This window comes from Rhizobium sp. FG113 (assembly GCF_057809895.1).
In genome coordinates this window covers 1440484-1493641 of record NZ_JBMDKV010000001.1, presented here as the reverse complement: position 1 = coordinate 1493641, position 53158 = coordinate 1440484, and the positions used below count along the sequence as shown (strand labels likewise).

Sequence of the window (53158 nt, the reverse complement as noted above, 5' to 3'; positions counted from 1 at the left end):
GATCTGCGACGCCTGGGAAAAGCTGGCAAGCTGTTTGTGGGTGGATTGGGTGGCGATGATGCCGGGAGAGTCCGGGCCGAGATCGGCAAGCCCCATGGCGAAACGACCAGCATAAAGCGGGTGGAACTTCATGAACCCGGCCCAGGCCTCGTCGAACAGGATGTAGTCGCAGAGATGGCCGATCGACTTGAGGATCATCTCTGCATTGTGGATCGTGCCGTCATAGGTGCATTGCTCGACGACGGCGACGCGGAATGGCCGCGGTTTCTGCCAGGCTTCAGGATCTTTGACGAGGGGATTGGTGCGAATGCGCTCGCGCATCGCCGTCTCGTCCAATGCCGCATAGTCGATTGGGCCAATGAGACCGTGCGCATTGCGCTTGGTCGGCAGGTAGATGGGAATGCCGCCCGATATCATCAGCGCGCCATGGTGAGCGGCTTTATGGTTGTTCCGATCGAACAGGACAAGGTCGCCATCCGTGACAAGGGCGGAAAGCGCGACCTTGTTTGACGTGGATGTTCCGTTCAGCACGAAATAGGTCTTCTCTGCGCCGAAGATTTTCGCCGCTTCCTTCTGCGCCGCCAGCGCCGGCCCCTCATGGGTCAGGAGGTCACCAAGGTCGAGCACGGAATTATCGAGGTCGTCGCGGAATACAGCTTCGCCGAGGTGCTCCATGAACACGCGGCCGATCGGGCTGCGGCTGTAGAACACGCCGCCATTATGGCCGGGGCAGGTCCAGAGATGGTTGCCTTCTTCGGCATAGTCGACGAGCGCACCGAAGAACGGGGTTTTCAGCGTTTCGGCGTATTGCTTCAGACGGCTGATAAGGTTCTTCGCGATGAAAGCAGGCGTTTCCTCTGACAAGAAAACATAGCCGTCGATGAAGTCGAGCACCTCGACTGGCACATCTTCGAAACGTTTGCCGCGGATGAGCAGGATGATCGGGAAATCCAGTCCGCGGCGACGCATCAGGTTTATGAGGTGAGAGGTTTTGCCCTCGAGACCCTTCTTGCCCCAGTCGACCATCATGCAGCCGATGGCGGCGTCGGTTTGAACAACGATCTCGGCGTCATCCAGATTGCGGGCACGTACCACTTCAAACCCGGACCGCTCTATCTCCTGGATGATCTGATTGTAACGAACGCCCTCCAGATCCTCGCTGTCGAAAGAGGGTGTTGCGAACAGGAAGTTAAAGCGTCTGAAATAATCCATGCCAGCATCCAAGATTAATCGAACGCAAGATGTCGCCTGATTTTATGACGGTGCTGTGACGATGGCGAGAAGTCCATCAAGGAGGGCGGGAAAGAATTGCTTCAGCACCACCTCTGCCGCCCCCTACGTTCCCGTAGCGATCGTCGGCGTCTTTGGAACTTTCATTTTATTAAGCAGTTTCAAATATAATCGCATGCACAAAACAAGCGTGCGTGTACCGTCATCCCCTTTGGACGGATAAAATTCGAGCCCTCGTTCTCCTGCGAGGGCTTTCTTTTACCTGCACCACCAAGCGTTCGGCTGAAGTTACTCCGCCGCGTGACGCAGCGAATAGCCATCCAGCGGTTCAACGAGCGCAATGAGCTCGAAATCACTGATCATGTGATGTTGGTCGGAGCCGATGACGGCCAAGGTCCAGAAGTCCGGATCCTCACCGAAAATCGTTGACACTTGCACGATTGTCGTCCGGCCATCGGTGTGTTTGTCGGACCGTGCCCAGTAAAATGCGTCTGGAACCAAACTCTTCATTACGTCTACTCCCCACACAATGAGGCTAAGATATCAGCAAATTGAAATATGACCATTCCTCGTCTTCGCCACCCACAACGAGGATGAACCGCAGGTTATTCCGCGGCGGCTTTGACAGCGGCGTTTGCCTGGTCTGCAAACTCACCGAGTGCGGCTTTCGGTCCCTGATAATCGATCCCCTGGACGACGCTGACAGTCGTGCTCTCAACCTCGATGCACTGTGCGATGAAAGCGCCGCGACCTTCATCACCGCCTCGAACGACGACGAGCTGCCCCGGGAAGGTCTGTACGTCGGATGCGAGACCCGATTGTTTCGCCGTTTTCTCGATCGTGGACCCGCAGGTCTCGATGCTCAACTTTGCCTTCGGTGTGCGCTCTACATGATAGGTCAGATTGAAATCGCTATCTTGCGCAAGAACAGGAACTGTAAAGCCAAACACGCTCGCTGCGGTGAGCAGCAGGGCAGAATACTTCATTGAAACGTCTCCGCTGAAAGGCTGGATGCCGGCAGGGAATTGGCGCTCGGTCGACGAAAGGGAAGAGCTGGGTGTGCGCTAACCACCCGCTCCAGCTCGAAGGGTTGTTCAGAATGGAGCATTTGCTCGCCTCCACTTTCAGTCCGCGGCGAGTAAGCGAGCCAACGTTTCCTTGAGCATTTCCGGAATAGCAGGCTTTCCAAGCCACAGACCCTTTTCGAATGCGTGCTTTGCATCGTCATCGACCTCGGCGCCGGAATACACGACGAAGGGTACGTTCGCGTCAGCTAGTGCTGCTACGACATCGACGCAGAGGCCGTCATTCAGTCTTGGATCTACAACTGCGACATGAGGCTTGTTGGACTCGAGCCATATCAACGCCTCTGATTGGGTGTCAAAAGAAGTGACGGAAGATGCGCCGTAGCCTCTAAGCATGTCTTCCATGTCGAGCGCAATGAACGGCTCGTTTTCGAGAACGAGTACGTTTCCAAGTTTCATTGCTGCGGCTCCCTCCAATCAATACGTCGACCGAGATCTCCGTTCGGACAACAGCACTTTATCGTGTCGAGGGCCGTTGCGCTGTTTCGTACGCTATCAGACGGTAACATCTCGTGGTCTCGCGCGTTCTCCGCCCGAACTGGAGAAAAAACCTATGACAGATACCACGGTGAAACGCCGGGCAACTTCGAATCTCGCTCAGAAGATCGAAGCGCGCGTCCGGACGGATGAAATTGCGCGCGAGACGATCACTGAAGAATGTAGGCGCAGGGATGCCAAGACCGCGCGGCTGCGGGCGGCGCGGATCCAGGCACAACAACAAGAGAGGCAACTGTAATCCTGCGCGCGACATTCACATGAAGCGTCAAACGCGGTCCCGCATGATCTCGTCAACGACTAAACTGGCGATTGGATAACGGCGCCAGGCTCTCAAGCTTTGCGAATGCAGCCATGGCGGGAACAATCAGTAAGATTGTCAGTTTTCTCACAAGTTGCCGGTTTCTTTGGAAAATGCCCATGACCTATGCCGTCTCTGCGCCCGCGCTGCGGGCATTCAAATCTTCCTTCCGCTCAATCCCCCTACATTTCGCCGCTGCTTGTTTCATCGGTGCGCTTCTCACCGATATCGCCTATTGGCGAACGATGCAGATGATGTGGACCAACTTCTCCGCGTGGCTCCTGCTTGCCGGGGCTGTGCTTGGTGCCGTCGGATTGCTGGCCGGGCTGATCGATGCGGCGCGGGGTCTTCTTGCGCTGAGGACTGCGGCGGGTTGGCTCTATGTTGTCGGGAATCTCATCGTGTTTGGCCTCGCTATCTTCAACTCCTTCGTTCATAGCCGTGACGCCTGGACATCGGTGATGCCGCTGGGATTGGCTCTCTCTGTGGTGACTGTCTTGCTGGTGCTGATCGTTGCAGTGCTGGGCGCGCGCGTTCGACGCCTCGCTGCGGGAGGATGGTAAAATGACGTTTCTGTCTCAGCGATATCGCATATTCACCGCCGGCCTGTTCGCAAGCGCCGGACTATTGGCGCTAGCCGGGTGCAGTGACAATGAGCCGGAGCCGACGGAGATCGGGCCTAGCCCGAAACTTCCGGCCCAGGCCGAATATTTCGTGCCGCCGATGAACGTCGCGAAGGTGGTCGGCTGGAAAGATGGCGAGACGCCGAAGGTGGCGGCAGGGCTAAAGGTCCAAGCTCTGGCCACCGGGCTTTCACATCCTCGTTCCGTCTATACGCTTCCAAACGGCGACATTCTCGCCATCGAATCCACGGCGCCGAAAGGCGAGCCCATTACGCGCCCCAAGGATCTTATCGTGGGATGGGTACAGTCCTTCGCGACGGGCAGCGGAGGTAGCGGAGGCGAGCCCAGCAACCGTATTATGTTACTTCGCGACGCCGATGGAGATGGTGTGGCTGAGACGCGGGAGGTATTTCTCGATCATCTGAATTCACCTTTCGGCGTGACGCTGGTCGGAGGCGATCTCTATGTCGCCAACACTGACGCAATTATCCGTTATCCCTACCACGAGGGCGATACCAAGATAAGCGACCCCGGCACGGTTCTGACCGAGCTGCCGGGCGGCCCGATCGACCATCACTGGACGAAGAGCCTCGTGGCGAGCGGCGACGGCAGCCTGCTTTATGTCGGCGTAGGCTCCAACAGCAACATCACGGAAAACGGCATCGAAGCGGAGAAGAACCGAGCCGCGATCTGGGAGGTCGACCGTCAATCGGGCCGCCACCGGATTTTTGCTGCCGGCCTGCGCAATCCTAACGGATTGAGCCTGGAGCCGCAGACGAAAGCGCTCTGGACCGTCGTGAATGAAAGAGACGAGCTCGGCCCGAACCTCGTGCCAGACTACATGACCTCGGTAAAGGATGGCGGCTTTTATGGCTGGCCATATAGCTATTACGGGCAGAATGTCGATCCGCGCGTGATGCCGCAGCGTCCGGATCTGGTCGCAAAGGCGATCGTCCCCGACTATGCGTTGAGCTCGCACGTCGCCCCGCTCGGCATGGCATTCTATACCGCCAACAATCTGCCCGAGGCCTATCGCGGCGGCGCTTTCATTGGCGAGCACGGCAGTTGGAACAGGCACGCCTTCAACGGCTACAAGGTCGTATTCGTGCCATTCAAGGATGGCAAGCCTGATGGCTCGCCGCAGGATGTGGTGACCGGCTTCCTTAGCGATCAAAACCAGGCGCGAGGCCGGCCCGTCGGCATTGGCGTCGACGGTAAGGGGGCGTTATTGGTCGCCGATGACGTCGGCAACACGATCTGGCGGGTGACCGCGCAGTGAACCGATACGATCGGCCGGTGAGAAGCCGGCGATTGCGCGGCGACGCATTGCGACAGAGGCCAGCAATTCGCTGACTGTTCTCGGCGTTTGCTTCTGGCTGAGGCCGAAAATCGAACGGTCGTTGTTCGAGATCAGAAGACGGCAAGTTTGCGGGCGATCGGTTGTGTTTTTGGCTGGCCGGGCCTAAACATCGTTGAGATGTCGAAACGATCAGGCAGCGCCGACTTGCCGCTTCACGGCGGACGCGTTCCCCCATGGCTGGGCGAGCGCATGACCAAGCTTGGCGTTCTTATCGCGGAAGCGATTATCCACCACTATGGCCGCGATGAGTTCTTGCGCCGACTATCCCACCCGTTCTGGTTCCAGTCGTTTGGATCCGTCATGGGCATGGACTGGCACTCTTCCGGTATCACCACCAGTGTGCTGGGGTCGCTAAAACGCGGTTTGAAACCGCGGGCCAGGGAGCTTGGGCTCCATGTCTGCGGTGGCCGCGGCTTCCATTCGCGCAAAACGCCGGACGAACTTGTTGATGTCGGGCATCGCGTGGGTCTCGATGGCACCGGGCTCGCCAATGTCAGCCGCCTCGTGGCGAAGGTCGATAGCGCTGCGGTTCAGGACGGATTTGATCTCTACCTGCATGGCTTCATCGTTGCCGACGACGGCAAGTGGGTTGTCGTGCAGCAGGGGATGAACGACGCGACCCGCCAGGCGAGACGGTATCATTGGCTGTCCGAGGGGCTGGAAAGCTTCATCGATTCTCCGCACAGCGCGATCGAGGGGCGAACGCAGGGAGATATCATCAATCTCGCCGACAAGCGCGCGGAGCGTTCTCGCGGCGGACAACTGGATATCCTTGCTTCGCTCGGACCGGATAGAATTGTTCGGGAAGCGTCCGCGCTCGCCCGCAAAGTCGAGGCAGTACCTGCGCCGGAACCGGCACAACTGTCGCTGCCACACCTGGTCATGCCCGCTCATCACGATGTCCGCGAGACGGATGTGAACATGAAGCGGCTGCATGGCAGCCTGGCGGCAGCGGCGGATCGCGGTCCCGTCGACTTCCAGGAGTTGCTGATGGTCCCAGGCGTGGGAGCGCGAACGGTCCGGGCGCTTGCGATGGTGGCGGAAGTGGTCAACGGCGCCCCCTGTCGGTTTTCCGATCCGGCGCGATTTTCGATCGCTCATGGCGGCAAGGACCGGCATCCGTTTCCGGTGCCGCTGAAGGTCTATGACGAAACCATCAACGTCATGAGATCAGCCGTTGCGAAGGGGCGACTGGGGCGCGAGGAAGAACTTGCCGCCTTGCAGCGCCTCGATATTCAGGCGCGGCAGCTTGAGCGCTATGTCACGGGCCCCGATCTCAAGGAGATCATCGCGGGCGAATTTCGAGATAGCGCGAGCTTCGGTGGCCGCAGCGTGTTCGGCTGGGAGGAATGACCGGTCACATCTTGGCTGGTCATTCTCAAAGTGCCCTTGATGCTAGATCATGATCTCGCCGCCGGTCACTGGAATGACCGCGCCGGTCATGTAGCTCCCTAGCTCAGATGCCAGGAGCACATAGGCGCCCGCCAATTCTGCCGGCTGACCTGCGCGGCCGATCAGCGTTTGCTCGCCGAACTTGGTGGTTTTCTCCGGTGGCATCGTGGATGGGATGAGCGGCGTCCATATCGGCCCTGGCGCCACGGCGTTGACCCGGATGCCTTTCTCGGCGACCATTTCCGCTAGCCCAGCGGTGAAATTTGAAACGGCGCCCTTGGTTGACGCGTAGGCAAGCAGATGTGCCGACGGTTGTCGAGACTGGATTGATGTCGTGTTTATAATCGAACTGCCTGAGCGCATGTAAGGAATGGCGGCCTTCGACAAGAAGAAGGCCGCGTAGATATTGGTGCGGAACGTCCGATCCCATTCTTCGGCGGTGATGTCTGCAATATCGGCATAGGTCCGCTGAAACGCGGCGTTGTTCACGAGGACGTCGATGGCGCCAAGTTCTCGCACAGTGTGCTGGACGAGATCCTTGCAGTGATCTTCCGACGTGATATCGCCTGGGACGACGACCGCCTGCCGACCTGCTTCGCGGACCCACTTTGCCGTATCCTCGGCGTCATCGGTCTCGTCGAGGAAGGAAATCACGATATCGGCACCCTCACGGGCAAACGCGATCGCCACTGCCTTGCCGATGCCCGAATCCGCCCCCGTGATTAGGGCGACCTTTCCATCGAGCCTTCCGTTACCGCGGTAGGAACGCTCACCGTGGTCGGGAATGGGCTGCATCTGTGCCGTGCTGCCGGGCGGCTGTTGGTGCTGTTCGGGGTAGGGCGGTGCTGGTCTGCGGTCATCGCTCATGATTGCCTCCTGTCGCTGTTGGGAACCAAACCTCCGCGAGCGACAACAGTTCCTCATCACGACCATTTTCACGCCGGCGACTTTGGTCGTGATGGAACCTGTCTCCGAACTCTAAGTTTGCATTTGGAGATCGCGCTTGTGTCAACCGGACGCGACAGGGATGGTGAACGCAGCGGTTTTTTCGGTTTCTCGCTGCGGGCAACGAAACGCCAGGCGAGCATCCCACCTGTCCAAGCTGCGATTTCGCCTACGAGGTACCGGGCCGAGGGACGTAAGGAACAAAGCTGCGGTGGCGAAGTTAGGGTTTGTAGCTAAGGAGAATGCTGATGGATCACACAAATCACGTGCGCCTTTCCGCTGCCGAGCTGACGGCGGATAATCTTCAAGGAGCGACCGTCTATGGCGCTGACGACCACAAGGTCGGTTCTGTGGATCACATCCACGGAACGAACTCGGTCGTTATCGATGTCGGCGGTTTTCTCGGGATCGGTGCGAAGCCGGTTGCCGTTCCGTTTTCGGACCTCGACTGGATGCGCGACGAAGATGGCGATGTTCACGCGGTGACCGGCTGGACGAAAGATCAGCTAAAGGCGATGCCCGAGCATCGCGATTGAGAAGGCTGGCCCGGTTCAATGCCGGGCCTTTTCATGGCCTATTTTTGATCCCCGCGTGGCCTGCCTTGGTGCGATCGCTACCGTCGTCTGTCACAAGCGAAGCTTAGCCTGCCAATGTCGGGCAAAGTTTGTACGGTAATGACCGAACCAGCGCGCGCTGGAACCTTCCGAGGGGAGCGATGTTTCTTTGCATCTGCAGGGAGGAAAACATGCCGATCACCAAGTGGGGAAATCCAGTTATCATCGTGAATGGGGTAAGCCAGGAGACTGTAGCAGGCCCTTTTGAAGCTATGATCCATCTGACGGATGGCTGGCCAGAGCGCACCAGCGCGTCATTTATCGAGGCTCGAAACGCGTGCCGTGCTGCAGTAGCAGGCCGCATCGACGGCGATGTCGCTCGAATAAAGTTTTTGGCTGCGGTGGAAGCGGCCAAGCTGCGTGTGCACTGACATTCATTTTCGTCGGGTACATTAGGAGCCGCTGCTTGGCGGCCTTCCAACTGAAAATGTTCATCTGTGCGCTACCGTACGAAATTCGGCGGACGACTGCGGCTCGTTATACTCGTGGAGCATACGGGCGGCCAGCCATTCTCTAAATCGTCGTCAGCTCAAACCTGACGCGAGGTGTGTGCGGCTATCCTTGCCTTCCGGCAATTCTTCCATATTTCCCAAAGACAAACGCCCCTTGGCGACGAACTTCCAGGAACACACCTTGCCAGCAACTCTTTTTTCCGGAAACAAAGGCCTTGATATCATCCTGAAGGGTGGACTGCCGTCGCGGCGCCTTTACCTCGTTGAAGGAGCGCCAGGTTCGGGGAAGACCACGCTGGCGCTGCAGTTCTTGCGAGAAGGCGTCCGTCAGGGTGAGCGAGCGCTCTATATCACGTTGTCGGAAACGGAGGAGGAGTTGTCCGCCGTCGCGAACTCACATGGGTGGGACATAAAGGAGTTCGACGTCTTTGAATTCAATTCGGCGTCGGACATTTTCGGCGAAGGACGCGAACAGTCCATTCTGCATCCATGGGAGATGGAACTCACCGAGACAATCAAGCTGATCCAGAACGAAGTCGAACGGGTCAAGCCGAAACGAGTGGTGTTCGACAGTCTTTCGGAAATGCGTCTGTTGGCACAAGACCCGCTGCGCTATCGCCGGCAGGTTCTCGCATTGAAGCAGTTCTTCTCGGGACGCGATACGACCGTGCTTCTGATCGACGACATGACCGGCAACTCCGAAGAGCGGGATGCTCACCTTCATAGTCTCTGCCACGGTGTCATTACCCTCGAACGCCTGACGCTGGATTTCGGTGCCGCCCGCCGACGCATGCAGGTGCAGAAGCTGCGTGGCGTCGATTTCACCGCCGGATACCACGACTTCACCATTAAGAAAGGTGGGCTCGAAATCTATCCGCGCCTGATCGCCGCCGCCCATCACGCGGATTTTTCCGGAGAAGTGACGGCGAGCGGCGTGGTAGAGCTGGACCGTCTCTTAGGGGGCGGTCCGCGACGGGGAACCAGCACGCTTCTGACGGGGCCGGCCGGCTGCGGCAAGACCACGATCGCCCTGCAATATCTCTTCGCAGCCTGTGAGCGCGGCGAGCCCTGTATTGTTTATGAATTCGACGAACGGATCGGAACGCTGCTTGCCCGTGCCAAGGCGTTCAGCCTCGACCTGCAACCCCATATCGATAGTGGTCTGCTTGTCGTCGAGCAGGTCGACCCGGCGGAAATTTCTCCCGGCGAGTTCGCGACCCGCGTTCGCAGCGAGGTGGAGGCGAGGGGCGCGCGGGTGGTGGTGATCGACAGTCTGAACGGCTACATGGCCGCCATGCCGCAGGAGCAGCATCTGATCTTGCAGATGCACGAACTGCTTTCCTATCTCAGCCAGAAGGGCGTCGTTACTTTTCTCATCAACCCGCAGAACGGTCTCGTTGGAAGCATGTCGACGAACCTGAACGTATCCTACATCGCGGATACCGTGGTGTTGCTTCGTTTCTTCGAGGCGGAAGGGCGTGTCAGAAAAGCAATATCCGTGTTGAAGAACCGTAGCGGCATGCATGAGGACACCATTCGCGAACTGCGCATTGACAGTGGCGGCATCAGGGTTGGCGAGCCGCTTTCGCAGTTCAGGGGAATTCTGACGGGGACACCCGAATATATGGGCGCGCGAGCCCCGCTGATGGAAGATCGCGAACGTGATGGCTGAGCGACTGCGAGAAGGTCGCCGAATTCTCGTCAGCGCTCCCTTCGGGCGCGATGCCGATAGCGTCGCGACGCTTTTACGCCAGGAAGACTACGACGTCGTCGTCTGTCTCGATGTCGCCGAGGTAGCCGAAGCGATCGACGAGAGTATTGGCGCGATCCTCCTCACGGAAGAGGCGCTCGTCAGGGATGTCGATAAGCTCAAGTCGGCGCTGGACGCTCAGCCTTCGTGGTCTGATGTTCCTTTCGTGCTTCTGGCAGCACCTCGCACCAGCCGAACGCCGAACGGGCGTCTGTCGCAGTTGGCGCTGTTTGATCTCGCAAGCAATAGCGTGGTTCTGGAGCGGCCGCTCGGTAGAGCCTCGCTTTTCAGCGCCGTCGCGTCCGCAATGCGATTGCGCTCCAAGCAGTTCCAGATGCGTGACCGCCTGGCGGAACTGGACGAGAGCGAAACCCGGCTACGCCTTGCCACCAGTGCCGCTGGTGTCGGCACATGGGATTTCGACCTCATGACCGGTGAGCTGAGATGGGACAAGCGCTGCCGGGCGATGTTTGGAATTCTCTCCGATCGGCAGGTTTCCTACGAAGCGGGGTTCTTGGCCGGACTACACCCTGATGACCGCGAGAGGTCAGACCAAGCAGTCAAGGATGCGCTGCGGCCCGGCGGTTCAGGAGAATATGAGATCGACTACCGGACGATCGGCATAGAAGACGGTGTCGAACGCTGGATCGCGGCGAAAGGCGGTACAATTTTCGTTGACGGCAAGGCCGTTCGGTTCGTCGGCACGGCCATCGACATCAGTGAACGCAAGCGGACACAGGAAGCACTGACTAGGTCGGAGGCTGCATTGCGTCTCGAGCGTGAGGCGCTCGATGATCTAAACCGAAATCTCGAGGCGCGTGTCGCGCAGCGCACCGCGGAACTCGAGGAGGAAATGGGGGCGCGCAGCAGGGCCGAGGAAGCGCTTCGGCAAGCGCAGAAGATGGAAGCGATCGGCCAGTTGACTGGCGGGATCGCTCACGACTTCAACAACATGCTCACCGGCATTATCGGCGGCATCAATCTCGCGAAGCGCCGTATCGCTTCCGGTCGCGTTGAGGAGGTTGGGCGCTTCATGGATGCCGCCACGGAGTCGGCACACAGGGCCGCCGCGCTCATTGCCAGACTTCTTGCCTTCTCGCGCCGGCAGACTCTCGACGCAACGTCGCTTGACGTGGCCGCTCAGCTCCTCGCTACGAAGGAACTCCTGGAACGAACCCTTCCTGAAACCATCGCAATAGAGCTGAAAGTCACGGCTGACGTGGGATATGCCATGGCGGACGCCAATCAGCTTGAAAGCGCTCTGCTGAACCTTGCGGTCAACGCGCGCGACGCCATGCCTGATGGCGGGCGTCTTACGATCACCGCGGAGCAATGCCGGGTCGCGGCATCGGAAGCCGGTGGGCTTGACGCGGGGAACTACGTGATGATCGCCGTAGAAGATACCGGCGTGGGGATGCCCCCGGAAATTCTGGAGAAGGTCTTCGATCCTTTTTTCACGACAAAGCCGATCGGGCAGGGCACCGGTTTGGGCTTGTCAATGATTTACGGCTTCGCGCAGCAGTCGGGCGGTCGGGTTCGCATTGACAGTTCCCCCGGACAAGGCACGTCGATCAAGCTTTATCTGCCGGCTGCATTGGGCGCTGAGACGCAAGAAGAGCAAGGCGATGCCGAAAGCCCTTCGGAGGGCAGCGGCCAGACCGTGCTCGTCGTCGAAGACGACGACGCTGTTCGTCTGTTGATCTGCGAGGTACTCACCGACCTCTCATATCGTGTTCTTGAGGCCGAGGACGCCGATGCCGCGCTTCGCGCACTGACTGCGACGGGGAAAATCGATCTTATGGTGTCGGATGTTGGCCTGCCAGGCATGAACGGCAGGCAGCTTGCCGACGTTGCGCGACAGCATAGGCCGGATCTGCCGGTTCTCTTCGTCACCGGATACGCGGAAAACGCCGCCACCAAGGCAAGCTTCCTGGGGACCAACATGGCCATGATCGGTAAGCCCTTTGCTGTTGAAGTGCTTGCATCGAAGATCAATGAGATGGTGAACCCTGCCCATGGGGTCGAGCAAGCGTAGCTGCTTGAGACGAATAATCAGAGACCACAGGGCCCGCTTCTGCAGGCCCTGGTAGCCGTATTACCAGCCGGGCGACCGAACGCCTCAACTACTTGCAGGTATTTGCCGGGTCGGTGCCGGTTGCATTGTTGTTGCTCGATGGATTGGTCGTTCCGCCAGCACTGCGTCTTGCGCAGTCATTGGCGTCGCCGCCGGATGCGCCGGAATTCTGGCCATTCATGTTGGTGTCGTTGTTCATTCCATTGCCAGTGTTCTGACCGCTGCCGCCGTTGCCGCTGTTCGAGCCGGCACCGTCCGTGCCGCTTGTTGCGCCGGTGCCTGTGCCGCTTGAGGCGCCAGAGCCTCCAGAGCCGGTACCCCCACTTCCCGATCCTCCGGATGACTGGGCCATGGCGGATGTCGCCAAGCCAATCGACAGAAATGAGACCGCGAGAATTTTCGTGAGCATCGGGATTTCCTCCATTTGATTGCTTACCCGAACCCAACTTGGAGAAGAGGTAGTAGTTCCCGCGTGAGGGACAAAGTCTGTCTAGGCGCGAGGTACGCACGCTATCCGGCGATGGGATCTAATGCAGAAATGTCTGCCAGCGTACCCAAGAACATGAAGAACGGCAGGATGTTATACAGCCGACATATTTCAGCGTGTGAGGAATGTTCGCATGCCTCATCCGGTATCATCGAAGTCTCATGTTCGCCTCTGACCAATCAACCATGCACAACCGGCTGCTGGCTCGTCTGCCTAATGCAGAATTTCAGGCTATCCTCGGCAGTCTGGAAATGATCGACCTTCGACAGGGTCACGTCATCGTCAACGCGAACGGGCCCATCGACTACGTCTATTTTTTGTGTAGCGGTATCGGTTCAGTTATCACCGTGTCTTCGGATGGAAATCAGGCGGAGGCGGGGATGTTCGGGCGAGAAGGATTTTCTCCGACATCGGCGGGCGTCGGCGGGACTGTGAGTGTCCACGAGGTGCTGATGCAGGTTGCCGGTTGGGGCTACAGGATGACGTTGGACGCAACGCTCGAGGCAATCTCGTTCTATCCCAACTTCGCAAACCTCCTTGCGAGGTTCATCCAGACGGTTGCATCGCAGATTTCCTACACGGTTCTGTCGAACGTCAACTATCAGATCGACATACGGCTCGCCCGATGGCTTCTCATGTCACATGACCGCGTCGATGGTGACGAGATAGCGCTCACCCATGATTTCATTTCCCTGATGCTCGGTGTCAGGCGCCCGAGTGTCACGACTGCTCTGCACGTCCTTGAGGGAGAGAAATTCATCCGGTCCGAACGAGGTCTCATCACCATTCGCGACAGGCGTGGGTTGGAGGAGTTTGCCGGCGATTCATATGGCCGGCCTGAGGAAGAGTATCGGCGCCTGATCGGAAAATTCTAGCGGCAGATCGGACGGGCATGCTGCAGAGGCTGCTTGACGCCCCGTGCTATGCCGTTCTGTACGCTGGCGGACGATCGATTGCCTTCCGTTTATCGCTCTATATTCTCAACCGCATGCAAAAAGCAGAGAGCCCACAGCTTCGCCGGCGCGAGTCCATCAGTGCTGAGGAGCGGCAGAGACGACGTGAAGCAACCTCGGAGAACGCGCTGGCTGCAATCAAGGCCGAGGCGGAAGCGCGGCGCCTTAAGACAGAGCGCCTTCGGGCTGCGCGCGAGGCCGCTCCGCCTCCAAACGACGACGATGCCGTTGATCAGGCATGATGAAGCGGTCAGTCACGTGAGGACTTAGTCAAATTTGATGACGTCTCGGAATGGAACTGTGCTGAGAACGTTTCCCTTTTCGTCGGTAATCTCAAATCGCATCCCGTCGATACGCTGATCATACAAAATAAGTTCGGCGACCATCTCGCGCGCGGATTTCGTTGCTTCCCACCTCGCTGCTTCGAGCGACGGAAGCTCAATCCCTTCGTCGTCGGCATCGAAACTTTCGTCTGAACGAACATTGAAATAGAAAAGCATTTTTGTCCTCCATAAGCGGACGAAACGAAGGCTGGCTGTCACCGGTTCCATAGAAAGTCAAAGGCGCCAGCCGCATAGAGAAGGCTCTATAGTTCGTCTGTCATACCGGCGCCGAGCAAACGCTCGAACTCGCGCTCGGGAAGCCCATAACAACCGGCCGCAAATCGCTCCAGACCCCTGCGGTTGATGACGATGATCGTTCCGCGGTTCGAACGAATAAGTTTATGGCCTTCGAGAATATGAAGCGCTGTCGTCACACTCGGTCGACGGATGCCGAGGAGAAAGGCGATGTATTCGTGCGTGATCTCAAGGACGTCTGCTTTCACCCGGTCGTGGCACATGAGTATCCAGCGGGCCAACCGCTTCTCGACACGAAATTTGGCGTTGGCGAGCGCGGTGTAAGAGACCTGCACGGCGAAAACGTGCATGAACTTGATGAACGGGATTTGAAGCGTGGCGCTTTGTTCAGTCGCCTCGCGCATCCTGTCCACGGCGATACGATATCCGCGGCCAGCAACCTGCATTTCTATGAGGTATGGCACCACCCTGTCGCCAATGACCGTTGATGTCGGCACAAACCCTTCGCTGCCAAACATACCGGCCTCCGCCTTCTTCCCGTCGGGGAGCACGCTCATTACGGCGCCGATACCGCTATCGGGAAAGTAGACGTACTCAAGCAAGGTGTCAGGGCGAGCGATTGGAAATCGGGAAGGCATTTCAACTTCTTCCAGATATGGTGCCAGAAGCGAGAAATCCTGGTCGCTCAAGGATCGCAGAATCCGGTTTGACATCTGTGCTTTTTGCATTCGTTCGATCAACTCCGCCTGTCGATGCGCGTCACGGCTCTGACGCACCGCACTATCAAATTGTCAGAACAATTCGGACGACAAGGTCGAAGGGAGGAAAATGCTCGCTGGTGTCACGCGTGAAGGTCGACGGTTACTCGCTTTCATTGAGCTACACTCGGGATAGAATAGTGGGTGTGTCCGGCCACCTGGGCCGGACACACCGTGTTTCCAAAAAACGCCAAAGTGCGGCGCCTATGATCGCCGGCAGGGACCCGCAGACACTGCATCAGTTTTCAACCACTTCCCGGCGAGACGCTGGCGTCGTCCTTTTCGGGCAACGAACCTGTCCCTGGGGTCTTTGTCTCATCGGTGAGATGATCTTGTGCATGCGGACCGGCGGCCGGGTGATCCGGAGGTTTTGCAGGCTTTCTGTCCGTTTCCTCGATCTCGCGTTGCGCTTTCTTGTCCTTGTCCATGACGCACTCCCTCATCAAACCCGAGGAATGGGCTGGTCCAACCGGAGCCCGCCCATTTCACGCTCTTCGGGAGACTTCTCACCCTCAGCGACGTCGCGTTGATGGCCCGTAGGCAAAACGTCGTCGCGAATGTCGTCGGGCAGCTCCTGATCCAGTTCGTAGGTGCGAACGCGGGGCGAGGTTTCATGGGTGCTGCGCGCGTAGGTGCCTAAGCCTGCTGCCTGCGCGGCTGCCTCTGCCTCATTGAGACCTGGCTCGCCGGTAAAGCTCGGGGCCGCCCTGACTTGGCTCGCTGTCCAGCCTTCTTCTCTCCATAGGTCAGCGCGCTCGTCCATGTCGATTGCACCGTGCTCGTCCAGAATGTCATGGGCTGTTTCGCATGTCGCATCGTCGACCGAGGCCGATACCAGGAAGCCACCCCGGCGAAGGCCTTCCGCATACATGGAGCGGTCCTCGTCAGGAAAGAACCAGTCCTTCAGCGCATCAAAGAAACCGCCGCGATCGTCTGCCGCGACATTGGCTTTCTCGGCATCAGCTTCGTAGCCGGCCATGAGGCGGGCATTTGCGACGCCCGCATCGTTGAGACGCTCGACAGCACTTTCTGCTTCGGATCGGGTGTCAAAGAATGCAGTGAGGGTGCTTTTTGCGATGCCGTGCGAGGCGTCGCTTGTGTTTTCGTTGTAAAGGTTGGCCATGGTTTCCTCCATCCATTGATATTCGAGCAACTCGCATGGGGTGCCAATGTTCCGTGTGTCGCTGGAAGTTGACTCAGTTTAGCTCTAGGGAGCTGTGTCTGGGTGGCTCACCCGCGCGGTATGTCCACCTGCCCATTCTGCTCGCCATCCCAATAATATACGGATGACGCCGACACCTTTATCAGGACGAGGCCGGGCGTTTGGGTGCCCTCAGGGAACCAGCGGTCGAGGCCCGAAACCCAGTGAGCTTCGAAGGATGCCTTATCCTTGACGATCGACGCCATCCCTTGGATCGCGATGAAGATGCCCGGTTTGCCCAGAAGGCTCGGAGGCTCCGTCAAGGTAAGAGAGACATCATCGATGCCGTTGATCTCGCTGATCTTGCGAGTGTCCTCATAAGAGAAGAACCAGGAATCGCCGTCGTACTCCACGTCGCCATTGTTGCTCATCGGGCGGCTGGAAATTTTACCCGACCCGCTCTGGGTCGATAGCATGCAGAAGTCGATCTTCCTGATCTTGGATGCGAGGTCTTCGAAAGTCATCGTGGACATGGCTGATCTCCCGTTTTCGTGTGCGGGATATCGTCCACGAGACGCGATTGTTCCGATACGCAGCAAACCTTTTGCGCAGACCGACGTTGTGTTTGTGAGCAACGAGGAGATCAGCAATGACCCAATTTGAAAACAGACAGAGCGAAAAGGTGATCGAAACCGCGACTGAAGCCAGACAGGGCAGCTACGGCCGGCCAGTCTTGATGGTGCTGGTCTGCAGTCTCATTCTGGCGCTACTTGCGTGGGGTGGCGTCGAAATGTGGGGTGAGCGTCAGGACACCGACACCAACCCGACGGCGTCAACCAAGCAGGATCCGATCAATTCTCAGCCATCGGGACCCGGCGCCTTCGACAACAACGCGGCCGATGGTAGTGGCCGCCCCCCGCAGGCGACTGATCGCAGCCCCAACCCCTAGGGTTATGGCGGCACACCAACGCAGGTAACGATGCCAAACGCTTTGCATAGCGCTGCTCGCGCCAGCACATCGCCACGGCGAAGAGCGTGCGGGCGGGCTTTACGGTCAACGTTTTGGGAGAGGATCCTCTTCATATCGCTCCGTCCCAGGAATAGCCGGCAACCAATTCTCTCGCCGTTTCGTCCACACTTCCATTTCAGGAGTTAGTCCGCTTGGGGCGTTGTCCAGCGATCCAAAACGAATCTCGACGTCATCATCGTTTAGGCAAAATAGGCGTCCTCCGCAGCGCGGGCAAAAGCTCCGACCTGCGAATGTCGATATCTCACCGGAATAGGTGAACGCATCGCGACGCCAATGGGCGAAGGAGGTGAATGAAGATCCGCTTTCTTTCCGGCAGTCCGCGCAATGACAAATTCCTATACGAAAGGGTTCGCCATCAGCCTGGTACCGTACCGCGCCACAGAGGCAGCCTCCCAAAAAAGTCATGCCTGTAACCTCCTTGACTTTGCCCGCCCCCAACTGGCTAGGCAACCAGCTCTCCGCACTCGTCAGCGATGCGTTGGCGTGCGCGGTTGACGCGGCTTTTGACGGTCCCCGCCGCGCAATGAAAGTGCTCGGCAGCCTGTTCATAGGTGCCTCCGTCGATGAAGACGAACTCGAAAGCGGATCTGAATGGCTCCTTGAGGCCACCGCAGGCGCGCTCCAATTCATGGCCGCGTATTCGCCACTCTTGATCGGCAGCGACGCTGCCGGCGTCCGAAACGCATTCTTCCACTCCGACCATCTCACGCTTGCCAACGCGAAAACGCGTGCAGAACAGATTGCGCATGATGGTGAAGAGCCAGGATTTGAGGTTGGAACCGGGCCGAAATTTGTCGATGCTGCCGAGCGCTCTTGTCAGCGTTTCCTGAACGAGATCGTCTACATCGCTCTGGCTGCGGTGAAATGTTCTGGCAAAGGAATTCAAGGCAGGGATGAGGTCGACGACGTCCTCTTGAAAGGAATTCGTCATTTGTCGAAAAGTCATAACGCGTCCTCCAATGAATGAGGAAGCGTCCCAATCCAGCTTTGTTCCGTTTCACCGCCGCTCTGTACGGTTTCGACATGGCATCGGGGTATTGGCGGGGAGGACGTCTCTTCCCTCGATCGACCAAGTGTGCGGAACCGTACGCTCAAGCCTGTCGCGATTGTAACGGCCGACGTGCGCTACATCTCATCCCAATGAACGCGCAAGAAAACAAGACCGCGTTAATCGTCGAGGACGAACTGTTGATCGTGCTTGAGCTTGAGGAGACGCTGCAGGAGCTTGGATATGACGAGGTCGTCACTTTTTCCGAGGTCGATCCTACAATGTCTTGGCTTCGGTGCGTGATACCCGACATCGCAATCATTGATTACCATCTGAAGGGTGAGATCGCGGATGACCTCATCCAGGCTCTTGCGGGTTTAGATATCCCGACAGTCATCTACTCCGGCCGCTCGCTTGATCTCGACGCGGACAGCGACATGCTCAAGGCGTGTGAATGGCTTACAAAGCCGGCCGACGAAAGAATGCTTGCGACTGCGATCGCGCGAGCATGTGGTCTCGCAGAGCCAGCGACCGCTCGCTAGCTTGGATTTGCTTTCGCCACCTCGCGAATACGCGGGAACTTTGGCGGCCGTCATCGGTTGAACTTAGTCGAAAAGTTTGCGGAGGAGACGGCATGTCGTTCATGACGATCGATCGCTTAAAGGTGACCAATCATCTTCTCAAGCGGCTTCCAGAAGCGGCTTACGGAACGCTACAGCCCCATATGGAGCGTATGAATCTGCCCGTGCGCCATTCCCTGATCGCGCCCAACCGCCGAACCGAATTCGTGTATTTCGTCGAATCCGGCATCGCATCTGTGGTGGCCAACAGCGAAAGCGGTCAGAGCGTCGAGGTCGGGCATCTCGGGCGTGAGGCGATGGCCGGCGGGCATGTGATACTCAAGGCTGACCGCACACCAACCAGCACCTACATGCAGGTCGGTGGCGAAGGAATCCGAATTCCCGTGTCTGCTTTCAACAAGGCTCTCGCGGCCAACGACGACGCACGCGATCTCTTCCTGCGGTTCATGCAGTATCTGTCGATCCAGGTTGCTCAATCGGCTCTTGCAAACGCCCGCTATGACGTGCCGGCGCGCTTAGCGCGCTGGCTGCTGATGTCTCATGATCGGGTCGATTCCGACGATCTACCGCTGACGCACGAATTCCTAGCTCTGATGCTCGGCGTCAGGCGCTCGGGCGTGACGGACCAGTTGCACATCGCCGAAGGCATTCACGCGATCAAGGCCACGCGCGGCAATATCCGCATCCTCGACCGACAAAAGCTTATGCAGATTGCCGGCGACTGTTACGGGTTGCCGGAGCGCGAATATGCGCGCCTCGTCGCCGTCGACGAGCCAGTCATGTAGCAGCCAGATCGGACGACGCTGATGCCTATTTACTATTTTCATGTCGTCGGCCAAGGAAGCCGGATCGAAGATCTGGAGGGTACGGACTGCGCCGATTTGTCGGCTGCGAATGAGGAAGCGGTTGCCTGTGCGCGAGAGCTGATGGCGCATGCCATCCGCCAGGGACGGGATATCTCGTCGCGATCAATCGAAGTACGCGATGGCAGCGGTGGCGTCGTACTGACGCTGCCTTTTCGCCAGGCGATCAGCGAGGCCGAATAGTTCCATTCAACGGCTTGCGAAACAGGTCCTCATAGATTGCTTCCGGCGTGCCGTAACTACCGGCGGCGATGGTCTCTAGCTTCCGTCGGTCGAGAATGCGGACATTCCCACGGGTCGCCCTTATCGCATGTATGCCCTCGAGGATGTGCAGTTCGTTGGTGATGCCGGACCGCCGCACGCCGAGCATAAGCGCCAAGAACTCATGGGTGAGCGGGAGATCGTCGCGCATGAGCCGATCTTGTACCATAAGCAGCCAGCGCGACAGCCTTTCGTTGATGCTGTAACGAGCGTTCGCCAAGGCGGAGTTGGCGAGTTGCAATGCGGCATAGTGGTTGTAGCGCAGCAGCAGTTCGAGCAGCAGCGCGTCAGCGTCGGTAGCCTGCCGCAGACAGTCGATCGACAGCGCATATCCATGCCCTGCCACCTGCATGAAGGTCCGGTTCGGCGTTGTGTCGGCGCCAAGTACGATATGGGCAGCGGACATGCCTTCGAAGCCGATATGTCCAACCTCGACGCTCTCACCGTCGGCGCTCATCGCGATCATCGAGGCGAGGCCGCTTTCGATGAAATAAGCATGGAAGGGCCGCTCGTTGGTCTGCACCAGGACTTTTCGCGACGGCAGTTCGACTGGTTCCAGATGGGGGATCAGGGCGGACAGACTGTTTTCAGGAAGGGCGCGTAAGATCCTGTTCCTGATGTCCGTCATTTCAAAGCCTGCCATTGCCATCCCCGAGTCGCCGATCTATCGGCCCCGGCGCTGACAATAGGCGGGAAAGGCTTGGCTATTCCATAGGGCGACCGCGTCTGTGCGGTTTCGACAATTGAGCGCCTGTGAGAGCTAAGCCTTTGCTTCTACGGAATTTGCGCTGTCATGTAATTGGCGAGATTTGCCTTTGATGCGGGCTGTCTGAATAGCTAGAGCGCATCGAGCGGGTAGGTTATCCCGGCATAGTGAACAGGATTTCCGGACCTGTCGCGGAAGCATCGGCCGAGCGCGACGACGTGTCGTGTTTCGCCAAAACCATCCTCCACCCGATACTCCTCAAAGTATGGCATGCCACCAATGACGGCGTCCGACATGGACTTGGCGACACGGCCTCGGTCGTCGGGATGAATACGGTCGACATAGCGGTCAACGGGCAGCCCGACCAGCGTTTCATCGGCATCGAGACCAAAGAGGTCGGCCAAGGCAGTATCTGCGTAAAGAACATTCCTTTCCAGGCACCACGTCCAGATGCCGGGTTCATCCGTCAATTCAGTAGAATTCATTGTGTTATGGGCCTTTCGAGTTCGTTACCCCGGTAAGCGGCCACTCAACCTAAGGGTCGTTCAGCGAATAACTGGTGCGAGTCGCTGCGGTTTGCCAGCGATGGTCATGAAACGTACATTCTCGATCGCAAATTTAGCGAGTTGCGAATGGCGCTATGGCAAGGCAATAGCGTCAGGCAAGCACTTTCGCTTCGATCGCCGCGGCGATGACTGCCTCTTTGGCTGCCTCGCAGGGCATGCCGGAGGCTCGAGCTTCGGTCAGTTGATAGTCGAGCGATTTTCAAACCCGATGACCGAAAATCGCGCTCTCAACCCATCGGCGATCGCGGTCGCATCGCGACCTGAACGGCCGGACGTCCAGCGGATTTCGAACATCAGAGCGTCGCCGTCATCAATCTCCTGCAGCGTGGTGAAGCAGGCGGTAGAATCGGGGGGCAATGCCGCTCGGATGTCCGGGATGGGAGCGCCCTTCGGGACCTTGATTGTCACCGAGCTCTTCTCTTCGCACGGCATCCACCGCTGAATGTGTCTCAGCGGCGCGAGAACAAGAAGGGTGAGGGCCGTGGCGGCTGCACCGATGACGATCTGTCCGCCGCCGAAACAGAGGCCGATCGCTGTTATCACCCAGAGCGTTGCCGCCGTCGTCACCCCGGTCGCGATATCGCCGCGACGCAGAATTGCGCCGCCGCCGATAAAGCCGACGCCCGTCAATATCCCGAGCGGAAACCGCAGGATATCCATCGAGCCGTTGGCGCCTTGGCTCGTGGCCAACAGCATGTTGGCCTGAATCATCGAGATGCAGGCCGCGAGCCCGACAAGGGTGGTTGTGCGCAGCCCGGCGGCGTGACCACCTTGTTCCCTGTTCGCGCCAATCAAGATTCCGGCCAACAGCGTCGCCCCGATACGAAGGGCGATCTCCGGCCAGCCGGGGGTGATCGGCATCAAGTCAAGCACGGCGCGATCCTATTTCTCAGCGCGGCTGAGAAGGATGCGCATCTCCTCGAAGCGGCGCTTGCGATCCCCGTCGTCGACGGTCGGTGAATAGCAGGTGCTCGATACGCAGAAGCGCGCCAGGTTGTGCGGCTTGTCCGCCTTGTCGAATTCGCATTCGAAAATATCGGTCATCTCGGCCGGAGCCGTACCCTGGCGCGTCGAGTAAGACATGCGGACACCAGGCGGTTTCAACTCGGGAAAGGACTGGACTGTACCGATGGCGAGCTGATCGGTCATGAAGAAGCTCTTGGCCACGGACTTGCAGGTATCCTCAAGCTCAACTGACTGCGCCATCGCTCCTGCGGGCATAGCGAACATGGCAAATGCAAATAGAATAATCGGCTTACGCACTGACACTTCCTCCACTGTCTCTGTCGATGGAGGTAGAGCAGCGAGGCCAAAAGCAAATGGCGGTCTGAGCGACGACGGCCGGGAGGGCCAGAAGGTCCATCGGGCATGCTGCGTGCAGGAGCCTGCAGTGCGTTAGTGACCGGGAGTGCACGGGCAGCAGCGAACGGGCGGTGGTGAGGCTACGATATCCTCCGTTGACATTGGACTAACAGAAAAATGGATTCTATTTTGCGTGGATATGAACGATATGTGAGCGTCATCTGCAAATGACCGCTCTCGGCCGAAAGCAGACAAGCGTGACCGGCGATTGCACGCCCTTGGTGCCACGAGGGCGATACCCTTGAACTCGAGTTCGGGTGGCGTCGGCGGCTGTCCGTAGATGGGAGCGCTCCACGTCCGCCATTCATCCTAAAAGACTTGCTTCATCAGGAAACCAGCAATCTGCTCGAAATCGGCAAGCTGTCCAAACGGAACGAAACTGATGCAGACACGTAACCTCTAACGGTTCATCACTATCGGGGTAGCTTTGCCAAGCCCTTTGCCAGGATCGGACCCGTCGGGCGCCCTGTCGGCGACCCGCCAGCCTGTTCAAGCGTCAGTTCGTATAGCTGATCGAGGTGAGGCTTCGGGAGTGCAGGACCGGAAAGGCGAGCCGAATGCACACCCTTCAGCAGCCCGAGGGATACAGGACCCATTTCCCGTGACGGCAAAGTCCAGACCTGGATGGTCTTGTCGTTTGGCACGTCGAAATCGGCAAGGAGGCGGACGGCGGCGTTCTCGTTGCCGAAATCCTCGACGATCGCCTGGACTTCGCCGGTCTCGCTTACAAGGACTGCGACAACAATCGGCTCCACGGTTCGCATCAAACTGAACGCCAGTCCAACGGCAAGCAGAATGGTTGCGGCGATCGCCCCTACTGCAGTGTTTCGCCATATGCCTACGCGGTTGTCGTTCGATGACCGTCTTTCCTGCGGCGTTGCTGTATGCTGATGATCGGGTAGGGCGGTTTCGATGCGCTGCCAGAGTGCTTGATCGATGGCGACGGGTTCGAGCGCTAGGTCGAGCGGTAGGAGACGATCACGGCTGGCTGCCACGGCTGCCCGAAGTTCTATGTCACTGTCCATCGCCTTCTCGATCTCTGCCATCTCCCTAGGGTCAAGCAGGCCCAGTACGTATTCGTCGGCGATCCATAGAATATCCGCGTGCTCGTATCTCATGCCATGCACTCCCGGAGTGCGGTCAGCCCGCGTCTGATCCATGACTTGACCGTGCCTAGCGGCATCCGCAGCCGTCCGGCGATTTCCCCGTGCGTGTAGCCGTTGACATAGGCCATCAGAATGCCGCGCCGCTTTGTTTCGTCGAGGGCGCCGAGGCACTCATATAGACGCGAACTGCGGTCTAGGGACTGCCAGGCGGCGATCAGTTCGTTGGCGTCTTCTCCATCGCGGAGCATGCCGACGTCGTCCACCGTAATCTCGCGTTTGCCGTCACGCAGGAGATTGAGGGCCCGGTTGCGGACGATCGCGTAAATCCAGCCGCGGGCCGAACCACAATCCTGCTTGTATTGGTGGGCATGGGTCCAGATGCGGATGAAGGCTTCCTGGACGACCTCCTCGGCAAGGTCGCGCCGGCGCACGATGCGTTCGGCAACGGCGACAAGTCGGCCCGCCTCCTGATCGTAGATGCTACGCAACGCGTTGCGATCGCCCTTGGCGCATGCGGCGAGCGCGCCCCCAAGATTATCCGGCTTGAAGCCCATCAACATACACAAGGTCCCCCATCTCGGTGGTGACCACGGTCGCCACTGAATGCCTATACCCACGACGAGCTGGAATGGATGCGTGCCGAGAAAGTTTTTTTGGCAGCCTGCATCCAAATAGGCCTGCTGCCGTGTCCTGATGATGGGAGCGTTTCGAACAAGCCTCGAGCCGCCCCATAAAGCAACCAAACGGGAGAAAGACATGTCAATCATTCGTGCCGCACTGATCACCTCCTCCGTATTCGCGATCACCGCGAGCGCAGCTTTCGCCGCGCCGGTGCTCGGTCTGACTGGTGACAAAACGCTTGCCATGTTCGACACGGCAAAGCCTGCTGTCTCCAAGACGATGGAGGTCACCGGCGTCGACAAGCTCATCGGAATCGATTTCCGTCCGGGCACCAAGACCGTCATCGGTGTCACGGCTGACCATCGCATCGTCTCGATCAATCTCGAAACCGGGGCTGCGAGCGAGGTCGCCAAGATGGACAAGATGCTCTCTCTCACCGAAGCGCCTGTCGTCGTCGACTTCAATCCGATGGCCGACCGTCTGCGCGTCATGACCGGAACGACCAACCATCGGGTCCATCCCGACACGGGTGCGGTGACGGTGGACGGCGTCCTGGCCTACGAGGATGGCGACATGCACAAGGGTGAAACGCCAAACATCATCGCCGCTGCCTACACCAATTCCTTCGGCAAGCCCGAGAAGACGGCGATGTACAATATCGATGCAACCATCGGCGCACTGATCCAGCAGACCAAGCCAAACGACGGCACGCTGAAGGCGATCGGAAAGCTCGGCATCAAGGACGGTCCTGCAACATATGCCTTCGATATCCAAGGAACGGAAGACGGCAAAAACACGGCCTACCTGGCTGCGAGCAAGATGCTTTACACCGTGAACCTGGAAACTGGCGTGGCGACTGAAGTCGGTGCCATTGAGGGGCTGGACGCGGAGCTGCGTGACATCGCCATCCTTCCAGCGAGCTGACGATCGGCTCGTTTCTTGGGGCGCGGAGGGCCGGTGATCCACCGTCCTTCGCGCTCCGACGGGACTGTCTGAAAGAGCATCGGAGACTGGTTGCTATGCAAGGGCGTTGATTGGACCCGGATCAACTAGACTAGACGCGCGGGACCGAGCGATTAGGGAGGTTGGCATGAAACTTGTTCTCGTAGCCTATGTTGTGACGCTGCCCATCTTTGTCGCGATCGACTTCGTCTGGTTGAGCGTTATGGCAAGCGCGCTCTATCGTCCGGTCATCGGTGATATGCTGATTGAAGACTTCAGGCTTGCGCCAGCTGTTGCCTTTTATCTGCTTTATGTTGTTGGGCTGACGTTTCTGGCAGTCGAGCCCGGATTGGAAAGAGGGTCGCCGCGATCGGCTGCACTCCATGGGGCAATGCTCGGTTTTACGGCCTATGCGACCTACGACCTGACCAATCAGGCAACGTTGAGGAACTGGTCCACGGCCCTCACACTGGCTGATCTCGCTTGGGGATCCATCGTGTCTGCAACGGCTGCCCTTATCGGATGCTGGATTTCACTTCGGGTATAAGGACGGAACAGTTCGGCTTCGGGAGCATCTCGATGAACGACCACACTCCTCTTTGAACCTCGCTTTGATCGGTCGGCACGAAGATCTATTGGCCGTGCCGTCTCGTCTTTCCAGATCGGCAATCTCCACAAAAGGTCGGCGGCGACCGGAAGCATCACCGGCGCCTGGCCATTCCGTCCGAGCGCGAGGTAAACCTGATGCTCAGCGCTGCTGCTCACTCGCGGCAGGGCTTGTCAGTTTATCGAAACGAAACGGCCGCTGGCATCAAACCAGCAGTTGAAGAATGTCGTTCGACGTCCGTCGGTGTAGCCATCTCGGCCGCGCCTTTTCGGTAAAGTCGTCCACTTTAAGCGATCTGGTGGCTGTCTCGGAGCGCCAATTTATTAGACTGCAAGCGTAGAGCTACCCCATACTGAATAGCGAGACCCGCAATCAGCGTTGAGATATCGACAGCGGACGAGAACACATAGGCCTCCCTCAGCACCTGCAGCGAGATGCAGACCAGCGAACCCCAGGCAAAGACCGCAAGGCCCTGCTTTCCAAGCAACGACACGACATCAAGCTTGGCGCTGCCCGCGATGGTGCGGAACACGGTAATCTGCGAGATCACATAGGCCAGCGCGAGAATGTGCATCAGTCGCGGCAGTGGCAATATGCCCTTGTCGAAACCCACCAGAAGCGCGGGATGGTCACCCCAGGCCGTCAGATCATAGTGCCGGCCCTGGATCACGAACATCGCAAAGCCGAGATAGGCGATCGCAACAGCCATCAGGGCAGGGCTGTAGCCGACAAAGGTCTCGCCCTTCTTGGCGGAAATGCCGGCGCACAAGCCGATGCAATAGATCAGCTGCCAGGAAAACGGATTAAGGAACCAGGTGCCGTCGGTCGGGAAATTCGGAAGATTGATGTTGTTCCACCCCGCGATCGCCCAGATCGATACCGACACCGCAAGCAGCAACGCGCGGCTTCGCGACGCGAGAGCGAGGAAGCCAGGCGTTGCCGCGAGCAGCAGCATGTAGAGCGGAAGGATGTTGAAATAGCCCAGCTGATGCGTCATCCCGAGCACGCCGAGCGCCGTCGTCCATGGCGCTTCCAGGTAAGACACCATGTTGACGCGTTCCGAAAGCGCGGTCGTGCCGAGGAAGTTATGACCCGCCATCAAAACGATGACGGCCAGCACCGTGGTCAGTAGATGAACGCTGTAAAGCCGGCCAGCGCGACGCAGGATACGGGCAACCGCGTGAATGCGATCGCGAGCATAGGCGTTTGAGTAGGCAAGACCGGCGGACATGCCGGACATCAGCACGAAAGCCTCGGCCGCATCCGAAAAACCGAAGTTCTTCGACGTGACGCCTTCCATCATGTTGCCGGGCACGTGGTTGATGAAGATCATCACCAAGGCCAGGCCACGGAAGAAATCAAGGCGCGGATCTCGGCCGGCCGTTGGAGCGGCAGGGTGCTGCATGATTAACTTGTCCCGCTGATTCATTGCTGTTGTCGATGAACCCACGGTAGCAACCGCTCGATGAAGCCTACATGAACGGGTGGTTCATCGGGCAGCTAGGAGCCGCCCGAAAGGCATGCTTGCATCAAATGCATCTCTATGATGCGGATCACGTCGAACAGGAGTGTACGATATGACGACGCATCGTCGGCCTCGCAAGACGGCGTTGGATCCTTAAGGGCGCTGTCGCGCGTGTTCGGCGCAATCTATCGAAAGGGTTCACGTCAATGAAGATCTGACGCAGTCTGACTGCGGTAGTCGGAGAGTATTGAAGCGGCGCAATCAACAGTTAGAGCAGGTTTCAAGCATCTGCAGAAATACGATTGTTCCATAATTATGCTTACGCAACTTTTTATTAAGTTGCTGATTTTTATGGATAAAAATCCATATCCAAGCTGCTTTGGCTGTACTGCTGAACTCTCCACTGCTCCGCTTTCCAGGTAACTCCTGTATGCCGATCTCACGGGTTTTGTCCGGAAACGGTTCACTCACTACACCGGTAGGATTACCGATTGCCGTTTCTCGCCTGATGAGTATTGCTTTGATGCTCGAACAATCAAACACGGGTGGATGTCTCACGACGTCCTATGTCATGAGACGTTTTCTGAACGAAAAGCACTCCCTCGCCAAGGCCGCGATAATATGGATCGCGATAAGCTCGCTGTCGGTCTTGGCGTTAGCGGCGTTCGAATATAGGTCGGGCGTGCAAGAACTTTCGGACAAAGCGAGTGCTACCGAGACGCTTCTTGCCGAGAGATTGGCTCAGCACGACGCGCACCTGAGCGCACTCGGAGCGGTTGTTCGAATGTCGCCGGCGGAGCCGTCGCCAAGCATTCAGGGGCTCTCGGAAAATATCCTGACGCGATATCCTCGTATCGTCGATATCGCCACGTTCCGTCTCGATGCCGGCGCCGCGAGAATGGTTCCGTATGGCCAAGCCGATGGGGCCAAGGCAAAAGACATGCGTCTGCTCGATGAGTTGCCAAAGCTTTCTAATGTCGGCGATATTGCTGCGCGTGCCGTGGTCGGTGAACATGCCTACGATCTCTTCAAGCTGGTTGAACCCGGCCGCATCCTGCGTCTGCGCATCGACGCAGACGGATTGCTTGATGGCGACAAGACGCCTCAAGATTATTCAACCAAGCTTACGCTGAACAATGAGACACTCGCAGTGCATGGCGCCACGGAGAGCGCACTCCTTGCTGCCACGGCCAGCATCATCATGACCAGTCACACTCAACCACTCGAGATGGAGATCCGCCGAAAATTCGGTGCCGGCGAACTCGTTCCCCTGCGATTGGCCATTCCGCTGATCGCTGGCTTGGCAGCCATCACTTGGTTGGCTGTGTCATATCAGGAAACGCAGGCGGAGCGCCGTCGCCAGGAGAAGCGGGCGGCTTTGCTGAAACAGGAAGCAACGCTCGCTCATGCCGGACGAGTGAACGCCTTGGGGGAGATGGCATCCGGCATTGCCCATGAACTGGCCCAGCCAGTGGCGGCAATGCTGAGCCAAAGTCAGGCCGCAAGGCGCGCCCTTAACATGGGACGCGAGGATATCCTGGAAAAGGCGCTCGACGCCAACATTCGTGAAGCAAAACGCGCCGGCGATATCCTGGGGCGCATGCGTGCATATATCTCAGGTGCGCCGGCTGACATCCGAATGGTACCCCTCAACGAGGCGATTGCCGAAGCCATGCGCCTCATTGAAGCGGATATCAAAGCAAGGGGTGTCGCCGTCGACATGATCGTTCCCTCGGGGCTGCCCGCCGTGCCGATCGATGTCGTTTCGTTTCAGCAGGTCATTCACAACCTCGTGCGAAACGCCGCGGATGCGGTCGCCGGTTGCCGATCGCCCCTCATCACTCTGGAGGCTCGGAGAGAACGGGACGGCGTTGCTATCCTCGTCGCGGATAACGGGCCCGGCATCGAGACCGGCTCGCTCCATCGGATATTTGAACCGTTCTTCACGACGAAGGCAGACGGAATGGGTCTCGGTCTGCCGCTGTCGGCCAGGCTGATCGAGCGCATGGATGGTAGCCTGGAAGCCCACAACGACAATGGCGCTACCTTCATCATACGACTGCCACTGGGAGAGCTCTCGTGATCTACCTTGTCGATGACGATCTCGCGGTGCGAGAGGCGATGACCCTTTTGCTTGCCACATACGGAAAAGAGGTCACGGCTTTCCCGGATGCGGCCCACCTACTCGCCCACGTGGAAAAAGCAAAGCCCGGCATCATGCTCCTCGATCTGAGGATGCCTGCCATCAGTGGCTTACAACTCCTGAAGAAGCTCGAAGATCTCGATATCCGCTGGCCAGCCATCATGATCACAGGCCACGGCGATGTCGAGGCATGCCGACGCGCCTTCAAGGCGGGCGTTGTCGATTTTCTCGCCAAGCCGGTCGATGAGCATGTGTTGATGGAAACCATAGCGATGTGCGAATCCGCACTTAATGATCTTCTCGTTCGTCACGAGAACAGTCGATTGCTCGACCATCTTACCGCGCGGGAACGGGAGGTGATCGAACTGGTTTCGAAGGGGTTTGGAAGCAAAGACATCGCGGTCGCACTCGATGTGTCTGTGCGAACCGTTGACAGTCATCGGGCGAGCATCGCGACCAAACTGGGAACGCCAGCGGTCGCCGAGCAGACGCGCATCTGGCTTATGGCGCATCGGTAGTTCTACCGATCCCGCTCGGTGACGGCGCGAATTCATCCCATCGGAAATCCCTATAAACTGGCATCCATCAACAACAGAAAGAAGGTTGCCAGAATGAAGATCCTCCCGCTTGCCCTCACCGCTAGCGTGCTTCTTACCGCTCCATCGTTTGCTCAAGACACCGTGCAGCAAACCAGCCTCGCAACCACGCTCGCAGTTGATATCGCCCAGGCGGCTGTCTCGGCATGCGCCGACGACGGCTACAATGTCTCGGCAGCCGTGACTGATCGATCTGGCGTTCTCCTCGCCTTGGTGCGTGCCGAAAACGCAGGTGCCCACACAGCGAATGCGTCCAGGGAAAAGGCTTTCACATCGGCATCGTCGCGAAATGCAACGAGCGCGATGGCCGAGAACGTAGCCAAGAACCCTGGCGCGGCCGGTCTCGCGGATATTCCTGGCTTCCTCGTTCTGGCCGGTGGCGTTCCGATCAAAGTCGGAAAGGATACGATTGGCGCGATTGGCGTTGCCGGCGCGCCGGGTGGCAATCTGGATGAGGCATGCGCCAACAAGGCGATCGAGAAGGTCGGCACGCGCCTCAAGTGAAGTCTTCAGCGCCGTTCTGTCTCCGGGCAGACTGAAGTTCGCATTTGCAGGCAAACCTCAAGTTTCACGCGTTTTATCGGCGGGCATTGTTGTCCGCCGATTTTCATTTGCGTGCGACAAGGTGCTTCGGCAAAAAAAACGGAATGCAATGTCGGAACGGAACGACCTTCAACGTCTTCAAGATGAAGCGAGTGAGGAGAACCATAATGGCATCGCCCATGAATGTTCAGGGAATCTACGCAACCGCGGTGGTGAGCGACCTTGAGGCAGCGCTGGTTTGGTACCAACGCTTCATAGGCCGACCTGCCGACGACCGACCGCTCCCAGACATGGCGCAATGGCGTAACATGAGTGCGACGGGCGGGCTCCAGCTTTGGTGCGATGAAGCACGCTCGGGAAATGCCGTCATGACGATCGTCGTGCCCGATCTCGATGCCGAAAAGGAGCGTCTGTCGGTGGAAGGCATCTTGCCCGAGACAGTGGCTCAAGGGGCTTTCGGCGCTGTTGCGAATTTCTTCGATGAGGAAAACAACCGGATTGTTCTGGCCGAGCCTCCTAAAGGCTGACCCGAGCGCGAGACAATCGTGATGATTGAAGGGAGCGAACACATGGATATGAACGAGTTGAAATCTGCCAAGGATCTGGCAGCGAAGCGCGTGTCTCGGTTCGAGAACGAAAGCGCGGAGTATGCCGAAGCACGCGCGGCACTGCTTGCGGAGGAAATCGAGGTCAGACGCCATCTCACGCGGCTCGCCGAGCAGCGGCGGCGCCTGCCCGCCGGTCCTGTCATCGAGAAGGACTATCGTTTCAAGGATGAGAACGGCAGCGAAGTCGGTCTTGCCGATCTATTCGGATCTCACGACACGCTGGTGACGTACTTCTGGATGTTCGGCCCACAACGTGAGCGGCCCTGCCCGATGTGCACGAACTTTCTTGGCGGGGTCAACGGGAACGGAGCCGATATCAAGCAGCGGGTTGCGTTCAAAATCCTCGGGCGAAGCCCTGTGGCGCGTCAACGGGCCTTTGCCATCGAGCGCGGCTGGCGCGATCTCGATTTCGTTCAAACGGTCGGTGACGATTACGCTCGGGATCTCGGTCTGCTGGATGATAGGGGATATGAATATCCTGGATTCACGGTTTATCAGAAAAGGGGACGGGAAGTCCGCGTGTTTTACAACGGCGAGATGCCGTTCGAAGCGGCCGATCCCGGACAAGATCCGAGAGGAGCCGTCGATATCGCGCCGCTTTGGAACATCCTGGATATGACGCCCGCCGGACGGGGAGCGGACTGGTATCCCAAGCTCAACTATTGAAGGCGGGTGGCGCTGGGGCGCGGTTGCCCGTGATCAACGGGCGAGAACGGTGATAACGCCGCAATAGCTCATTGCCGTCAAAAGCAGCAGCGAAGCGGATGCCGCAAGAATGACGCGTCCGCCTGCGCTGGCGACGGTACGAATATTGACCGAGAGACCCAGTGCCGCCATTGCAAGGACGGTCAACGCGCTCGATAGCGTTAGCAAGAACGGGATGATCGTAGCTGGTATGAGCCCCATCGAACGAGCGATCACCACAATGATGAACCCGATGATGAACCACGGAACGAGACCGCGTTGCGCATGGGCGCAATCACTGCGGTCCTTCTGGATAATTCCAAGTACGAAAATGACCGGGCCCAGCATCAAGACGCGTAACAGCTTGATCAATGTCCCGGTTTGCACCGCGATCAGGCCGGCAGGCGCCGCCGCGGCGAGCACCTGCGGCACGGCATAGACCGTCAAGCCGGCCAACGCGCCATATTGCGTTACCGTCATGCCAGCATAGAAATACATCAGCGGAAGGATGAGAACCGAAGCGACACCCAGAACCGCGGTAAAGGCCAGCGCGGCGGCAACTTCGTCCGAATCCGCTTCGATCACCGGAGCGACCGCGACAATCGCGGAATTGCCGCAGATCGAGTTTCCGCAAGCGATCAGCAGGGCCAGGCGGCTCGACAATCCGCAAAAGCGGGCAACGAGAAAGCTGGCGCAGATCGAAATGACAACGATCGCCACCACGCAGACGACCAGCGTCGCACCGGCGCTTCGTAGCGTTCCCAAACTCAAGGAAGCGCCCAAAAGGACGATCGCGATCTCAAGCAATGTCTTGGAGCTGAAACTGATGCCCGGCTGCCAAGATGTTTTGCCGGGTAAAGCCGTTCGCGTGATGATCCCGATCACGATTGCGAACACCAGTGCTTCGAGAAGCCCAACCCCGAACACGGCGTGTTCCAGTCGCTCGAACAGATAGGCAGCGGCAGCCACCGCGATGCAGACAAGCAAGCCGGGAACGATCTGGCGACTACGGTTGTAACAGTTATGGAGGGTCATCGGGCACCTGGAATTCTAATGATTACCCGGCAGATTTTTCAGCTAATCGCGTCGACTTCCATCGAATATTCTTCTACATTTCATTCGAGAAAATAGAATGATTTCCCATGACCTTCGAACAGCTTGCAATTTTCGTCGCGGTGGCGGAGCGTGAACATCTGACCAAGGCCGCGGCCTCGATCAATCTCACGCCATCTGCCGTTAGCAATGCGATCAAGAACCTCGAGCATCACTATGGCGTCGAGCTTTTTCACCGCGTCGGTCGCCGCATCGAGCTGACGGAATCGGGACGAATCTTCCTCGGCGAAGCGAAGTCATTGCTTTCGAGAGCGCGTGCTGCCGAGCTTGTGCTCAGTGAACTCGGCGGAATGCGGCGCGGAGCGTTGAGTGTGTTCGCCAGCCAGACGATCGCCAGCTATTGGCTCCCGTCCCGCCTCATGCGGTTCCACGCGTCGCACCCGGGCATTGACCTCACTCTGACGATTGGCAACACCCGCACTGTCGCCGATGCGGTCATTTCCGGCGAGGCTGATGTCGGCTTCGTGGAAGGTGACATCGACGAGCCGGCGCTCGCAGCTTCGGTCGTTGCGCAAGACGAGCTCGTTGTGGTCGTCAGTGCATCACACCCTTGGGCGCGCGCCGGCAAACCACCGAACGACGAGCTTGTCGCCGCACCTTGGGTGATGCGCGAGATTGGTTCGGGAACACGTTCCGTGTTCGAAGATGCGCTGGCCGAGATGGGCATAAAGGTCGAGGAATTGACGATCGCGATGGTGCTGCCATCCAACGAGGCAATCTTGGCAGCACTCGATGACAGCCTGTGCGTCGCTGCCGTTTCCCGTCTCGCCGCTCAGCAACATATCGAGGCCGGCAAATTGACCGAGGTCGATTTTTGCCGGCCGGTCCGTGAGTTTCGCCTTCTGAACCACAAGGAGCGGCACAGCAGCAGGGCCGCCTCGACTTTGATCGAGATGTGCCGCGTCAGAAGGCTCTAACTGCCGCTCAAAGCTCGGCCAGCGCCGCAAAGGTGGCGGCAAACGATGCGTCGGCGCGATAAAAGACCGGCGGCTCACCGATCGGCGCGGCAATACTGATTTCCTGACCACCGACATACGTCTGGCCGCTCCACACGTGTATCCAGTCAACGCCGTTTGGCAGATAGAGCAATCGTTCGTGCTGTCCTGCCTGCCAGACAGGCGCAACAAGCAATTCCTTGCCATAAAGGTAGCTGTCCTGGATCGCATAGGTATTGCGGTCGTCTTCATGATGCAGGAAGAGTGGTCGCTGCACCGGAAGACCTGTTTCCTCGGCGGCTGCCGACAGTGTGCGGAGATAGGGTGCCAGATGCACATAAAGGCGGGTCATGCGCGCGAAATGCGCCAACACTTGTGTATCCTGGTCGATCTGGACGTTGTCACGTGGCCGATTTCCTTCATGAGTGCGCATGGCCGAGGTGAAGACCGACATCTCGGCCCAACGCATCAACAGCTCGGGGGTCCGCACGTTTCCGAACAAGCTGGTGTAGCCGCCTATATCGGAGTGATGATAGGCGTTGCCGAGCAATCCTGACGATAGTGCTGCCGAGATGACGGTCACGAGACCATCATGGCGCGAGAAGTCAACCGATTGGTCTCCACCCCATAGCAAAGGGCAATGCGCCTGGACGCCGGTGAAACCCGCCCGCATGAAGAATAGCGCTTCTCCGGTCATGCCACGTGACGCGACCGCATTGGCATTGACCTCGGCCCAAAGGGTCGGCCACGCATTGTGCATCAGCTTGGCGTCGATGCCGTTGTCCAGATTGACATCGATCGGCAGATATTCGCCGAAATCCGCCATCCAGCCGGATAGACCGAAATCCAGCATCTTCTTGCCGATGACCTCTTCGGCAAACCATTCGGCAGCTTTCGGATTGGTGAAATCGACGACGCCGCAATCGAACTCGCCGAAGTCGACAAGGGCTGTCGCGCCTTCCGTCGTTTTGGCGAAATAACCAGCACGTTCAGCCTCCGGGAAGAGGGGGCCATCAACGCATAGATAGGGATTCACATAACCCAGAAAGCGGATGCCGGCGTCGTTCAGCTCGGCAATCTTCTGGCGCAGACCAGGATAGCGATCCTCGTTTGCCTGCCAATCCCAAAATAGTCTTGCCCCGAAGGAGGTCTGCCTGAGCCCGACCCAGTCCTCGCACCAGAGACCGGAGACCTGTACGCCCGCGTACCGCATCGCCTGCAGTCGGGCAAAGGAGTTAACACCGTCTTTCAAGCCAATGATCGCACCCTTATAGACCCACTCGGGTAGGCGCGGCTGGCGGCCGAAGCGTTTGGATAGCTGGCCCACGAGCTCGACGAAACTGGGCGCTGCGAAGAGCTCGATGCGCTCAGGTATCGCCCAGGTCTCGATCTCGTGGAAGCTCTTGTGGCGGAAGTCGAAGACCGAATAGGCGGTCGTCTCCACATGCAGTGCGTAGCGTGCCGACGAGACATAGGTCGGCTGCGGGTAGTTGGTATTGAAGTAGTCGCCGCCGGCACGATCCTTGACGTTGGACTTGAAGGTGATCTCGCTGGTCTTGTCGCGGCCGACGCCTGGTTCCGACGTCCAGAGCGGAAAGCGCCTGCCGCGCATGTCGAAATAAGACATCTGCTCGCCGCCACCCCAGACATGCTCGTCATGGTCGGCGGCGACCCGCATCCAGAAGCGGTTGATCAGCGGATCGAGCGCCTGGATTTCGATGGCGCTGTCGGTGAAGGTTAGGACGAGGCGTGGCGGCTGGCCAGCGCGTTCCGACAAGGCGATCCGGCGTCCGTCTATCTCGGCATGCGCCAATCTGCTGCGCTCGATCACATAGTCTTCGATGTCGAAATTACCGCGATACATGTCCATGCGCTCTTCGCCGATGCCGACGAAAATTGCGGGTGCGCTGCTCGTGTGGTTGAGAACGACGCGCCCGTCGAGGGACACGGTGAAACCCGAAGTAGTCGCCTCGAGTACGATGCGCTCTCCGGTCCCACCCGCTTGCCTGAGTTCAGTCGGCGCCGGACGTTCGAGCGTTGAATCGATAAACATACTATCTCGCTGCATTGCTGTGGCGTGGCTCATCCCTTGATGCCTCCCGAGGTCAGACCGGATACGACACGCTCCTGGAAGATGACGATCAGGATTGCCACCGGAACGATGCCGACGACGAGCGCGGAGGAGATCACCGGCCAGGGGAAGGCGAACTCGCCCTGATAGAGCTGGATGCCCACGGGAAGGGTACGAAGCGACGGATTGGAATTGAACGACAGCGCCAGCAGGAACTCGTCCCAGGCGTTGACGAAGGCCAGAATGCCGGCGGTGAAGACACCCGGCGCGCAAAGGGGAACGACGACCTTGAAAAGCGCGCCGAGCCGGGTGCAGCCGTCGATCATCGCGGCATTTTCGAGATCGCGCGGGATGCCCTCGAAGAAAGAAATCAGCATCAGCGTGCAGATCGGCAGGGACAGCACCGTATACGGTAGGATCAGTGCAACCCACGTGTTCAAGAGATTGAGCGAGCGCATGATCTCGAACAGCGGCACGAGCAGGGTCACCAACGGGAAGGTGGAGACGGCGACGATCAGCGCCAGGATCAGTCCGCGAAAGCGCAGATTGAGGCGCGCCAGCGCGTATGCGGCGAGAACCGATACGAACAGCGTTAGCAACGTCGACAGCAGCGCCACCATGAAGCTGTTGAACAGGAACAGATGCAGCGGCTGGTCGGAGAATGCCTGCATGTAGTTCGCAAGCGTGGCGTGATGGGGAAGCCAGGTGATCGGTTTCAGCGTCAGTTCGCTCTCCGTCTTCAGCGACGTGAACAAGATCCACATTGCCGGGAACAGCCCGTTGACGAGTAGGATTGCGGCGGCAATGAAGCGCAGAGGTTTACCGGTCAGGAACGACGCGGGGCTGGGAACGACGACGGCGCTCATGACCTATTCCTTTGTCCTGATGATGCGGAGATAGACTGCAGTGACGACCATCGACAGCGCGAACATGACGACGGCGAGCGCCGATCCGTAGCCGAGATCGAGAAACGAGACAGTGTTCTGGTGGATATACATGGCAAGTGTCGCCGTAGACGTACCCGGACCACCACCCGTCATCATGAATGGGATATCGAAAGTCTGCAGCGCGGTGATCGTGCGGAAAATCAGTGCGACGACGATCGAGGGCTTGAGCAGCGGCAGTGTGATCTCGAAGAACTGCCGGACACGGCCTGCCCCGTCGACATCAGCCGCCTCATAGAGAGAACGCGGAATGGTCTGAAGGCCAGCTAGGATCATCAGCGCCATGAAGGACGACGTCTTCCACACGATCGTCAGGCAGATGGCGGCGAAAGCCCAGTTCGGGGAATTGAACCAGATGATACTGCCGAAGCCGAGACGCGTGAGCACGTCGTTCACGACGCCGTATTCCGAGTGGAAGAACCACGCGAAGATCAGGCCCGCGAAGGAAAGCGGCAGCGCCCATGGGATCAGCAACGACAGCCGCACCGGCCATTGCATGGCAAACGGCAGATTGGCGAGCAGTGCAAGTCCGAGGCCGACCAACAGGGCGCCGGGTACAGTGATGATCGTGATCAGCACGGTGTTCCACAGCGTCTGCCAGAACACCGGATCGTCGATCATCGCGCGGTAGTTGTCGATGCCGACGAACTCCGCCGGCAAGCCGGAGGTCAGCGACAGGTTGAAGAAACTGGTGTAAACCAGCCGCCCAACGGGATAGACGATGATCAGCGACAGCAGAATGGCGGCGGGCGCCAGCAAAAGAACGGCCAGCGCGCGGTCGCTCAGATCTAGCCATTTGCTCCACCGCGGCAATCGCTCTTCATCTGCGTCAGTGAGCGGCATGATTGATATACTCACGGCGAGCGCTCCTGCTGTGCGTGTTCATGTCATATCCCTTTCTGTCGGGGCGCAGTGAGCGCGACCTGCAACGGTGAAACAAGATGCATTGCAGGTCAGCGCATGGTGCGCAAAGGCGGACTATCGCAAGATCCGCTTCAGCCGCGCTTCGATCTGCGAAGCGCCTTCTTCCGGCGTGCTGACACCTGCCAGCACAGCATTGATGGTGGTGCGGATCGTCTCGCTGACCTCGTTATAGCGAGGGGTGACAGGGCGGGCCTTTGCGGTTTCGACCACCGGCAGAGCGCTGGCGAACCACGGCGCTGCCTTGGTGACATCGGCGTCCTTGTAGAGATCGGCATAGGTCGGCAGCAACGCGCCATTGACTGCCATGAACTTCGAGACTTCAGGGCTGGACAGGAATTCGACAAGCTTCTTTGCCTCTTCCTGATGCGTGGAGTAGGCAGACACGCCGAACTCCCAACCGCCCAAGCAGCTTGCCTGCTCGCCGCCGGTCACTGACGGAAGCGTAGCAACATCGACCTTGCCGACAACGGCCGAATCCTTGCCCTGGAAGCTGGACCAGCCATAGGACCAGTTGATAGCGAACACGACGTTGCCAGCCTGGAATTCCTTGCGGGTGTCGTCAGTCGCAACTTCGGAAATGTTCTTCTTGGAGACGCCGTCATCAACGAAGCTCTTCCACAGCGCCAGCGATTTGACGGCGGCATCGTGATCGAACGTCAGTTTGCCGTTCTCGACGAGCGTCTTGCCCTGGCTCCAGTAAGGCAGCAGGAAAGTGCAGACCGCACCCTCGATCGCCTTGCCCTGGAACGACAGGCCCTGAAGATCGGGACGCCCTTCACCCTGGGTGATTTTCTTGGCCGCTGCCGTCAATTCATCCCACGTCTTTGGGGGTTGGATGCCGTACTTGTCGAGCAGATCCTTGCGATAGTAGAGGAACATCGCATCGGCGAATGCTGGGATGGCCACCACCTTGCTATCAACGGTATTTGCTTCCGTGTAGGTCGGCAGGAACTTCGACATATCCTTGTCGGAGAAGTCGCTGGTCCAGCCGGCCTTGGCATATTGAGCCGGTCGGATGACATCGAGCATCAGGACGTCGAGATTGGTGTCCTTGGCCGACATCACGGTGTTCAGGTACTGAGCCTGAGCCTCCGACGTGTTGCCGCCAGCCTCGATGGTGACCTTCACCCCTGGCGTCTTGGCTTCGTATTGGTCGAATACCTTGCGCCATACATCGGGATGATGCTGGCTCGACACGAAGATCTTGAGTTCCGTATCGGCGAAAGCCGGAACGGCCGAGCCCAGAATGCTGGCGCAAAGCGCCAAGCCGATAAGTGGCCTGCTGATCATGTTTTCCTCCCAGTGATCATAAGCGCGGACCTCAATCCTCCGCCGCGCAAAGAGCTGCAGGCGATCGCGCGCTGCGTTGCGGCGTCGAACAGATGAACCTTTGAAGGGTCGACGCCGATCCTGATTTCCTCGCCGGCATGGGTGCGAACATCAGGCGGCATGCGTGCGGTCAATACGTCGCCGCCCAACTGGAAATGGACCAGTGTGTCGGAGCCGAGCGGCTCGACGACCTGAACCTTCACGGACAGTTGGACATCGGATGCTGCAACCGGCGTGAAATGCTCGGGCCGAATGCCGACGATCACTTCCCGGCCTTCGTCCAGCGTCCCCTGACCTGAACGGACCGCGGCGCATGGCAGCGAGTTGCCGTCGCTGAAGACGAGACGGTCGCCCTTGATCTCAGCTTTTGAGAAGTTCATCGCCGGAGAACCAACGAAGCCACCGACGAAGACGCTGTTTGGCCGGTTGTAGACCTCGTCTGGCGTGCCGACCTGCTCGATGTCGCCGCCGCGGAGAATGACGATGCGGTCAGCCAGCGTCATCGCCTCCACCTGGTCGTGCGTGACATAAATGATTGTCGTGCCGATCTGCTGATGCAGACGCTTGATCTCGGTGCGCACCTGTCCGCGAAGTTTGGCATCGAGGTTCGACAGCGGCTCGTCGAACAGAAACACTTGTGGACGGCGCACGATCGCGCGGCCCATGGCGACACGCTGACGCTGACCGCCGGACAATTGCCCCGGACGGCGATCCAGAAGATGCGAAATACCGAGGATCTCCGCAGCATCGTTGATGCGTCGGTTGGAATCGGCAATGTTTGTGCCGCGAACCTTGAGACTGAAGCCCATGTTCTCGCGTACGGTCTTGTGCGGATAAAGCGCGTAATCCTGGAAGACCATGGCAATGTCGCGTTCACGCGGCGGCAGCGCGTTGACGACCCGATCTCCGATACGGATTTCACCGCCGGAGATGGTCTCCAGACCGGCTACCATACGCAGTGTCGTCGACTTTCCGCATCCGGACGGACCAACGAAAACGACGAATTCGCCGTCCGCGATCTCCAGGTCGATGCCCTTGACGATGCGCAGCGCGCCATAACTTTTGTCAAGCTTCTTCAGACTTACCGACGCCATGCGTTCCTCCTCAAACCTTGACCGAAATCAAACCAAGGCCACCTCTTGGCAGCGATCATACCGACCGCGATAAGGAAATCAATAGTGTATCAATTTTATTTATGTCGATAAATTTACAGTCTAACCTATTGAATTTTAATGTATGCATTGGTTTATGCGGAATTTGCCTTTCGTCAGTTTTTCCCAAGCTCTTCGCGGAGTAGGGTAATGTCCGACCTTAGCGAAGCCGGCTGACGTAACGTGCCAGTTCATGATCATACCACGTATGCGAGAGCTCGGCCGTCGCACCGTCCTGCGCCTGGCTCATACGCACGACATGGGGTGCCGAGCTCCCCGGCTTTTGTCCAAACGCCTCGGGTGCCCATTCGGGAACGGCACTGATCCCGATCTGATCCTCGGCACGCGCTATCCACAGTCCGAGCCTCGTCCTGTAGTATAGATAGAGAGATTCTGACAATTCCTCTGCAGTGACCGTTTCCACATAGGACCCGTCGAGCCAGATCTCTTCCACAGCCACCACCTTACCAGACAGACGGCGCAAACGGCGGATGCGATGCCCCTCCCCCGAGGTGCCGAAGGTTGGCAAATACTCCGGCTTCTTCAGCCGGCATACATCCAGTACCTCCGCGGTCGGAAGCCCGCCACCGCCGACCAACTCAAGTCGGAACATTGCGTAGACGCTCTTGGGGTCACTGATCGCCCTGATGTAGTTGCCGGAGCCCTGAACGCGCTCGAGAAGTCCGCGGCTTTGCAATTCCGCCAGGGTTTTGCGCAGCGTTCCGACGGCGATGCCGAGGTTGGCGGCCATCTCGCGCTCGGGGGCAAGCTTCTCGCCGTCGATCAGGCGTCCTGCCGCGATATCGCGAACCAGCAGCTCGGCGATCTGGAGATACATGGGCAGGCTACCGCGGGCGTTCTTCATTTGCAGGCCATCCTTGGGCGCGAGACAAAAAATTGATACACCATTGATTTACTAAAAACCTGATGATATTCAAGTGTCATTCGGCAGGTGAGGAGGAATTTTATGACCGTTGTACCGATAACATCAGGCGATCTCGATGCCGCCGAAGTATCATGGTTTTCTGCGCTGTGCTCCGACGATTACGCTTATCTCGGCGTTCCTGACGACACTCTGCGCTCGAGCTGGGCGCACTGCTCGTCAATCGTCCAAAAGACGGAAGCGCTTGGCTTCCGCAACATCCTGTGCCCCTCGTCCTATCAGGTTGGTCAGGACACACTTAGCTTCGTAGCGGGTTGCGCGCCGATCACGGAGAAGATCAATTTCCTTGCGGCGATCCGTTGCGGCGAGATGCAACCGATCATGCTGGCCAGAACTGTCGCCACGCTGGACCATATGCTGAAGGGGCGCCTGACGCTGAACGTCATTAGCTCCGACTTCCCTGGCGAGGTCGCGGACAGCGCCTACCGCTATCGCCGCAGCCACGAGGTGGTTGAGATCCTGCGCCAGGCCTGGACGCGCGACACGATCGACCACGACGGAGAGATCTACCAGTTCAAGGGCGTCTCCACTGAACCGGCGAGGCCATATCAACAGAACGGCGGTCCGCTGCTTTATTTCGGCGGCTATTCGCCTGACGCGCTGGAACTGTGCGGCGCCCAGTGCGACGTCTATCTGATGTGGCCCGAGGTCAAGGAGCAGCTTGCCGAGCGCATGCGCGCCGTACATGCCCGAGCCGAGGCCCATGGCCGCACGCTCGATTACGGCCTGCGCATTCATATGATTGTGCGTGACACGGAAGCCGAAGCCCGCGAATACGCCGAGCACCTGGTATCAAAGCTCGATGACGAGTATGGCCAGCTGATCCGCAACCGCGCCCATGATAGTATTTCGCTCGGGGTTTCCCACCAGGCGCGTGCCCGCGAGCTCGCCGACAAGTTTGGCTATGTCGAACCCAACATTTGGACCGGCGTCGGCCGCGCGCGTTCTGGATGCGGCGCCGCTTTGGTCGGGTCCACGGATCAGGTACTGACCGCACTCGAAAACTACCAGAAGATGGGCATCCGTGCCTTCATCTTCTCCGGCTACCCGCATCTCGACGAGGCTGAACATTTCGGCACGAAAGTGCTGCCGCAGATGAAGACCTGCTCGCTGCCGGAAGCACGCGGCCGGGTTCCCGCCGAGACCCCAGCCACTCCCCTTGGAAATGGAAAGCGCCACTGATGAAACGCATCGAACTGAACGCCGAAGTATCGCTGAGCCGGCTCGTCTATGGAATGTGGCGCATCGGCGATGACGTCGACACGTCGCCGGCGCATGTGCAGGCAAAGATCGAGGCGTGCCTCGCCCAGGGCATAACCACTATCGATCAGGCCGATATATACGGCGGCTACACCGCCGAAGCTATTCTCGGTGGTGCGTTTCGGGCGTCACCCGGCCTGCGCGACAAGCTGGAGATCGTTACCAAATGCGGCATCGTGGCGCCCGCCGGTCGGCATGCCGCCTCGCGCGTCAAGCACTACGATACGAGCGCCAGCCATATCAACGCCTCGGTCGAGGCATCGCTGCGGGACATGGCGACGGACCGGATCGATCTCCTCCTTATCCATCGCCCGGACCCATTCATGGATGCGGAGGAAACCGGCGCGGCCCTCGATGCACTTGTGAAATCGGGTAAGGTGAAAGCGGTCGGCGTCTCCAATTTCCGCCCCTGGGATTTCGCACTGCTGCAATCGGCCATGAGCACGCCACTGTCGACCAACCAGATCGAGCTCAGCCTTTCTGCCGCGGGCGCTTTTACCAACGGCGATCTCGCCTTCCTGCAGGAGCGCAAGCGGCCGGTCATGGCCTGGTCGCCGCTCGGTGGTGGTTCTCTGTTGACCAGGGGCGGAGCGCTCGCCACCGCACTTGCCAGGATCGCGGCCGAACAGGGTGTCGACGTCGCTGCGGTTGCTGTCGCGTGGTTGCTGGCGCACCCGGCCGCAATCCTGCCGGTGCTGGGGACCAACAACCTGCAGCGGATCGCAGCAATCTCTGACGCAAATAAAGTGTCAATCGATCGCCAGACCTGGTTCGAGCTCTATTCACTTGCCATTGGACATGAGGTGCCGTGATGACAATCGTCGAAACTGCAAGATCCTTCGAAGAGCATGTGTTCATACCTGATGCCGACACTACGCGCAGTTATCGCAACGCGCTCGGTGCTTTTCCAACGGGTGTGACCATTGTCACCGCTCACACGGATGCCGGTCCAATTGGCATGACGGTGAACAGCTTCGCATCCGTCTCACTCGACCCACCGCTGGTGCTCTGGTCGCCAGCCAAGAGCTCGTCACGGCACGCCCTCTTCACGTCCGCCGGGCATTTTACCATTCACGTGCTGAGCGCAGAGCAGACAGCGCTTAGCAGCCGCTTTACCCGGGGCGGCCAAGGCTTCGCCGATCTCGGTTGGGAGCACAATAGCGAAGGTGCTCCCATCATTCCCGGCACGCTTGCTCGGTTCGAATGTGAGCAGCAGTCGGTCTATGATGCTGGCGATCACTCGCTAGTCATTGGCCGCGTATTACGAGTCGGGCTGAGGGACGGTGAGCCGCTTTGTTTTGCACGGGGTGGTTTCGGCCGATTCGAGCGTCACAGTTAAACATTTGGGATACTCAGTGGGTTGACCAGATTGCGCTGCTTCAGCGTATAGGCGAGCGGGAGAGCCCCAGCACAAAGGCGGCGGAGATGATGCCTGTCAGAGTTGATGTCACTGGATTGTCCCTAGCTCGACGACGGTAGACTGAGCGTAGCTATCAGTTTCGCTTGAGATCGCCAACCTCGTTCGATAGCCTCGGGCGCGCTTCTGCCGGGTCAGCTCCAGGAAGAGGGAAACCGCATCCCTTTCCCTCCATCGCCGGGTCAGGCAAAGTTCACCGAACAGGTTGGCGTCGATCGACATCGCATAGTAGCGGGCCATGTGTGCGGCTGCTAGGCAGCCGCGTCGTAACCAAGAGAACCGCTCGCATACCCGTTCCGAAACGCGCTGAGGGTAAAAGCATAACGAAAACCTTTGCTTCGGTCGAAAACTAGCCGAAATCCGCTATCTACAGTAGATATGACGAAATGGGCGGACTGAAACGAGCAATGAGATCGAAAACGGGCAAGACGTGGCTAACCAAGCTGCTTGCAGGCGCCGGCGGGCTGCTGGCAGCTTCGATTTCACTCGGGTACTCGCTGTATGAGCGCAGGCAGGCCGATGTCGTTCCTCAGGTCGAAGTGGAGACACCGGTGGAGGCCGGGCGTTGGAAAGTGTCTGTCGCCGGAAGCGCTTTAGGCAAGGAGATGCCGAATGGAGCGAAGACATCGCCGGGCAAGAAGGCCATCGCTGTCAACATGATGCTGGAAAACCTGTCAGCTCAGAGCTCAAATCTGTATGGCGATCTGATCAAACCTGCCAATCTGCCCGATACGCCGAAGCCGCAATATTACCTGACGCGTGACCGGGCGATACTGTGGGACCTGCAACCGCGAATGCCTGAGGCGGTGACCGCGGTATGGGAGGTTCCGGAGAATGTCGCATTGCCCGACATTCTAAGGCTGCAGGTCGAGGGCGAGTTCTTCAAGCCAAGGGACAATCTCTACAGCGCACCCGGCTGGTTTCCCTCGGGGCCTGTTGCGGAAATAGCATTGCCGCTGGCTGGCGAGACGCCGGAGGAAAAGCCATGAGGCGTGCGGCATTCATGATTCCAGCTGTTCTTGGAGCAGCGGTTCTGCTTGCAGCGCTCCAGGCAACGACACCACCTTATGCCAAACTGACCGGGCCGATCAGTACCGCGGGTCGGCAGAGCGACACGGTTTCGAGTCATACTTTCAGCGTGAAGGTCAATCGTGTCCTGAAGGCGAAAAATGTCGCCTATGAGCAGTTCGGACGGGCGGTCGATCTCAAGAGCTCTGGCGTCTGGGTGGTAGTCTCAGGCGAGTTGCAGGCCTTCCAAAAGACCATGCCGGTACGCGCAGCGACGCTGATTGGCGCATCCGGCCGAATGTATCGTCAATCGCGGCGGGCAGGGGACGCACCAAACATTCTCTCGGCGAAAATCGTTCAGCCCGGCCTGCCGACGACCGGTCTGTTCGTGTTCGAGCTTCCCGAGGATGAAATACGCAATATGAAGTTGGTGCTTTCGGAACAATATGATCCGCAGCTCAAGGACGAGATCAGCGTGTCGCTCGACCCGGATGATAGTGCCCCGCTAGCGAGACTGGAGATCCGCAAAGATGGTGTCTGATCGCACGAGATGGACATGGTGGCTCTCGCTCGCAAGCCTGCCGCTTCTGGTCGCGGCAGCCGTTGCGATCAATACATGGCGTAACATGGAGGATTACAGGCATCGGATAGAGGCCGATGTCGTGGAGGGATCCGGCCAGCTCGACTATGCCGGCGCGACGTGGCGCCTCGAGAAGGTCAGGCTGATTGGCGATGGACGCGACACGCAACTGCGTCTTCCCGGCGAGATGCGGCTTGTCATCGTCCGGATGGTCGCAACAGCCGCTCGCGATATCGATGATGGCTGGGGCCAATGCGAGGTCAGCCTGGTGGACGGGGCGGGGCGCCGTTGGCTGCCGCTCGACGTTATTCTATCTAGCGACATCAGCCGTGATCTGGAACCTGACAACGAGCCTCTGAAAGGCTGCGGTATCACTTCGCTCGATCCGCCTCATCAAGACCATGCCGCCTTGATCGAAGAAAAGTTCGTGGTTCCTGCCACGGCGGTCCCCGCACTGGCTGTAAGGTTGAGCGTTGGGCCGCTGCGGCCGCAAGCAATCAGCTTTCCGCTCGCGCTGAACTGACAATCACGCCTCGCCGGGGCGCAATACTCGCCCCCTCCATACCCGACCCTGGGCAAAGCCGATTTCCAGCGTCGCCGCGAGCAGGCAAATCTTGATCGGCGTGATCAGTAGGCCGTCGCCTGGATCGCTGGGTGTGCCAATGAAGGGTGAAATCGTCTGCGCGATGACCTGCCACAGCGACAAGTCATGCGGCCCGATGAACTGTGTGAGCCAATACCATGCCCAGGCGGAACCCCAATCCAACAGTCGATAGCCGACAATGGCGACGAGGATCGGACCAATACCCGAATTCAGCGCCAAGCCGATCCCTTCGGCGAGCGCGCGATAGCGTTTCAGCGTACCAGCGACGAAGTGCGAAATGAAATCGCGCGCCGACTTTGGCAACGCCTGCCAGCGGGACACCGCACCGGCGAGGCGCCCTTCGCTAGGTGTGCGCTCACTATCGATGTCATAGCCATAGACGAGCGCTGCGAGCGTGAGCCAGACGACCGGATAGAGCGCATAGAAGAACAGGCTGACGAACTGTGTTGCGATCGGCGGTGAAGCGAATTCGGGCGGAAGTGGCACATCCTGTTGTGCGAGGGCGTCTGCTACTGGCGCAAGCTGGCTGATCAGCGTGCCGATCGTTTCCGGGATATGGCTGAACCATGCCCTGATCTCATCCTGCCATTCCGACAGCACGAACAGACCGATGAACGCCCAGTTGGCTTCGCAGACCACGATGAGGATCGGCCAGATCGGCGCCTGCGAGCACTTTTGCATGGCTTTTGCCAATCGCCTGACGGCCCAGGCGACGACGACGGGCACGATCAGCCACGTGCCGCCGGAGACATCGAGCAGGCTGCCGGCAGTCTCGCCTGCCATGAATAGGCTGAGCGACAGGCGGGAATAGTCCCTCACCGTATCACCGAGGAACCCCCAGGCAGTGTAGAAGGCGAAGAAGGGGACAAGGCTGAGCGCCAGAGCGCTGAGGAAATCGCTGCGGGGCGGGGGCGTCTGCGTCTCGGTTGCAGTGTCCGGCTGATCCGTCAATCGGTTTGAGGCGGCATTCAGCGCCGGAAGACCACGCCGAACCGTCTCGAACAGGGCCACGATGACGACAAGCTTCAACAGCACGACCAAGGCGAGGACCGACAAACCCGTAAGCGAGTTCCAGCGCCCGATCATGGCTGCGATTTCATTCAGCAGGAGATTGCCAATGAAACCGAGCAGCCAGATCGCTGCCAATTGCGGCCAGAACCGCCAGACGAGAGAGGCGGTCAATCGCAGCTGATGCAACGCGGTCTGGAAGCCGCCGTCGGAAGTGGTCGGCTGAGCGGAATAGGACATGCTTTTCTGATAGCATTCAGACGATCTCCGGCCAAGAATGTAGTTGAGCTAGCCGCTTTGCCTCTGGGCTTTCCCCTAGGATCCGCCTCTACAACATCTGCGCGGCGGGACCGCGCACGGCTTGCGATGGCTGGCCACACGCTACCAAGGACCGGGCAGAAATGCGCGTTATCTGTCAGCCGTTTTCTGTAGAATATGGTCAACGATCGAGGGGCCGATTGCTTGTCCGAGGGCTTTCACACCCTTTGGTGGCAACCTTGCGAGACTTTTGGTGATCGCTTGTCTCCATGCATCCCCTCGATCCCATGCTTCCTCCCACGCCAAAGCGATTGCATCGCTCTGGCGCGTCTCTAATAGGCCTTCGAAGAGCAAGGCGGCCTGCGTTAGATCTTTGTCGGCTTTCACGCGTCCCAGCGTGTCTGTGAGACGTCTGGAAGATACTATCAGCTTATGGACAGCATACCGCTCGGGAGCGGGGACCAGAACGTTCACGCCCTCCCGGTGGAGAAGCACTGTGCGGACGGGCTCGTAGATGAGGTAGTCTAAAAAACGCAGGTTTTCCGCGGAGGCGCCACCGAGTGCAGGCATCGGGGAAGGCTTTCCCGAGTATTCATCCGACCCCCGGTTTCCCGTCAGAAATTCCACCCGGTAACCCTTGGCGTTCTGGAATGCCACCACCTTGGCCTTATCCGCCTGGTGTGGGACGGCCCGGAAATTGGGATCGATCGACTGCAAGACCTTCAGAACTGGAGGCAAGCTGTCTTCAACCCCGGCCGAGATCGCGAAGTCTTGCGCGAAATCCGCGTCGCCGGTCTGGATTGCTGACGAAGGCAGCCGAACGCCGATTATCCCGGCATAGGTGCTGAATGCTACCGATCCGATCAGGACTGCTCGTAGCCGGAACAATCCGGCGTCAGCGAGGGCTTTCGTGACGTCCCCCGCAAACCCGTCGGGACCGGGAAGCCCAGCACGGCGCAGCGTGCTGACCATGCGTCTCCGCTCCTTGAGCGCATCCTTGATCTCCTTGTGGGCCTTCACGCGCGCCGTAATTTCCGCGTCGCTATGTGGACCGACATAGCTTCGTTTGTCTTTGCCCGCGGGAGTAGGGAGATCAAAATACCAATAGTCCCGATCCTTGACGGTAACCGTGACGAACCATCCCTCCAGCGGGAAGTCCGCGAGGAATTGTCCGTCATGGGTTCGCTGCACCAGCTCTGCAAACATGGTCCGGTAGCTGATGTCGATCTCTTTCAACATTGCCATTTTATCCTTTGCGAGCACTGCGGCTCCATCGGTTTGATCAAGCTCGGCCGCCACCTTTTCGAACCGCGTGGTCTTTCATTTGACGAACACGTCGCCATTATTGTGTTATAAGTTTCTGCCAAAACCTTATAACGCTCCATGTGGCTGTCAACCCGCTCGTTATAAGTTTCCGCCAAAACCTTATAGTGGCGAAAATCTCAGGTAACAGTATTGCTGTAGTTGCTGCTGCACTCTGTATCAGAGTTGGTGCAGGTATCACGTTCAAGCTCAAAGCATCTTGGCTGCACGGCCGCTTCTGCGCGTTGCGCTGTTGTAATAGCTGGACGCTTGCTGCACCGATCGATGTCGCGACTGTTCCATGGCTTCGGGCAGTGGAATGCCGCGGTTGGCGGCCTCCGTCAGATAGCCCGATCGCAAGCCGTGCGCGGAGAACTCCTCAGGCTCCAGCCCTGCCATCTCCACGCGCTGCTTGATGATGAGGTTGATCGACTGCGGGTCGAGCGGGCGCCCCGACAGCTTCTGCGTCGGCCGCATCATTCTTCTGCCGTTTGACGAAAGGCTTCACGTAAGCGGGCGGGATCAAGCGAACATCATGGCCAAGTTTGCCGATCTCACGCGCCCAGTAATGCGCTGTTGCACGGGCTTCCATCGCGACAGTGCATTTGGGCAGTTCCGTAAAGAAGGTAACTAGTTGGAGACAGTTTCCTGCGCAAGACCACACTTCCATCGCTTCCCGCGGCATGAACCTGAAACACCCGCTTTGCAAGGTCCAGGCCGACGATGCTAATTTCTTTTATGGATGCTCTCTCCTCTAAGTGACGTTCTGGCGAACATCACTCTGGCATATTGCGATGCCGTCGGGAGGGGGCATCCACTCCATCAGCTCTCAGTGGAAATCAACAGCCTATCAGCAAATCTTGCCGCATGTGCTTTGCTCAAGAAAGTTTGAATGAGCGGCAGGTTGGCACTTGCCCGTGACCAGATAATTCCGATCTCGCGCTCTGGTGCATCGGGCAGCGCAAACTTGCGCACACGGACGCCATCCGGCCATGGGGGCATCCAGTCGGGCACCACCGCAATACCGACACCGAGATTCACAAGAAGCGCGATCGTATCAAGCGAGTTCAACTCGTATAGTTCCCTGACATTGAGCTTCTTGCGGCGCAGCCAAGCGTCGACCATTTGCCCACTCCAGTAATTGCGGTCATACCGAATGAAGGGTTCCCTCTCGATCAACGCAAGGGGATCTTCTTCCGGAATGTCGTGCCGCGCGAGCAACACCGCCTTTTCGCGCCGGAGTTCCGCCCAGTCCGCATCCTTCGAAAGGCGCGATCGCGGCCGCGTGATGATGGCGAGATCTATGTCCCTCGTCATTACCCGCTCATAGAGGGTGTTGGAGACGTCGTTGAGGATCCGAAGCTCGATTTTTGGGAAATCCCGCTGCAACCCCAGCAGTATCGGAGGCAGGATTCCGTTCTGTATGCTCTGCACCACGCCGACACGCAGCAGCCCGGAATCGAAACTGCTGCTGGCAGCGGATATCAGGCGGCGCTCGGCCGACAACAACTGATGCATGTGATCAATTGCCGCTGTCGCCATCGGACTCGCGCGCATGGCGTTTCCCGAACGCTGTAGAAATGGATGTCCTATCTCGTCCTCAAGCGCCTTGACACGCTGAACCACAGCGGAGGGAGTGATGTTCAATTGGCGCGCGGTCTGAGAAATCGATCCGGTTTCGATGACATTCAAAAGGGTTTTCAGGAAGCGCGTATCCATATGTTTTTCCTGTTGTTTTCGAAATTTCCGCAAGTTTCACAATTTAGAATTTCTGAATTGCGAAAGTGATTAAACCTGTATTCCCTGAATAGATCATCTGTGGGAAGGTTCAATGGCGCGACGAATTGGTGGACTTGCCAATGCGTCGACTAGCATATCGGGATGAAGGAGGATCAGATGGCCGAGGCATCCGGAGAATTGAAAATCTTTAGCGGGCTTGCGGTACGCGCTGCATTCGACGATGGGCTTCTGGAACTGTTTGCCAGCCAGCATGGACCTGTGACTGTCGAATGGAACCCGACGACTGTTATCGAGGCAAAGATTGCCCGGGGCGAAACCGCCGACCTGATAATCGCAACCACATCCGCAGTACAGAAACTGGTTCAAAAAGGACTGGTACGAGATTCCAGTCGCAAGCGCTTGATCGATGCCTATCTTGGCGTTGCAGTCGCCCATGGCGCGCCACAACCGAAGATCGGGACCACCGAAGAGTTCCTGGCGGCCATGAAGCAGGCTCGTTCGGTTGCGTGGTCTATCGGCGGGCAGAGCGGCATCTATCTTGAAAAGATCCTGGCCTCCCACGGGCTGCTGGACGAAGTCAAAGGTCGCGCGTCGACCATCCCTGAAGGCTTTACCGCCGAACGGATCGTTGCAGGTGAAGCTGATCTTGCCGTGCAGCAGGTCAGTGAATTGATGGTCGTCAAGGGCGTCGATATCGTCGGCCCGTTCCCGGACGAGCTGCAGTCGCGGACGCCTTTCGAAATTGCCCTGTTCGAAAATGCGGTGCATCCAGGTCTTGGCCAGAAGTTCATCGACTTCCTGGGAGGAGCGGAGGCCCGCAACGGCTTTCTGCGCAACGGTGTCGAGCTCGCAGCTGCCTGAGTTTCTGCGAAATAAACTGAGATTGTCAATCTGACGCTGAGGGAGCCGCTGACGAGCCTGAAACTCGGAACCGGTACAGCGGTGTTTCATTTTAAACATTGGGAGGAGAGTGTGATGGCGCATGCCAACACGGGAGGTGAGGTCGTGCGTTCAAACCGCGGCTTCTGGAAAGAAATATCGATGATGTTCACATCGACAGGCGGGCGGGTCATTCTTCTCGTATCGTTGTGCTACATGCTGAACATGATCGACCGTAACGTCGTGTCGATCGCAGCGCCGGCGATCAGCCAGGAATTCGGACTGTCAAAGACGGAGATGGGACTAGCCTTCTCGATTTTTGGCTTTGCGTATCTCCTGCAAGCTCCAGCCGGATGGGTATGCGACCGGTTTGGGCCACGCATCGGCCTGACGATATTCGGCCTGCTCTGGTGCGTGGCAACCGCGATCTGCGGATTTGCTCCGAGCCTCGGCATCCTTATTCTCGGGCGAGCACTGCTTGGTCTTGGGGAGGCTGCCACCTCGCCGGCAATCACGCGCGTCGTGTCCGACTGGACGCCGCCTGAGCGCCGCGGGTTCGTCATGGGGCTCACGCACAGCTTCATCTCGTTAGGTAACACCGCCGCACCGCCGCTGATGGCATTACTGATGATCCATTTCCAGTGGCGCGGCGCGTTCTTCGTCCTGTGTGGCGCAACTTTGGTCTGGGTGGTTCTCTGGTTCACCATCTATCGGGACGATCCGCGGCAGGCACGTGGCATCACCCAGCAGGAGCTGGATGATTTGCCCAAGCCGCAGGTCGCGAAGGCCAAGGCACCCTGGAGCCGTCTTCTCAAGGCAATGCTGCCGGCAACCTTCATCTATCTCTGCGTTAGCGCATCGTTCTGGACATTCTGGACTTGGCTGCCCTCCTATTTCATGGAATCGTATCATCTGAACCTTAGCAGCTCGGCAATTTTCACGCTGGGTGTCCTGTTTGCTGGTGTTTTCGGCGATATCTTCGGTGGCTGGACCAGTGATGCAATCCTGCGTCGGACCGGCAATGTCCGTCTTGCTCGCGCCGGCCTCGTCAGCGTTACGATGACGCTTGCCGCGATCACGGTGGCACCGGTGCTGTTCCTTGACGATCTGAACATGGCTGCAATTGCGCTGGCTCTGGCCTTCTTCTTCACCCGTGCGTCAGTCTCGCCGCTCTGGGCAGTTTGCACGGAGATTGCACCAAGCTGGGCGGGCTCGGCGGGCGGCATCCTGAACACGGGGTCGGCGATCTCGTCGATCATCGCGCCATTGGCCTTTGGGTATATTGCCGACGTGACCGGCAACCTCTCGACACCGTTCATTGCCTCGATCGTGTTGCTGCTGCTTGGTGCCTTGGTCACCATCCTGATGCGCCCCGACCGGCCTTTGGAAGACACAAGCCGCTAGGCTGCCGACTGACAGGAGAACGATGATGGAAAAGCCACGGATCGTGCTGCTGCATGCAACACCCGTTGCCATGGAGCCGATAGCCAAGGCGATGGCCGCGCTTTGGCCGGAAGCCGAACAGGTCAACCTGCTTGATGACGCGCTGAGCATCGATCGTGCTGGCAATGGCGAGGGCCTCTCGGTAGAGCTTGTCCAGCGGTTCCTCGATCTGGGTGCCTACGCCGCCGGGCCGATGCGCGGCGCGGGGATACTCGCGACCTGTTCGGCATTCGGACCTGCCCTCGATCAATTGCGTGACAGCATACCGATACCGGTGGTCAAGCCCAACGAGCCGATGTTTCGCGCGGCAATCAAGGCGGGCAGGCGGATTACCATGCT

61 protein-coding genes and 3 pseudogenes (2 of these 64 running past the window's edge) are annotated in these 53158 nt (G+C 58.5%); 31 read left to right on the top strand and 33 right to left on the bottom strand.

Annotation, left to right across the window (positions count from 1 at the left end):
• The 4 genes from ACODTZ_RS06730 to ACODTZ_RS06715 form a co-directional block, all read right to left on the bottom strand.
• On the bottom strand, positions 1-1212 hold the 5' portion of the coding sequence (locus ACODTZ_RS06730) for an Orn/Lys/Arg family decarboxylase (RefSeq protein WP_489024661.1). It extends 1146 nt beyond the left edge of the window; 1212 of the gene's 2358 nt are visible here — the first part of the coding sequence; it begins with the start codon at positions 1210-1212; its stop codon lies beyond the left edge, outside the window.
• Between the two features lie 306 nt (positions 1213-1518).
• On the bottom strand, positions 1519-1740 hold the full coding sequence (locus ACODTZ_RS06725) for a hypothetical protein (protein WP_489024660.1): 222 nt from the start codon (positions 1738-1740) through the stop codon (positions 1519-1521).
• A 95-nt stretch (positions 1741-1835) separates the two neighbouring features.
• Positions 1836-2216, bottom strand: coding sequence for a DUF6180 family protein (locus ACODTZ_RS06720; protein WP_489024659.1), 381 nt, complete (start codon positions 2214-2216; stop codon positions 1836-1838).
• Positions 2217-2354: 138 nt separating this feature from the next.
• Complete coding sequence (locus ACODTZ_RS06715) at positions 2355-2714, bottom strand: response regulator (protein ID WP_489024658.1); 360 nt, start codon at positions 2712-2714, stop codon at positions 2355-2357.
• 154 nt (positions 2715-2868) lie between these two features.
• On the opposite strand from ACODTZ_RS06715, the gene ACODTZ_RS06710 reads away from it, so the two are divergent.
• From ACODTZ_RS06710 to ACODTZ_RS06695, 4 genes are all read left to right on the top strand, one after another.
• On the top strand, positions 2869-3051 hold the full coding sequence (locus tag ACODTZ_RS06710; protein ID WP_489024657.1) for a hypothetical protein: 183 nt from the start codon (positions 2869-2871) through the stop codon (positions 3049-3051).
• Positions 3052-3164: 113 nt separating this feature from the next.
• Positions 3165-3674 carry a DUF2231 domain-containing protein gene (locus ACODTZ_RS06705; RefSeq protein WP_489024656.1) on the top strand — a complete coding sequence of 170 codons (510 nt, stop codon included), beginning with the start codon at positions 3165-3167 and terminating at the stop codon, positions 3672-3674.
• A gap of 1 nt (position 3675) precedes the next feature.
• Positions 3676-5013: a PQQ-dependent sugar dehydrogenase gene (locus ACODTZ_RS06700; RefSeq protein WP_489024655.1), complete on the top strand. Its 1338-nt coding sequence runs from the start codon at positions 3676-3678 to the stop codon at positions 5011-5013.
• Between the two features lie 198 nt (positions 5014-5211).
• Entirely contained in the window at positions 5212-6447 is a 1236-nt protein-coding gene (locus ACODTZ_RS06695; RefSeq protein WP_489024654.1) for a DUF763 domain-containing protein, read from the top strand.
• Between the two features lie 42 nt (positions 6448-6489).
• Here ACODTZ_RS06695 and ACODTZ_RS06690 read toward each other — a convergent pair whose 3' ends face one another.
• Positions 6490-7353: an SDR family oxidoreductase gene (locus ACODTZ_RS06690; RefSeq protein WP_489024652.1), complete on the bottom strand. Its 864-nt coding sequence runs from the start codon at positions 7351-7353 to the stop codon at positions 6490-6492.
• Positions 7354-7679: 326 nt separating this feature from the next.
• Between ACODTZ_RS06690 and ACODTZ_RS06685 the strand changes: the two genes are divergently transcribed.
• From ACODTZ_RS06685 to ACODTZ_RS06670, 4 genes are all read left to right on the top strand, one after another.
• Entirely contained in the window at positions 7680-7967 is a 288-nt protein-coding gene (locus tag ACODTZ_RS06685) for a PRC-barrel domain-containing protein (RefSeq protein ID WP_489024651.1), read from the top strand.
• Between the two features lie 209 nt (positions 7968-8176).
• Positions 8177-8416 (top strand): DUF982 domain-containing protein, encoded by a 240-nt coding sequence (locus ACODTZ_RS06680; protein WP_489024650.1) that lies wholly within the window; start codon positions 8177-8179, stop codon positions 8414-8416.
• Positions 8417-8678: 262 nt separating this feature from the next.
• On the top strand, positions 8679-10169 hold the full coding sequence (locus ACODTZ_RS06675; RefSeq protein WP_489024649.1) for an ATPase domain-containing protein: 1491 nt from the start codon (positions 8679-8681) through the stop codon (positions 10167-10169).
• On the top strand, positions 10162-12282 hold the full coding sequence (locus ACODTZ_RS06670; RefSeq protein ID WP_489024648.1) for an ATP-binding protein: 2121 nt from the start codon (positions 10162-10164) through the stop codon (positions 12280-12282). The genes ACODTZ_RS06675 and ACODTZ_RS06670 overlap by 8 nt, the downstream gene beginning before the upstream one ends.
• Positions 12283-12370: 88 nt before the next feature.
• Here ACODTZ_RS06670 and ACODTZ_RS06665 read toward each other — a convergent pair whose 3' ends face one another.
• On the bottom strand, positions 12371-12730 hold the full coding sequence (locus tag ACODTZ_RS06665) for an oxidoreductase (protein ID WP_489024647.1): 360 nt from the start codon (positions 12728-12730) through the stop codon (positions 12371-12373).
• Positions 12731-12969: 239 nt separating this feature from the next.
• On the opposite strand from ACODTZ_RS06665, the gene ACODTZ_RS06660 reads away from it, so the two are divergent.
• Together ACODTZ_RS06660 and ACODTZ_RS06655 are read left to right on the top strand one after the other, a co-directional pair.
• Entirely contained in the window at positions 12970-13683 is a 714-nt protein-coding gene (locus ACODTZ_RS06660; RefSeq protein ID WP_489024645.1) for a Crp/Fnr family transcriptional regulator, read from the top strand.
• Between the two features lie 17 nt (positions 13684-13700).
• On the top strand, positions 13701-14003 hold the full coding sequence (locus ACODTZ_RS06655; protein WP_489024644.1) for a hypothetical protein: 303 nt from the start codon (positions 13701-13703) through the stop codon (positions 14001-14003).
• Between the two features lie 24 nt (positions 14004-14027).
• Here the strand turns inward: ACODTZ_RS06655 and ACODTZ_RS06650 are convergent, their stop codons facing one another.
• The 5 genes from ACODTZ_RS06650 to ACODTZ_RS06630 all read right to left on the bottom strand — a co-directional run bounded on the left by ACODTZ_RS06650 (position 14028) and on the right by ACODTZ_RS06630 (position 16771).
• Positions 14028-14261 (bottom strand): DUF6894 family protein, encoded by a 234-nt coding sequence (locus ACODTZ_RS06650; RefSeq protein ID WP_489024643.1) that lies wholly within the window; start codon positions 14259-14261, stop codon positions 14028-14030.
• An 86-nt stretch (positions 14262-14347) separates the two neighbouring features.
• The gene (locus ACODTZ_RS06645; protein ID WP_489024642.1) at positions 14348-15028 is read right to left on the bottom strand and encodes a Crp/Fnr family transcriptional regulator; all 681 of its coding nucleotides are present in this window, start codon (positions 15026-15028) and stop codon (positions 14348-14350) included.
• 314 nt (positions 15029-15342) lie between these two features.
• A complete protein-coding gene (locus ACODTZ_RS06640) occupies positions 15343-15525 on the bottom strand; it encodes a hypothetical protein (protein ID WP_489024641.1) in 183 nt (60 codons plus the stop codon).
• 14 nt (positions 15526-15539) lie between these two features.
• Positions 15540-16220 (bottom strand): hypothetical protein, encoded by a 681-nt coding sequence (locus tag ACODTZ_RS06635; protein WP_489024640.1) that lies wholly within the window; start codon positions 16218-16220, stop codon positions 15540-15542.
• A 107-nt stretch (positions 16221-16327) separates the two neighbouring features.
• Positions 16328-16771 carry a pyridoxamine 5'-phosphate oxidase family protein gene (locus tag ACODTZ_RS06630; RefSeq protein WP_489024639.1) on the bottom strand — a complete coding sequence of 148 codons (444 nt, stop codon included), beginning with the start codon at positions 16769-16771 and terminating at the stop codon, positions 16328-16330.
• Positions 16772-16887: 116 nt separating this feature from the next.
• Between ACODTZ_RS06630 and ACODTZ_RS06625 the strand changes: the two genes are divergently transcribed.
• The gene (locus ACODTZ_RS06625) at positions 16888-17187 is read left to right on the top strand and encodes a hypothetical protein (protein WP_489024638.1); all 300 of its coding nucleotides are present in this window, start codon (positions 16888-16890) and stop codon (positions 17185-17187) included.
• Positions 17188-17292: 105 nt separating this feature from the next.
• Here the strand turns inward: ACODTZ_RS06625 and ACODTZ_RS06620 are convergent, their stop codons facing one another.
• Both ACODTZ_RS06620 and ACODTZ_RS06615 read right to left on the bottom strand, forming a co-directional pair.
• Positions 17293-17673 (bottom strand): GFA family protein, encoded by a 381-nt coding sequence (locus ACODTZ_RS06620; protein WP_489024637.1) that lies wholly within the window; start codon positions 17671-17673, stop codon positions 17293-17295.
• A 37-nt stretch (positions 17674-17710) separates the two neighbouring features.
• A complete protein-coding gene (locus ACODTZ_RS06615; RefSeq protein ID WP_489024821.1) occupies positions 17711-18199 on the bottom strand; it encodes a sigma-70 family RNA polymerase sigma factor in 489 nt (162 codons plus the stop codon).
• 257 nt (positions 18200-18456) lie between these two features.
• On the opposite strand from ACODTZ_RS06615, the gene ACODTZ_RS06610 reads away from it, so the two are divergent.
• The 3 genes from ACODTZ_RS06610 (at position 18457) to ACODTZ_RS06600 (ending at position 19883) form a co-directional block, all read left to right on the top strand.
• Positions 18457-18798, top strand: coding sequence for a hypothetical protein (locus ACODTZ_RS06610; protein ID WP_489024636.1), 342 nt, complete (start codon positions 18457-18459; stop codon positions 18796-18798).
• Between the two features lie 92 nt (positions 18799-18890).
• A complete protein-coding gene (locus tag ACODTZ_RS06605) occupies positions 18891-19622 on the top strand; it encodes a Crp/Fnr family transcriptional regulator (RefSeq protein ID WP_489024635.1) in 732 nt (243 codons plus the stop codon).
• A 21-nt stretch (positions 19623-19643) separates the two neighbouring features.
• Positions 19644-19883, top strand: coding sequence for a DUF6894 family protein (locus ACODTZ_RS06600; RefSeq protein ID WP_489024634.1), 240 nt, complete (start codon positions 19644-19646; stop codon positions 19881-19883).
• On the opposite strand, the gene ACODTZ_RS06595 is transcribed toward ACODTZ_RS06600, so the two are convergent.
• The 6 genes from ACODTZ_RS06595 to ACODTZ_RS06570 all read right to left on the bottom strand — a co-directional run bounded on the left by ACODTZ_RS06595 (position 19867) and on the right by ACODTZ_RS06570 (position 24261).
• A complete protein-coding gene (locus tag ACODTZ_RS06595) occupies positions 19867-20604 on the bottom strand; it encodes a Crp/Fnr family transcriptional regulator (RefSeq protein WP_489024633.1) in 738 nt (245 codons plus the stop codon). The genes ACODTZ_RS06600 and ACODTZ_RS06595 overlap by 17 nt on opposite strands.
• Positions 20605-20798: 194 nt before the next feature.
• Positions 20799-21152 carry a PAS domain-containing protein gene (locus tag ACODTZ_RS06590; protein WP_209190273.1) on the bottom strand — a complete coding sequence of 118 codons (354 nt, stop codon included), beginning with the start codon at positions 21150-21152 and terminating at the stop codon, positions 20799-20801.
• A gap of 258 nt (positions 21153-21410) precedes the next feature.
• Positions 21411-22106 carry an MgtC/SapB family protein gene (locus ACODTZ_RS06585; RefSeq protein WP_489024632.1) on the bottom strand — a complete coding sequence of 232 codons (696 nt, stop codon included), beginning with the start codon at positions 22104-22106 and terminating at the stop codon, positions 21411-21413.
• Between the two features lie 9 nt (positions 22107-22115).
• A complete protein-coding gene (locus tag ACODTZ_RS06580) occupies positions 22116-22496 on the bottom strand; it encodes a hypothetical protein (RefSeq protein WP_489024631.1) in 381 nt (126 codons plus the stop codon).
• 512 nt (positions 22497-23008) lie between these two features.
• Entirely contained in the window at positions 23009-23713 is a 705-nt protein-coding gene (locus tag ACODTZ_RS06575; protein WP_489024630.1) for an anti-sigma factor, read from the bottom strand.
• A complete protein-coding gene (locus ACODTZ_RS06570; protein ID WP_489024628.1) occupies positions 23710-24261 on the bottom strand; it encodes a sigma-70 family RNA polymerase sigma factor in 552 nt (183 codons plus the stop codon). Before ACODTZ_RS06570 ends, ACODTZ_RS06575 begins: the two co-directional genes overlap by 4 nt.
• A gap of 196 nt (positions 24262-24457) precedes the next feature.
• On the opposite strand from ACODTZ_RS06570, the gene ACODTZ_RS06565 reads away from it, so the two are divergent.
• Together ACODTZ_RS06565 and ACODTZ_RS06560 are read left to right on the top strand one after the other, a co-directional pair.
• A complete protein-coding gene (locus ACODTZ_RS06565; RefSeq protein ID WP_489024627.1) occupies positions 24458-25246 on the top strand; it encodes a DUF4394 domain-containing protein in 789 nt (262 codons plus the stop codon).
• Positions 25247-25412: 166 nt separating this feature from the next.
• Positions 25413-25811, top strand: coding sequence for a DUF2177 family protein (locus ACODTZ_RS06560; protein ID WP_489024626.1), 399 nt, complete (start codon positions 25413-25415; stop codon positions 25809-25811).
• Between the two features lie 346 nt (positions 25812-26157).
• On the opposite strand, the gene ACODTZ_RS06555 is transcribed toward ACODTZ_RS06560, so the two are convergent.
• Positions 26158-27276, bottom strand: a complete 1119-nt coding sequence (locus ACODTZ_RS06555) for an OpgC family protein (RefSeq protein ID WP_489024625.1) — start codon at positions 27274-27276, stop codon at positions 26158-26160.
• A 490-nt stretch (positions 27277-27766) separates the two neighbouring features.
• Here ACODTZ_RS06555 and ACODTZ_RS06550 point away from each other — a divergent pair, with 490 nt between their 5' ends.
• The 5 genes from ACODTZ_RS06550 to ACODTZ_RS06530 all read left to right on the top strand — a co-directional run bounded on the left by ACODTZ_RS06550 (position 27767) and on the right by ACODTZ_RS06530 (position 31892).
• The gene (locus tag ACODTZ_RS06550) at positions 27767-29419 is read left to right on the top strand and encodes a sensor histidine kinase (protein WP_489024624.1); all 1653 of its coding nucleotides are present in this window, start codon (positions 27767-27769) and stop codon (positions 29417-29419) included.
• Complete coding sequence (locus ACODTZ_RS06545) at positions 29416-29997, top strand: response regulator transcription factor (protein WP_489024623.1); 582 nt, start codon at positions 29416-29418, stop codon at positions 29995-29997. The genes ACODTZ_RS06550 and ACODTZ_RS06545 overlap by 4 nt, the downstream gene beginning before the upstream one ends.
• 93 nt (positions 29998-30090) lie before the next feature.
• Positions 30091-30579, top strand: a complete 489-nt coding sequence (locus tag ACODTZ_RS06540; RefSeq protein ID WP_489024622.1) for a GlcG/HbpS family heme-binding protein — start codon at positions 30091-30093, stop codon at positions 30577-30579.
• Positions 30580-30623: 44 nt separating this feature from the next.
• The gene (locus tag ACODTZ_RS06535; RefSeq protein ID WP_489024621.1) at positions 30624-31145 is read left to right on the top strand and encodes a VOC family protein; all 522 of its coding nucleotides are present in this window, start codon (positions 30624-30626) and stop codon (positions 31143-31145) included.
• Positions 31146-31187: 42 nt separating this feature from the next.
• Positions 31188-31892: a DUF899 family protein gene (locus ACODTZ_RS06530; RefSeq protein WP_489024619.1), complete on the top strand. Its 705-nt coding sequence runs from the start codon at positions 31188-31190 to the stop codon at positions 31890-31892.
• A gap of 33 nt (positions 31893-31925) precedes the next feature.
• Here ACODTZ_RS06530 and ACODTZ_RS06525 read toward each other — a convergent pair whose 3' ends face one another.
• Positions 31926-32945 (bottom strand): YeiH family protein, encoded by a 1020-nt coding sequence (locus ACODTZ_RS06525; protein ID WP_489024618.1) that lies wholly within the window; start codon positions 32943-32945, stop codon positions 31926-31928.
• A 107-nt stretch (positions 32946-33052) separates the two neighbouring features.
• Here ACODTZ_RS06525 and ACODTZ_RS06520 point away from each other — a divergent pair, with 107 nt between their 5' ends.
• The gene (locus ACODTZ_RS06520) at positions 33053-33940 is read left to right on the top strand and encodes a LysR family transcriptional regulator (RefSeq protein WP_489024617.1); all 888 of its coding nucleotides are present in this window, start codon (positions 33053-33055) and stop codon (positions 33938-33940) included.
• Positions 33941-33947: 7 nt separating this feature from the next.
• Here ACODTZ_RS06520 and ACODTZ_RS06515 read toward each other — a convergent pair whose 3' ends face one another.
• From ACODTZ_RS06515 to ACODTZ_RS06490, 6 genes and pseudogenes are all read right to left on the bottom strand, one after another.
• Positions 33948-35939: an alpha-glucosidase gene (locus ACODTZ_RS06515; RefSeq protein WP_489024819.1), complete on the bottom strand. Its 1992-nt coding sequence runs from the start codon at positions 35937-35939 to the stop codon at positions 33948-33950.
• A gap of 101 nt (positions 35940-36040) precedes the next feature.
• On the bottom strand, positions 36041-36895 hold the full coding sequence (locus ACODTZ_RS06510) for a carbohydrate ABC transporter permease (RefSeq protein ID WP_489024616.1): 855 nt from the start codon (positions 36893-36895) through the stop codon (positions 36041-36043).
• A 3-nt stretch (positions 36896-36898) separates the two neighbouring features.
• Positions 36899-37816 carry a carbohydrate ABC transporter permease gene (locus ACODTZ_RS06505; protein ID WP_489024818.1) on the bottom strand — a complete coding sequence of 306 codons (918 nt, stop codon included), beginning with the start codon at positions 37814-37816 and terminating at the stop codon, positions 36899-36901.
• Between the two features lie 135 nt (positions 37817-37951).
• Positions 37952-39187 carry an ABC transporter substrate-binding protein gene (locus ACODTZ_RS06500; protein ID WP_489024614.1) on the bottom strand — a complete coding sequence of 412 codons (1236 nt, stop codon included), beginning with the start codon at positions 39185-39187 and terminating at the stop codon, positions 37952-37954.
• A 62-nt stretch (positions 39188-39249) separates the two neighbouring features.
• Positions 39250-40320, bottom strand: a pseudogene (locus tag ACODTZ_RS06495) (ABC transporter ATP-binding protein); the annotation flags it as partial.
• Between the two features lie 217 nt (positions 40321-40537).
• Positions 40538-41242, bottom strand: coding sequence for a GntR family transcriptional regulator (locus ACODTZ_RS06490; RefSeq protein ID WP_489024613.1), 705 nt, complete (start codon positions 41240-41242; stop codon positions 40538-40540).
• Positions 41243-41344: 102 nt separating this feature from the next.
• Between ACODTZ_RS06490 and ACODTZ_RS06485 the strand changes: the two genes are divergently transcribed.
• The 3 genes from ACODTZ_RS06485 to ACODTZ_RS06475 are packed head-to-tail and all read left to right on the top strand — an operon-like array spanning position 41345 to position 43919.
• Positions 41345-42502 carry an LLM class flavin-dependent oxidoreductase gene (locus tag ACODTZ_RS06485; RefSeq protein WP_489024612.1) on the top strand — a complete coding sequence of 386 codons (1158 nt, stop codon included), beginning with the start codon at positions 41345-41347 and terminating at the stop codon, positions 42500-42502.
• Positions 42502-43392, top strand: coding sequence for an aldo/keto reductase (locus tag ACODTZ_RS06480; RefSeq protein WP_489024610.1), 891 nt, complete (start codon positions 42502-42504; stop codon positions 43390-43392). The genes ACODTZ_RS06485 and ACODTZ_RS06480 overlap by 1 nt, the downstream gene beginning before the upstream one ends.
• The gene (locus tag ACODTZ_RS06475; RefSeq protein ID WP_489024609.1) at positions 43392-43919 is read left to right on the top strand and encodes a flavin reductase family protein; all 528 of its coding nucleotides are present in this window, start codon (positions 43392-43394) and stop codon (positions 43917-43919) included. Before ACODTZ_RS06480 ends, ACODTZ_RS06475 begins: the two co-directional genes overlap by 1 nt.
• Positions 43920-44027: 108 nt before the next feature.
• Here ACODTZ_RS06475 and ACODTZ_RS06470 read toward each other — a convergent pair whose 3' ends face one another.
• The gene (locus ACODTZ_RS06470) at positions 44028-44237 is read right to left on the bottom strand and encodes a WGR domain-containing protein (RefSeq protein ID WP_489024608.1); all 210 of its coding nucleotides are present in this window, start codon (positions 44235-44237) and stop codon (positions 44028-44030) included.
• Positions 44238-44404: 167 nt separating this feature from the next.
• On the opposite strand from ACODTZ_RS06470, the gene ACODTZ_RS06465 reads away from it, so the two are divergent.
• Genes ACODTZ_RS06465 through ACODTZ_RS06455 form a run of 3 tightly spaced genes read left to right on the top strand, consistent with a single transcriptional unit; the run spans position 44405 to position 46108 of the window.
• Complete coding sequence (locus ACODTZ_RS06465) at positions 44405-44986, top strand: hypothetical protein (RefSeq protein ID WP_489024607.1); 582 nt, start codon at positions 44405-44407, stop codon at positions 44984-44986.
• Positions 44983-45546: a hypothetical protein gene (locus ACODTZ_RS06460; protein ID WP_489024605.1), complete on the top strand. Its 564-nt coding sequence runs from the start codon at positions 44983-44985 to the stop codon at positions 45544-45546. The genes ACODTZ_RS06465 and ACODTZ_RS06460 overlap by 4 nt, the downstream gene beginning before the upstream one ends.
• Positions 45536-46108: a hypothetical protein gene (locus ACODTZ_RS06455; protein ID WP_489024604.1), complete on the top strand. Its 573-nt coding sequence runs from the start codon at positions 45536-45538 to the stop codon at positions 46106-46108. Before ACODTZ_RS06460 ends, ACODTZ_RS06455 begins: the two co-directional genes overlap by 11 nt.
• A gap of 3 nt (positions 46109-46111) precedes the next feature.
• Here ACODTZ_RS06455 and ACODTZ_RS06450 read toward each other — a convergent pair whose 3' ends face one another.
• The 5 genes and pseudogenes from ACODTZ_RS06450 to ACODTZ_RS06430 all read right to left on the bottom strand — a co-directional run bounded on the left by ACODTZ_RS06450 (position 46112) and on the right by ACODTZ_RS06430 (position 50476).
• Complete coding sequence (locus ACODTZ_RS06450) at positions 46112-47437, bottom strand: hypothetical protein (protein WP_489024603.1); 1326 nt, start codon at positions 47435-47437, stop codon at positions 46112-46114.
• Positions 47438-47605: 168 nt separating this feature from the next.
• Complete coding sequence (locus tag ACODTZ_RS06445) at positions 47606-48694, bottom strand: nucleotidyltransferase family protein (RefSeq protein ID WP_489024601.1); 1089 nt, start codon at positions 48692-48694, stop codon at positions 47606-47608.
• Between the two features lie 273 nt (positions 48695-48967).
• Positions 48968-49216, bottom strand: a pseudogene (locus ACODTZ_RS06440) (tyrosine-type recombinase/integrase); the annotation flags it as partial.
• Positions 49188-49497, bottom strand: a pseudogene (locus tag ACODTZ_RS06435) (IS110 family transposase); the annotation flags it as partial. The pseudogenes ACODTZ_RS06440 and ACODTZ_RS06435, both read right to left, overlap by 29 nt.
• An 82-nt stretch (positions 49498-49579) precedes the next feature.
• Positions 49580-50476 carry a LysR substrate-binding domain-containing protein gene (locus ACODTZ_RS06430; RefSeq protein ID WP_489024599.1) on the bottom strand — a complete coding sequence of 299 codons (897 nt, stop codon included), beginning with the start codon at positions 50474-50476 and terminating at the stop codon, positions 49580-49582.
• A 177-nt stretch (positions 50477-50653) separates the two neighbouring features.
• Here ACODTZ_RS06430 and ACODTZ_RS06425 point away from each other — a divergent pair, with 177 nt between their 5' ends.
• The 3 genes from ACODTZ_RS06425 to ACODTZ_RS06415 all read left to right on the top strand — a co-directional run.
• Positions 50654-51358 carry a molybdate ABC transporter substrate-binding protein gene (locus ACODTZ_RS06425; RefSeq protein ID WP_489024597.1) on the top strand — a complete coding sequence of 235 codons (705 nt, stop codon included), beginning with the start codon at positions 50654-50656 and terminating at the stop codon, positions 51356-51358.
• Between the two features lie 114 nt (positions 51359-51472).
• Entirely contained in the window at positions 51473-52780 is a 1308-nt protein-coding gene (locus ACODTZ_RS06420) for an MFS transporter (RefSeq protein ID WP_489024596.1), read from the top strand.
• A 25-nt stretch (positions 52781-52805) separates the two neighbouring features.
• Positions 52806-53158: the 5' portion of an aspartate/glutamate racemase family protein gene (locus ACODTZ_RS06415; RefSeq protein WP_489024595.1), read on the top strand. It continues 322 nt past the right edge of the window; 353 of the gene's 675 nt are visible here — the first part of the coding sequence; it begins with the start codon at positions 52806-52808; its stop codon lies off the right edge, out of view.

Excerpts from the sequence above, each read along its gene's own strand:
- ACODTZ_RS06460 (WP_489024605.1), top strand. The coding sequence starts at position 44,983 with ATGAGGCGTGCGGCATTCATGATTCCAGCTGTTCTTGGAGCAGCGGTT.
- ACODTZ_RS06555 (WP_489024625.1), bottom strand. The coding sequence starts at position 27,276 with ATGCAGCACCCTGCCGCTCCAACGGCCGGCCGAGATCCGCGCCTTGAT.
- ACODTZ_RS06720 (WP_489024659.1), bottom strand. The coding sequence starts at position 2,216 with ATGAAGTATTCTGCCCTGCTGCTCACCGCAGCGAGCGTGTTTGGCTTT.
- ACODTZ_RS06650 (WP_489024643.1), bottom strand. The coding sequence starts at position 14,261 with ATGCTTTTCTATTTCAATGTTCGTTCAGACGAAAGTTTCGATGCCGAC.
- ACODTZ_RS06625 (WP_489024638.1), top strand. The coding sequence starts at position 16,888 with ATGACCCAATTTGAAAACAGACAGAGCGAAAAGGTGATCGAAACCGCG.
- ACODTZ_RS06560 (WP_489024626.1), top strand. The coding sequence starts at position 25,413 with ATGAAACTTGTTCTCGTAGCCTATGTTGTGACGCTGCCCATCTTTGTC.
- ACODTZ_RS06665 (WP_489024647.1), bottom strand. The coding sequence starts at position 12,730 with ATGCTCACGAAAATTCTCGCGGTCTCATTTCTGTCGATTGGCTTGGCG.
- ACODTZ_RS06680 (WP_489024650.1), top strand. The coding sequence starts at position 8,177 with ATGCCGATCACCAAGTGGGGAAATCCAGTTATCATCGTGAATGGGGTA.
- ACODTZ_RS06530 (WP_489024619.1), top strand. The coding sequence starts at position 31,188 with ATGGATATGAACGAGTTGAAATCTGCCAAGGATCTGGCAGCGAAGCGC.
- ACODTZ_RS06420 (WP_489024596.1), top strand. The coding sequence starts at position 51,473 with ATGGCGCATGCCAACACGGGAGGTGAGGTCGTGCGTTCAAACCGCGGC.
- ACODTZ_RS06445 (WP_489024601.1), bottom strand. The coding sequence starts at position 48,694 with ATGTTGAAAGAGATCGACATCAGCTACCGGACCATGTTTGCAGAGCTG.
- ACODTZ_RS06685 (WP_489024651.1), top strand. The coding sequence starts at position 7,680 with ATGGATCACACAAATCACGTGCGCCTTTCCGCTGCCGAGCTGACGGCG.
- ACODTZ_RS06605 (WP_489024635.1), top strand. The coding sequence starts at position 18,891 with ATGTCGTTCATGACGATCGATCGCTTAAAGGTGACCAATCATCTTCTC.
- ACODTZ_RS06725 (WP_489024660.1), bottom strand. The coding sequence starts at position 1,740 with ATGAAGAGTTTGGTTCCAGACGCATTTTACTGGGCACGGTCCGACAAA.
- ACODTZ_RS06595 (WP_489024633.1), bottom strand. The coding sequence starts at position 20,604 with ATGGCAGGCTTTGAAATGACGGACATCAGGAACAGGATCTTACGCGCC.
- ACODTZ_RS06465 (WP_489024607.1), top strand. The coding sequence starts at position 44,405 with ATGAGATCGAAAACGGGCAAGACGTGGCTAACCAAGCTGCTTGCAGGC.
- ACODTZ_RS06565 (WP_489024627.1), top strand. The coding sequence starts at position 24,458 with ATGTCAATCATTCGTGCCGCACTGATCACCTCCTCCGTATTCGCGATC.
- ACODTZ_RS06575 (WP_489024630.1), bottom strand. The coding sequence starts at position 23,713 with ATGAGATACGAGCACGCGGATATTCTATGGATCGCCGACGAATACGTA.
- ACODTZ_RS06525 (WP_489024618.1), bottom strand. The coding sequence starts at position 32,945 with ATGACCCTCCATAACTGTTACAACCGTAGTCGCCAGATCGTTCCCGGC.
- ACODTZ_RS06475 (WP_489024609.1), top strand. The coding sequence starts at position 43,392 with ATGACAATCGTCGAAACTGCAAGATCCTTCGAAGAGCATGTGTTCATA.
- ACODTZ_RS06450 (WP_489024603.1), bottom strand. The coding sequence starts at position 47,437 with ATGTCCTATTCCGCTCAGCCGACCACTTCCGACGGCGGCTTCCAGACC.
- ACODTZ_RS06430 (WP_489024599.1), bottom strand. The coding sequence starts at position 50,476 with ATGGATACGCGCTTCCTGAAAACCCTTTTGAATGTCATCGAAACCGGA.
- ACODTZ_RS06540 (WP_489024622.1), top strand. The coding sequence starts at position 30,091 with ATGAAGATCCTCCCGCTTGCCCTCACCGCTAGCGTGCTTCTTACCGCT.
- ACODTZ_RS06490 (WP_489024613.1), bottom strand. The coding sequence starts at position 41,242 with ATGAAGAACGCCCGCGGTAGCCTGCCCATGTATCTCCAGATCGCCGAG.
- ACODTZ_RS06455 (WP_489024604.1), top strand. The coding sequence starts at position 45,536 with ATGGTGTCTGATCGCACGAGATGGACATGGTGGCTCTCGCTCGCAAGC.
- ACODTZ_RS06425 (WP_489024597.1), top strand. The coding sequence starts at position 50,654 with ATGGCCGAGGCATCCGGAGAATTGAAAATCTTTAGCGGGCTTGCGGTA.
- ACODTZ_RS06695 (WP_489024654.1), top strand. The coding sequence starts at position 5,212 with ATGTCGAAACGATCAGGCAGCGCCGACTTGCCGCTTCACGGCGGACGC.
- ACODTZ_RS06635 (WP_489024640.1), bottom strand. The coding sequence starts at position 16,220 with ATGGCCAACCTTTACAACGAAAACACAAGCGACGCCTCGCACGGCATC.
- ACODTZ_RS06670 (WP_489024648.1), top strand. The coding sequence starts at position 10,162 with ATGGCTGAGCGACTGCGAGAAGGTCGCCGAATTCTCGTCAGCGCTCCC.
- ACODTZ_RS06505 (WP_489024818.1), bottom strand. The coding sequence starts at position 37,816 with ATGCCGCTCACTGACGCAGATGAAGAGCGATTGCCGCGGTGGAGCAAA.
- ACODTZ_RS06600 (WP_489024634.1), top strand. The coding sequence starts at position 19,644 with ATGCCTATTTACTATTTTCATGTCGTCGGCCAAGGAAGCCGGATCGAA.
- ACODTZ_RS06655 (WP_489024644.1), top strand. The coding sequence starts at position 13,701 with ATGCTGCAGAGGCTGCTTGACGCCCCGTGCTATGCCGTTCTGTACGCT.
- ACODTZ_RS06470 (WP_489024608.1), bottom strand. The coding sequence starts at position 44,237 with ATGGCCCGCTACTATGCGATGTCGATCGACGCCAACCTGTTCGGTGAA.
- ACODTZ_RS06715 (WP_489024658.1), bottom strand. The coding sequence starts at position 2,714 with ATGAAACTTGGAAACGTACTCGTTCTCGAAAACGAGCCGTTCATTGCG.
- ACODTZ_RS06705 (WP_489024656.1), top strand. The coding sequence starts at position 3,165 with ATGGCGGGAACAATCAGTAAGATTGTCAGTTTTCTCACAAGTTGCCGG.
- ACODTZ_RS06615 (WP_489024821.1), bottom strand. The coding sequence starts at position 18,199 with ATGACGAATTCCTTTCAAGAGGACGTCGTCGACCTCATCCCTGCCTTG.
- ACODTZ_RS06640 (WP_489024641.1), bottom strand. The coding sequence starts at position 15,525 with ATGGACAAGGACAAGAAAGCGCAACGCGAGATCGAGGAAACGGACAGA.
- ACODTZ_RS06690 (WP_489024652.1), bottom strand. The coding sequence starts at position 7,353 with ATGAGCGATGACCGCAGACCAGCACCGCCCTACCCCGAACAGCACCAA.
- ACODTZ_RS06570 (WP_489024628.1), bottom strand. The coding sequence starts at position 24,261 with ATGTTGATGGGCTTCAAGCCGGATAATCTTGGGGGCGCGCTCGCCGCA.
- ACODTZ_RS06500 (WP_489024614.1), bottom strand. The coding sequence starts at position 39,187 with ATGATCAGCAGGCCACTTATCGGCTTGGCGCTTTGCGCCAGCATTCTG.
- ACODTZ_RS06550 (WP_489024624.1), top strand. The coding sequence starts at position 27,767 with ATGCCGATCTCACGGGTTTTGTCCGGAAACGGTTCACTCACTACACCG.
- ACODTZ_RS06710 (WP_489024657.1), top strand. The coding sequence starts at position 2,869 with ATGACAGATACCACGGTGAAACGCCGGGCAACTTCGAATCTCGCTCAG.
- ACODTZ_RS06510 (WP_489024616.1), bottom strand. The coding sequence starts at position 36,895 with ATGAGCGCCGTCGTCGTTCCCAGCCCCGCGTCGTTCCTGACCGGTAAA.
- ACODTZ_RS06590 (WP_209190273.1), bottom strand. The coding sequence starts at position 21,152 with ATGAATTCTACTGAATTGACGGATGAACCCGGCATCTGGACGTGGTGC.
- ACODTZ_RS06660 (WP_489024645.1), top strand. The coding sequence starts at position 12,970 with ATGTTCGCCTCTGACCAATCAACCATGCACAACCGGCTGCTGGCTCGT.
- ACODTZ_RS06630 (WP_489024639.1), bottom strand. The coding sequence starts at position 16,771 with ATGTCCACGATGACTTTCGAAGACCTCGCATCCAAGATCAGGAAGATC.
- ACODTZ_RS06520 (WP_489024617.1), top strand. The coding sequence starts at position 33,053 with ATGACCTTCGAACAGCTTGCAATTTTCGTCGCGGTGGCGGAGCGTGAA.
- ACODTZ_RS06620 (WP_489024637.1), bottom strand. The coding sequence starts at position 17,673 with ATGACTTTTTTGGGAGGCTGCCTCTGTGGCGCGGTACGGTACCAGGCT.
- ACODTZ_RS06480 (WP_489024610.1), top strand. The coding sequence starts at position 42,502 with ATGAAACGCATCGAACTGAACGCCGAAGTATCGCTGAGCCGGCTCGTC.
- ACODTZ_RS06700 (WP_489024655.1), top strand. The coding sequence starts at position 3,676 with ATGACGTTTCTGTCTCAGCGATATCGCATATTCACCGCCGGCCTGTTC.
- ACODTZ_RS06485 (WP_489024612.1), top strand. The coding sequence starts at position 41,345 with ATGACCGTTGTACCGATAACATCAGGCGATCTCGATGCCGCCGAAGTA.